General features: G+C 59.2%; 50 protein-coding genes and 1 tRNA gene (2 of these 51 only partly in view). 15 read left to right on the plus strand and 36 right to left on the minus strand.

The window, feature by feature from the left end:
- Nucleotides 1-244 precede the first annotated feature (244 nt).
- Nucleotides 245-961, plus strand: a complete 717-nt coding sequence (locus RCH93_RS11935; protein ID WP_306548634.1) for a PEP-CTERM sorting domain-containing protein — start codon at nucleotides 245-247, stop codon at nucleotides 959-961.
- A 462-nt stretch (nucleotides 962-1,423) separates the two neighbouring features.
- Here the strand turns inward: RCH93_RS11935 and RCH93_RS11940 are convergent, their stop codons facing one another.
- From RCH93_RS11940 to acs, 26 genes are all read right to left on the minus strand, one after another.
- Nucleotides 1,424-1,885 carry a transposase gene (locus RCH93_RS11940; protein ID WP_373693292.1) on the minus strand — a complete coding sequence of 154 codons (462 nt, stop codon included), beginning with the start codon at nucleotides 1,883-1,885 and terminating at the stop codon, nucleotides 1,424-1,426.
- Between the two features lie 42 nt (nucleotides 1,886-1,927).
- Entirely contained in the window at nucleotides 1,928-2,206 is a 279-nt protein-coding gene (locus RCH93_RS11945) for an IS3 family transposase (protein WP_306548636.1), read from the minus strand.
- An 81-nt stretch (nucleotides 2,207-2,287) separates the two neighbouring features.
- Nucleotides 2,288-2,542, minus strand: coding sequence for a hypothetical protein (locus RCH93_RS11950; RefSeq protein ID WP_306548637.1), 255 nt, complete (start codon nucleotides 2,540-2,542; stop codon nucleotides 2,288-2,290).
- A gap of 92 nt (nucleotides 2,543-2,634) precedes the next feature.
- Nucleotides 2,635-3,159: a hypothetical protein gene (locus RCH93_RS11955; RefSeq protein WP_306548638.1), complete on the minus strand. Its 525-nt coding sequence runs from the start codon at nucleotides 3,157-3,159 to the stop codon at nucleotides 2,635-2,637.
- A 308-nt stretch (nucleotides 3,160-3,467) separates the two neighbouring features.
- Nucleotides 3,468-3,884, minus strand: coding sequence for a F0F1 ATP synthase subunit epsilon (locus tag RCH93_RS11960; RefSeq protein ID WP_306548639.1), 417 nt, complete (start codon nucleotides 3,882-3,884; stop codon nucleotides 3,468-3,470).
- Between the two features lie 30 nt (nucleotides 3,885-3,914).
- On the minus strand, nucleotides 3,915-5,336 hold the full coding sequence (gene atpD / locus RCH93_RS11965; RefSeq protein WP_306548640.1) for a F0F1 ATP synthase subunit beta: 1,422 nt from the start codon (nucleotides 5,334-5,336) through the stop codon (nucleotides 3,915-3,917).
- Nucleotides 5,337-5,386: 50 nt separating this feature from the next.
- Nucleotides 5,387-6,265 carry an ATP synthase F1 subunit gamma gene (atpG, locus tag RCH93_RS11970; RefSeq protein WP_306548641.1) on the minus strand — a complete coding sequence of 293 codons (879 nt, stop codon included), beginning with the start codon at nucleotides 6,263-6,265 and terminating at the stop codon, nucleotides 5,387-5,389.
- 18 nt (nucleotides 6,266-6,283) lie between these two features.
- Nucleotides 6,284-7,807 (minus strand): F0F1 ATP synthase subunit alpha, encoded by a 1,524-nt coding sequence (atpA, locus tag RCH93_RS11975; RefSeq protein ID WP_306548642.1) that lies wholly within the window; start codon nucleotides 7,805-7,807, stop codon nucleotides 6,284-6,286.
- 3 nt (nucleotides 7,808-7,810) lie between these two features.
- Nucleotides 7,811-8,359: an ATP synthase F1 subunit delta gene (gene atpH / locus RCH93_RS11980; protein WP_306548643.1), complete on the minus strand. Its 549-nt coding sequence runs from the start codon at nucleotides 8,357-8,359 to the stop codon at nucleotides 7,811-7,813.
- Nucleotides 8,356-9,036, minus strand: coding sequence for an ATP synthase F0 subunit B (locus RCH93_RS11985; RefSeq protein WP_306548644.1), 681 nt, complete (start codon nucleotides 9,034-9,036; stop codon nucleotides 8,356-8,358). Before RCH93_RS11985 ends, atpH begins: the two co-directional genes overlap by 4 nt.
- Nucleotides 9,037-9,068: 32 nt before the next feature.
- Nucleotides 9,069-9,500, minus strand: coding sequence for an ATP synthase F0 subunit B (locus tag RCH93_RS11990; protein ID WP_306548645.1), 432 nt, complete (start codon nucleotides 9,498-9,500; stop codon nucleotides 9,069-9,071).
- 311 nt (nucleotides 9,501-9,811) lie between these two features.
- On the minus strand, nucleotides 9,812-10,810 hold the full coding sequence (locus RCH93_RS11995) for an NAD-dependent epimerase/dehydratase family protein (RefSeq protein WP_306548646.1): 999 nt from the start codon (nucleotides 10,808-10,810) through the stop codon (nucleotides 9,812-9,814).
- Nucleotides 10,811-10,910: 100 nt separating this feature from the next.
- The gene (locus RCH93_RS12000; RefSeq protein WP_306548647.1) at nucleotides 10,911-12,551 is read right to left on the minus strand and encodes a fatty acid CoA ligase family protein; all 1,641 of its coding nucleotides are present in this window, start codon (nucleotides 12,549-12,551) and stop codon (nucleotides 10,911-10,913) included.
- Nucleotides 12,538-13,434 (minus strand): alpha/beta fold hydrolase, encoded by an 897-nt coding sequence (locus tag RCH93_RS12005; RefSeq protein WP_306548648.1) that lies wholly within the window; start codon nucleotides 13,432-13,434, stop codon nucleotides 12,538-12,540. The genes RCH93_RS12000 and RCH93_RS12005 overlap by 14 nt, the downstream gene beginning before the upstream one ends.
- Nucleotides 13,434-14,468, minus strand: a complete 1,035-nt coding sequence (locus RCH93_RS12010) for a 3-oxoacyl-ACP synthase III (protein ID WP_306548649.1) — start codon at nucleotides 14,466-14,468, stop codon at nucleotides 13,434-13,436. Before RCH93_RS12010 ends, RCH93_RS12005 begins: the two co-directional genes overlap by 1 nt.
- A gap of 80 nt (nucleotides 14,469-14,548) precedes the next feature.
- The gene (locus RCH93_RS12015; protein WP_306548650.1) at nucleotides 14,549-14,785 is read right to left on the minus strand and encodes a YkvA family protein; all 237 of its coding nucleotides are present in this window, start codon (nucleotides 14,783-14,785) and stop codon (nucleotides 14,549-14,551) included.
- An 11-nt stretch (nucleotides 14,786-14,796) separates the two neighbouring features.
- Nucleotides 14,797-15,597, minus strand: a complete 801-nt coding sequence (locus tag RCH93_RS12020) for an enoyl-ACP reductase (RefSeq protein WP_306548651.1) — start codon at nucleotides 15,595-15,597, stop codon at nucleotides 14,797-14,799.
- Nucleotides 15,598-16,062 (minus strand): 3-hydroxyacyl-ACP dehydratase FabZ family protein, encoded by a 465-nt coding sequence (locus tag RCH93_RS12025; RefSeq protein ID WP_306548652.1) that lies wholly within the window; start codon nucleotides 16,060-16,062, stop codon nucleotides 15,598-15,600.
- Nucleotides 16,059-16,799: a 3-oxoacyl-ACP reductase FabG gene (gene fabG / locus RCH93_RS12030; protein ID WP_306548653.1), complete on the minus strand. Its 741-nt coding sequence runs from the start codon at nucleotides 16,797-16,799 to the stop codon at nucleotides 16,059-16,061. Before fabG ends, RCH93_RS12025 begins: the two co-directional genes overlap by 4 nt.
- Nucleotides 16,800-16,840: 41 nt before the next feature.
- Nucleotides 16,841-17,533: a hypothetical protein gene (locus RCH93_RS12035; RefSeq protein ID WP_306548654.1), complete on the minus strand. Its 693-nt coding sequence runs from the start codon at nucleotides 17,531-17,533 to the stop codon at nucleotides 16,841-16,843.
- Nucleotides 17,534-17,542: 9 nt separating this feature from the next.
- On the minus strand, nucleotides 17,543-18,952 hold the full coding sequence (locus tag RCH93_RS12040) for an NAD(P)/FAD-dependent oxidoreductase (protein WP_306548655.1): 1,410 nt from the start codon (nucleotides 18,950-18,952) through the stop codon (nucleotides 17,543-17,545).
- A 104-nt stretch (nucleotides 18,953-19,056) separates the two neighbouring features.
- Nucleotides 19,057-20,433: an NAD(P)/FAD-dependent oxidoreductase gene (locus tag RCH93_RS12045; protein WP_306548656.1), complete on the minus strand. Its 1,377-nt coding sequence runs from the start codon at nucleotides 20,431-20,433 to the stop codon at nucleotides 19,057-19,059.
- A gap of 63 nt (nucleotides 20,434-20,496) precedes the next feature.
- Nucleotides 20,497-20,748, minus strand: coding sequence for an acyl carrier protein (locus tag RCH93_RS12050; RefSeq protein WP_306548657.1), 252 nt, complete (start codon nucleotides 20,746-20,748; stop codon nucleotides 20,497-20,499).
- Nucleotides 20,749-20,829: 81 nt separating this feature from the next.
- A complete protein-coding gene (locus tag RCH93_RS12055; RefSeq protein ID WP_373693293.1) occupies nucleotides 20,830-22,080 on the minus strand; it encodes a beta-ketoacyl synthase in 1,251 nt (416 codons plus the stop codon).
- A gap of 17 nt (nucleotides 22,081-22,097) precedes the next feature.
- Nucleotides 22,098-24,746 carry an alanine--tRNA ligase gene (alaS, locus tag RCH93_RS12060; RefSeq protein ID WP_306548659.1) on the minus strand — a complete coding sequence of 883 codons (2,649 nt, stop codon included), beginning with the start codon at nucleotides 24,744-24,746 and terminating at the stop codon, nucleotides 22,098-22,100.
- Between the two features lie 296 nt (nucleotides 24,747-25,042).
- Complete coding sequence (acs, locus tag RCH93_RS12065) at nucleotides 25,043-27,028, minus strand: acetate--CoA ligase (RefSeq protein WP_306548660.1); 1,986 nt, start codon at nucleotides 27,026-27,028, stop codon at nucleotides 25,043-25,045.
- 79 nt (nucleotides 27,029-27,107) lie between these two features.
- Here acs and RCH93_RS12070 point away from each other — a divergent pair, with 79 nt between their 5' ends.
- The 3 genes from RCH93_RS12070 to RCH93_RS12080 all read left to right on the plus strand — a co-directional run bounded on the left by RCH93_RS12070 (nucleotide 27,108) and on the right by RCH93_RS12080 (nucleotide 28,045).
- Nucleotides 27,108-27,344 carry a hypothetical protein gene (locus RCH93_RS12070; RefSeq protein ID WP_306548661.1) on the plus strand — a complete coding sequence of 79 codons (237 nt, stop codon included), beginning with the start codon at nucleotides 27,108-27,110 and terminating at the stop codon, nucleotides 27,342-27,344.
- Between the two features lie 138 nt (nucleotides 27,345-27,482).
- The gene (locus RCH93_RS12075; protein ID WP_306548662.1) at nucleotides 27,483-27,773 is read left to right on the plus strand and encodes a helix-turn-helix transcriptional regulator; all 291 of its coding nucleotides are present in this window, start codon (nucleotides 27,483-27,485) and stop codon (nucleotides 27,771-27,773) included.
- A 56-nt stretch (nucleotides 27,774-27,829) separates the two neighbouring features.
- Entirely contained in the window at nucleotides 27,830-28,045 is a 216-nt protein-coding gene (locus RCH93_RS12080; RefSeq protein ID WP_306548663.1) for a DUF2892 domain-containing protein, read from the plus strand.
- A gap of 39 nt (nucleotides 28,046-28,084) precedes the next feature.
- Here the strand turns inward: RCH93_RS12080 and RCH93_RS12085 are convergent, their stop codons facing one another.
- The gene (locus RCH93_RS12085; protein ID WP_306548664.1) at nucleotides 28,085-29,488 is read right to left on the minus strand and encodes an MFS transporter; all 1,404 of its coding nucleotides are present in this window, start codon (nucleotides 29,486-29,488) and stop codon (nucleotides 28,085-28,087) included.
- 223 nt (nucleotides 29,489-29,711) lie between these two features.
- On the opposite strand from RCH93_RS12085, the gene RCH93_RS12090 reads away from it, so the two are divergent.
- Genes RCH93_RS12090 through RCH93_RS12105 form a run of 4 tightly spaced genes read left to right on the plus strand, consistent with a single transcriptional unit; the run spans nucleotide 29,712 to nucleotide 37,329 of the window.
- On the plus strand, nucleotides 29,712-32,648 hold the full coding sequence (locus RCH93_RS12090) for an EAL domain-containing protein (RefSeq protein WP_306548665.1): 2,937 nt from the start codon (nucleotides 29,712-29,714) through the stop codon (nucleotides 32,646-32,648).
- Nucleotides 32,649-32,652: 4 nt separating this feature from the next.
- Nucleotides 32,653-33,948, plus strand: a complete 1,296-nt coding sequence (locus RCH93_RS12095) for a PqiA/YebS family transporter subunit (RefSeq protein WP_306548666.1) — start codon at nucleotides 32,653-32,655, stop codon at nucleotides 33,946-33,948.
- A gap of 3 nt (nucleotides 33,949-33,951) precedes the next feature.
- Entirely contained in the window at nucleotides 33,952-36,666 is a 2,715-nt protein-coding gene (locus RCH93_RS12100) for an MlaD family protein (protein WP_306548667.1), read from the plus strand.
- Between the two features lie 6 nt (nucleotides 36,667-36,672).
- Nucleotides 36,673-37,329, plus strand: a complete 657-nt coding sequence (locus RCH93_RS12105; protein ID WP_306548668.1) for an HAD hydrolase-like protein — start codon at nucleotides 36,673-36,675, stop codon at nucleotides 37,327-37,329.
- Nucleotides 37,330-37,605: 276 nt separating this feature from the next.
- Here the strand turns inward: RCH93_RS12105 and RCH93_RS12110 are convergent.
- The 9 genes from RCH93_RS12110 to RCH93_RS12150 all read right to left on the minus strand — a co-directional run bounded on the left by RCH93_RS12110 (nucleotide 37,606) and on the right by RCH93_RS12150 (nucleotide 46,685).
- A tRNA-Met gene (locus tag RCH93_RS12110) sits at nucleotides 37,606-37,682 on the minus strand.
- A gap of 187 nt (nucleotides 37,683-37,869) precedes the next feature.
- The gene (groL, locus tag RCH93_RS12115) at nucleotides 37,870-39,522 is read right to left on the minus strand and encodes a chaperonin GroEL (protein ID WP_306548669.1); all 1,653 of its coding nucleotides are present in this window, start codon (nucleotides 39,520-39,522) and stop codon (nucleotides 37,870-37,872) included.
- 41 nt (nucleotides 39,523-39,563) lie between these two features.
- The gene (gene groES, locus RCH93_RS12120; RefSeq protein ID WP_306548670.1) at nucleotides 39,564-39,854 is read right to left on the minus strand and encodes a co-chaperone GroES; all 291 of its coding nucleotides are present in this window, start codon (nucleotides 39,852-39,854) and stop codon (nucleotides 39,564-39,566) included.
- 252 nt (nucleotides 39,855-40,106) lie between these two features.
- Nucleotides 40,107-41,192, minus strand: coding sequence for a branched-chain amino acid aminotransferase (locus RCH93_RS12125; protein WP_306548671.1), 1,086 nt, complete (start codon nucleotides 41,190-41,192; stop codon nucleotides 40,107-40,109).
- A 325-nt stretch (nucleotides 41,193-41,517) separates the two neighbouring features.
- A complete protein-coding gene (locus RCH93_RS12130) occupies nucleotides 41,518-43,026 on the minus strand; it encodes an efflux transporter outer membrane subunit (RefSeq protein WP_306548672.1) in 1,509 nt (502 codons plus the stop codon).
- Entirely contained in the window at nucleotides 43,023-44,021 is a 999-nt protein-coding gene (locus RCH93_RS12135) for an efflux RND transporter periplasmic adaptor subunit (protein WP_306548673.1), read from the minus strand. Before RCH93_RS12135 ends, RCH93_RS12130 begins: the two co-directional genes overlap by 4 nt.
- Before the next feature lie 19 nt (nucleotides 44,022-44,040).
- Nucleotides 44,041-44,748, minus strand: coding sequence for an ABC transporter ATP-binding protein (locus tag RCH93_RS12140; RefSeq protein ID WP_373693294.1), 708 nt, complete (start codon nucleotides 44,746-44,748; stop codon nucleotides 44,041-44,043).
- Nucleotides 44,749-44,805: 57 nt separating this feature from the next.
- Nucleotides 44,806-45,969 (minus strand): ABC transporter permease, encoded by a 1,164-nt coding sequence (locus RCH93_RS12145; protein ID WP_306548675.1) that lies wholly within the window; start codon nucleotides 45,967-45,969, stop codon nucleotides 44,806-44,808.
- Between the two features lie 14 nt (nucleotides 45,970-45,983).
- Nucleotides 45,984-46,685, minus strand: coding sequence for a TetR/AcrR family transcriptional regulator (locus RCH93_RS12150; RefSeq protein ID WP_306548676.1), 702 nt, complete (start codon nucleotides 46,683-46,685; stop codon nucleotides 45,984-45,986).
- 471 nt (nucleotides 46,686-47,156) lie between these two features.
- On the opposite strand from RCH93_RS12150, the gene RCH93_RS12155 reads away from it, so the two are divergent.
- A complete protein-coding gene (locus RCH93_RS12155; protein ID WP_306548677.1) occupies nucleotides 47,157-49,049 on the plus strand; it encodes a potassium transporter Kup in 1,893 nt (630 codons plus the stop codon).
- 338 nt (nucleotides 49,050-49,387) lie between these two features.
- Nucleotides 49,388-51,091 carry a potassium-transporting ATPase subunit KdpA gene (gene kdpA / locus RCH93_RS12160; RefSeq protein WP_306548678.1) on the plus strand — a complete coding sequence of 568 codons (1,704 nt, stop codon included), beginning with the start codon at nucleotides 49,388-49,390 and terminating at the stop codon, nucleotides 51,089-51,091.
- A 3-nt stretch (nucleotides 51,092-51,094) separates the two neighbouring features.
- Nucleotides 51,095-53,161: a potassium-transporting ATPase subunit KdpB gene (kdpB, locus tag RCH93_RS12165; protein ID WP_306548679.1), complete on the plus strand. Its 2,067-nt coding sequence runs from the start codon at nucleotides 51,095-51,097 to the stop codon at nucleotides 53,159-53,161.
- Between the two features lie 18 nt (nucleotides 53,162-53,179).
- Nucleotides 53,180-53,749: a potassium-transporting ATPase subunit KdpC gene (kdpC, locus tag RCH93_RS12170; protein ID WP_306548680.1), complete on the plus strand. Its 570-nt coding sequence runs from the start codon at nucleotides 53,180-53,182 to the stop codon at nucleotides 53,747-53,749.
- A 151-nt stretch (nucleotides 53,750-53,900) separates the two neighbouring features.
- Entirely contained in the window at nucleotides 53,901-54,833 is a 933-nt protein-coding gene (locus RCH93_RS12175; RefSeq protein ID WP_306548681.1) for a hypothetical protein, read from the plus strand.
- Nucleotides 54,834-54,994: 161 nt separating this feature from the next.
- Nucleotides 54,995-57,671, plus strand: the 5' portion of a protein-coding gene (locus tag RCH93_RS12180) for a sensor histidine kinase KdpD (protein ID WP_306548682.1). It continues 2 nt past the right edge of the window; the window shows 2,677 of its 2,679 coding nt (coding positions 1-2,677); it begins with the start codon at nucleotides 54,995-54,997; the stop codon is cut by the window's right edge — 1 of its three bases falls inside, at nucleotide 57,671.
- Nucleotides 57,670-57,671, plus strand: a 2-nt sliver of a protein-coding gene (locus RCH93_RS12185) for a response regulator (protein WP_306548683.1). 697 nt of this gene lie beyond the right edge of the window; a 2-nt sliver of its 699-nt coding sequence is all that appears in the window; only part of the start codon is in view: it crosses the right edge, with 2 bases visible at nucleotides 57,670-57,671; its stop codon lies off the right edge, out of view. The genes RCH93_RS12180 and RCH93_RS12185 overlap by 4 nt, the downstream gene beginning before the upstream one ends.

Here is a 57,671-nt window from a genome sequence, read left to right on the forward strand (position 1 = left end):
ACGCTCTTGAAGACCACCTCGAGGCCTCGTTACGGACAATGGAATGTGATACGCCAAGAGTCCATTCCATCGTCGCATGGCCGTGGATCATGAATTCACTTTTGAATTAGAAAGGGAATTACTTGCTGTTTTTAAGAGGAAAAAACAGTTTTATGCGAAATCCACTGGTGATCGAGTCACCAAATTCACGTTCCCTGTCTTGTATCACGTACAATAAAGTCTTCGATAGCGAGGAGGGAGAAAAATGAAAAAGAGACTCATTGCAGGATTGGCTATTGGTATAACGATATTAGGAATTTCGTCGGCAAACGCTCTAGTAATTAGTTCAACTGATGCTTGGCAATACAGCAATATTTCCAACATTAGTGCTCCCACGATTCATTCGGATTCAAATGCTCTCAACATGTTCGGTAATATATCGGCCAATACCGAAAGCACCAATGCCGTGTTTAATGACAGCTCAATAAAAGGGTTTTGGCACACCATTGAATGGACATTGGATTCAGCCATTACCCTAGGCAGCTTCAATCTCGTTGCCTCGCATGATGGAACAGGGGCTCCCTATTATCGTGACCAAAATTTTCGTGGGTTTGGTGCATTCAAACTTGAGTACAAAGATAACAATGGTGTTTGGCAGGAATTGTATTCGAAGAATAGTATTGGGATAACGGCTACTCTTGGAGATGGCGCAACGCATCCAGTCTATGGAGGTGGTGTTAATTATACTCAACTTTGGATGTATGAACTTTACGATTCTGTAGCGCCCACAAACGCTACAACATGGCGAGCTTCTTTCCAACAGTATGGGGCTGCAAACTATCATGCCTCAGGCCCGCGCATTTTAGAATTGGATGGGTATGTTTATAACGGTGGCCCCCCCGTCCCGGAACCCTCCACAATCCTACTCCTCGGAACAGGTTTGGCAGGATTGGCAGCTATTGGCAGAAGGAAGAACAATTGATATTTTCAGAAATACCGGAAACGCGAAAGGCAGAGCTTAACGGCTCTGCCTTTTTATTGCCCCGACTGGGTCGCGCAGGTAATCACCCTATCCGTGGTATCCTAATTTGAGTAGTTCTAGCTTTATCGATTAAAAAATTGACGTTGCTGGCACTAATGCCCTTGTGACAATATCAGACAGACAACTGGTCTACCCGATGTTCGGATACACGATCTCCGGCACAGTATAGCCAGCAATATGGTCAATTCCGGCCGCTCGATCTATAAGGTGGCCAAGGTCTGGGCCACATTTAGTTGAAAACCACTCAACGATACGCTCATTTGAGCCAAGAGATGCTACTGGCCGCCGTGGACGCGGCAGCAGTCGCCACTGAAATGGGACAGAATCGATAAAAAGTACTCAGAGGTGGGCTCAGTTCGTTCGGACAGTTTTTTCTTTTTTAAGTGGAGTCTCTGTTTGTTGTTAGGCTGCCTGTTTAACCGTCGGCAACATCACGGCATATGCTTCGTCCGGGGTTCTTTTCTCTAATTTTGAATGGGGTCGGGATCTGTTGTACCAGTCCAGATATTGCATGATCGAAACTCTGGCATCGGTGACCGTGTCATCGGCATGCAAATACACCCATTCATATTTCACGGATTCCCATAATCGTTCAACAAAAACATTGTCCCGCCAGGCCCCGCGACCGTCAATGCTGATCTGGCAGCCTCTGGCTTCAAACGCTTTGACGAATTCGGCGGCGCTGAATTGGCTGCCTTGATCGGTGTTGACGATTGCAGGCGAACCATGGCGAGTGAACGCTTCCTGCAGCACATCAACCGCATGGCAGGCCTCCAGGGTTATCGCGACCTTGGCGGCCAACACTTTCCGACTGGCCCAATCAACCGGCCACAAGGTACACAAATCCTTTTGCCATCGGAATATAGGTCGTGTCTAGCGCCCAGACCTGATTGGCTCGGCCGATGGTCAAGCGCGCAGCAGATAGGGGTAAATCTTGTTGCCGGGGTGCTTTTTGTTGGCTCCTGGCTTTCGATACAAGGCCTCAATGCCCATGCGCTTCATCAGCGTGCCGACATGCGTGCGGCCCACCGTACAACCGGCACGGTTGAGTTGATCCCGAAGCATGCGGGAGTCAATGAAAGGGTGCTCCAGGTGCAGTTCGTCGATGCGCCGCATCAGTTCCAAATCGGCGACGCTGACGGGGTGGGCCTGATAATAGACGCTGCTGCGGCTGATGCCGACCAATTCGGCCTGGCGCTTGATCGAAAGGGGATGGCCACGGTCGATTATCGCTTTGCGCTCAGCAACCCCGCCTTGGTGAGCGCGTCATCTCAAAAAATCATTCTCCAGGGTCCATTGGCCGATCTTGGCGTGCATCGACTTGACGTTCACCGGTGGATCGGACGTACCGCTCGTGCCGAAAACATCGGCGGCTCGCTCGCAGAGTTGCCGTTGCCAGTCGGTTATCTGATTGGGATACACTTCAAATTGCTGCGCTAATTCGGCCAGCGTCTTGTCTCCGGCCAACGCCACTTTCGCTTTGAACGTCGCTGAATGTTTCCGTCTTGTTCCTTTTCCCATTGCCTGCTCCTTGGTTAGGCCCTTCATTGGGCGCTACTGGTAGCAGATTTTCCACTTAAGGGCGTGTCCGATTTTCCGGCACCACTTCTGTTTCAACAATAGGTGTCGTTAGCTATCCGCGTATACAGGATTTCATTATTTTCATTTTTGTAGAGTTCAAAATTCGTTTTATTCAAGACGAATTTTATGCCCCTGATGTCTCCATCTTTAATTCCATTAACAAACCTTTCTTCCGCAATTTCTCTACTTTTCCTGCCGAATAAAAACCATTCCTCACCAAAGAGTTCACGCAAGCACACATCCGCTCCTTGGTCGATCAATGGGAATCTTTTAATGATCTCGAAGAAAATCTCATCAGCGCTGTATCTCGCCAAACAATAAAGACCATCATTGTTATCGTTGTAGCGAATCCCATGAATCTCATGGCCATTAATTTTTTTCCTGAACTTCTTTTCCGCAACATCCCTGGATTCTTGATCGAGAGATTCCCACCCTTCACCAAACACTTCCCCGATGGAGCCACCCTCTCGTTTTTTCATGCTGGGGAATCTTTTCGTGAGTTCTATGAAGATTTGTTCAGAGTTCAGGTCCTTATATTTCAATCGTGATTCGCTCATATTATTTCTCATTTTCAAATTATAACTATCGGCATTGTTCAAGAACTACACACACCCCGACACAATATCAGGATAAACAACGCAAAAAAACGCACAGTATTCTGGAGCCATCCATAAGAAAATTTCGGTCGGCGCGGCGGAAGCCCGGGCAGGAAGATTTGAAGATACACGCTATGCGGAATACTTTCACCTCTCTCAATTGACCCGGAGGTGTGAGTTTATCAGCCTTCGCTTTCCTTGCCCCCAAAAAATTAAAAAAAAAGCCGCCCAAGAGGGCGGCTTTAATATTATCTACCCAAAAAAATCAATCAATGGCGGGCGAGTTCTGCAGTTCTGAGGCGAGCCATGGCTCGTTGCAGGGCTGCTTCAGCGCGGACGCGACTGATTTTTTCGGTGGCTTGTTGTGCTTGCGTCAAGCGTTTTTCAGCCCGATCCTTGGCGCGCATGGCGCGATCAACGTCGATGTCGTTGCCAAACTCAGCGCTTTCCACAAGAAAGGTGATTTTGTTGTTCGACACTTCGGCAAATCCGCCGGTCACCATAAGGAATTTGGACGTTCGATCTCTTTTAAAGCTCAACGTGCCGGTTTTAATCGTGCTTAAAAAAGGAGCGTGATTGGCAAGCACACCAAATTCACCGCCTACACCGGGGGCAGTGACGATATCCACCTCTTCACTGACCACCGCTCCGTTTGGTGTTACAACTTCCAACTGAATTTGCGCCATTGCTCTTACCTCGCTTCAGCGTAAAAGGAATCAGGCTTTAGCTCGTTGTGCAGCGGCCTTCTCAACAGCTTCATCAATGCCGCCAACCATGTAAAATGCACTTTCAGGCAGGTCGTCATGCTTGCCGTCAAGGATTTCCTTGAAACCACGAACGGTATCCTCAACCTTGCAGTATTTTCCAGGGGAACCGGTAAATACCTCAGCCACATGGAAGGGCTGGGACAGAAAACGCTGCACTTTGCGGGCGCGGGCTACGGTCAGCTGATCTTCCTCGGCCAACTCGTCCATACCCAGGATGGCAATAATGTCCTGCAGCTCTTTATATTTCTGAAGGGAAACCTGCACGCCGCGAGCGGTCGCATAGTGCTCCTGACCAACCACGTTGGGGTCAAGAATGCGGGAGGTGGAGTCCAGCGGATCAACCGCCGGATAAATGCCCAACTCTGCAATTTGACGGGAAAGAACAACGGTGCCGTCCAAGTGGGCAAAGGTGGTCGCCGGAGCCGGGTCGGTCAAGTCGTCGGCAGGAACGTAAACACACTGAACAGCGGTAATGGAGCCTTTGGTGGTTGAAGTAATACGCTCCTGCAAAGCGCCCAAGTCGGTGGCCAGAGTCGGCTGATAACCAACAGCCGAAGGAATACGACCAAGAAGAGCCGAAACCTCGGAACCAGCCTGGGTGAAACGGAAGATATTGTCAACGAAGAAGAGCACGTCCTGACCTTCCTCGTCACGGAAGTACTCCGCTGCGGTCAGACCGGTCAAAGCAACACGGGAACGGGCTCCTGGAGGTTCGGTCATCTGGCCGTACACCAAGGCTGCCTTGGGCAGAACGCCGGATTCCTTCATCTCATGGTACAAGTCGTTTCCTTCACGGGTCCGCTCGCCAACGCCGCAGAAAACGGAGATGCCGCCGTGCTGCATGGCGATGTTGTTAACCATTTCCATCATGATAACGGTCTTGCCGCAACCAGCGCCGCCAAACAGTCCCATCTTGCCGCCGCGTGGGAACGGCACCAGCAGGTCAATAACCTTGATGCCGGTTTCAAGCACGTTGACCTCGGTGTCCTGCTCAGTAAAAGCAGGCGCCGGGCGATGGATGGACATGTTCTTCTCGGAAACGATGGGACCCATGCCGTCAACCGGACGTCCGACCACGTTCATGATGCGGCCGAGTGCAGGCGCGCCGACAGGAATGGTGATGGGGTTTCCGGAATCCCTGGCAGCCATGCCGCGAACCAGACCGTCAGTCTGATCCATGGCGACGGTGCGGACGACGTTGTCGCCAAGATGCTGTGCAACTTCGCACACCAAGTTGTCGGCGTCGTCATTGATGGCAGGGTTGGTAATATACAGAGCGTTCATAATGTCGGGCAGATTGCCCGGCTCAAACTCGACGTCGACTACGGGTCCAATGACCTGTATGATTTTTCCTACGCGTGTCTCACCCATTTGAAATGGCCTCCTCTAAACTAGTAAAATACCGTTCGGTATCCGTATTATTACTTAAGCGCCTCAGCGCCGCCGACAATGTCCATCAACTCGCCGGTGACGGCTGCCTGGCGAGCCTTATTGTAGAGCTGCGTCAGTTCTTTGATCATGTCCTTACAGGCGTTGGTCGCGTTGTCCATGGCGGTCATCCGAGCGGCATGTTCACTGGCGCCTACTTCAAGCATGGCGTGATAGAGCTGAACGTTTAAGAAGAGAGGGAGAAGAACTTCCATGATTTCGTTGGGGTCTGGCTCATAGATATACGACCCGGTGATTTCAGCTTTGCCCTTTGAGTCGCCCTCTTCAGCAGTAACGGGTTTCACCGGTAAAAGATCTTCCGTCACCGGCCTTTGCACGCCGACAGAGAAAAATTTACCGTATACAACATCGACCTGATCGCTTTCTCCGCTGAGAAAGGCCTCGGTGATGCTCTGGGAAATTTCACGGGCGTTGAACATCTGAAACGAACCCATGATGTCGTTAAAGGCGACGCGCAGTTTCCCTGTTTTCTTGAGGGCCTGGGTGCCTTTCTTTCCCACTGTTACGAAGCTCACCGTTTTGCCGGCCGCCTCATATTGTTTTCTCAACTTTTCAGCTGATTTAATGATATTGGCGTTAAAGCTGCCGCAGAGTCCGCGGTCGGAGGTGACAACGACAATCTCCACCGTTTTTACTTCACGGACTTCCATCAGGGGAAGGTCGCTGCTTTCCATTCCACCGGAAAGATCGCGCATGGCTTCAGCGAATTTCCCGGCATACGGGCGAAAACGCTCCATCTTCTCCTGGGCGCCGCGCAGTTTAGCCGAGGCCACCATGTTCATGGCCTTGGTAATCTGCGCGGTTTTCTTCACACTGCCGATTTTATCTTTAACATCCTTTAATCCAGGCATGAGAGTCTACCCTTGTGCTCAGTTCAGGCCCTTTGTCGCCTTGAAGGTATCACCAAAGGTTGCCAGTGTCTTTTTCATTTTCTCTTCCAGTTCGGGAGAAATCGCTTGTTTCTCCTGGAGTTCCGCGAAAATGGAGGGTTCGTTGGCCTCAATGTAGCCGTAGAGCTCTTTCTCGTAATCGGCAAGGGTGTTGACCGGGAATTTATCCAGGAAGCCCTTGGTGCCGGCAAAAATGATGGTGACCTGCTTCTCCATCGGCAGCGGCTGATACTGCGGCTGCTTAAGAATTTCAACCAAACGCTCGCCGCGGGTCAACTGGGCCTGGGTGGCGGCGTCAAGATCTGAACCGAAACCGGCAAAGGCCGCCAACTCGCGATACTGGGCCAAGTCGAGGCGGAGCGTTCCGGCAACCTGCTTCATGGCTTTTACCTGAGCGGAACCGCCAACGCGGGAAACAGAGAGACCAACGTTGATGGCCGGACGAACGCCGGCAAAGAACAAGCTTGGCTCAAGATACACCTGACCGTCGGTGATGGAGATAACGTTGGTCGGGATGAAGGCGGAAACGTCGCCGGCCTGAGTCTCGATGATCGGCAGAGCGGTCAAAGAACCGGCGCCAAGTGCGTCGCTGACTTTGGCGGCGCGCTCAAGCAGACGGGAGTGGTTGAAGAAAATGTCGCCAGGATACGCCTCGCGTCCCGGAGGACGGCGGAGCAACAGGGAGAGTTCGCGGTAGGAAACAGCCTGCTTGGAAAGATCGTCATAGATAATCAGGGCGTGCTGGCCGTTGTCGCGGAAATATTCGCCCATGGCGCATCCGGCAAAGGCGGAAACATACTGCATCGGCGCTGGATCAGAGGCGCAGGCGGCAACAACCGTGGTGTACTCCATGGCGCCGTGTTTGCGCAGATTTTCCACAACCAGGGCAACGGTGGATTTCTTCTGACCGATGGCCACGTAGATGCAGTGCACGTCGGTGTTCTTCTGGGCGATGATGGCGTCGACGCACAGGGCGGTCTTGCCGATCTGACGGTCGCCGATGACCAGCTCGCGCTGTCCCTTGCCGACCGGGGTCATGGCGTCTACCGCCTTGGCTCCAGTGTAGCACGGCTCGTGCACGCCCTTTCTGGCGATAACGCCGGGGGCGATCACTTCCATCTTGCGGGTCAGCTTGGCGGTAATCGGACCCTTGCCGTCAATGGGCTGGCCAATGCCGTCAACAACCCGGCCTTCCATTTCAGGACCAACCGGAACCTCGGCAATCTTGCCGGTCCGCTTGACGATGTCGCCTTCCTTGATGTCGCGAACGTCGCCAAGAACTGCACAGCCAACGTTGTCTTCTTCCAGGTTCAAGGCCAGTCCAAAGATGTTGCCGGGAAACTCAAGCAATTCCATGGCCTGGCAATTTTCTACGCCGTAAACGCGGGCGATGCCGTCACCGACGGACAGTACGGTTCCGGTTTCCTTCAGGTCGATATCGTTTTTATAACCAGCAATCTGATCTTTTATAATCTGGCTGATTTCTTCGGCTTTGATCTGCATTGATTACTCTCTCCCCTTGATAGATTCCTTTAATCCATTAAGTTGCGTCTTTATACTTCCGTCCAGCACCAAGTCACCTACCTTGGCAATAACACCGCCTATAATGGACGGATCGACCTGGGTTTCAAGTATAACCTTATTACCTGTCAATTTTTCTAATGTACCCTGGATCTTATCCAGTATTGCCTGATCCAGCTCAATGGCCGAGACAATGGAACCATGACTGATGTTCTGGTCCTTGTCCACCATGACCTGCATTTCCAGAGCAATGTCGGGTAAGATGCCGGCTCTTTTTTTCTCAATCAGCAGATTCAGAAAGCTGGTCATAATGGCGTCGGCCTGAACGGATTCCGCAATCTTGGCCATGACCTTCTGCCGAACATCAAGCGGATACAGCGGATTGGCAACGGCGTCTCCAATCCCGCACTCGGCCTCGCCGTACAAACCGGCGATGCCGTTCAGCGTTGCGCTGTATTCTTCAGTTTTCCCCTGCTCTTTCCCCAGTGAAAAGAGCGCTTTTGCATATCGACGAGCTAGTATTGTATGTCTCACTGTACCGCACCCACTCTTTCAAGATACTGTTCAGTGATCGCAATCTGATCCGCCGGGGTCAGATTTTTCACGATCAACGCTTCAGCCATGGCGGCAGCCTGCTCGGCGACCTCTTCCCGGAGACTCCGCTTGGCGTCTTCCAGCTCGGCCTGCACGGCGGCTTCCGCCTGACGCTTGATATCTTCCGCGGCCTTTTCAGCATCCGCCAGAATTCGTTCTTTTTCGACCTGCGCCTGGGCGATCGCCTTCTCGACGATCAGCTCCATCTCTCGTTCCATGCCAGCCAACTTGGCTTCAAATTCCTTGTAGGACTTCTCAGCTTCGTCGCGCCGGGCGGCAAGATCGTCAAGCTCTTCCCGAATGCGCTGCTGTCGGCCGCTCAACCCAGAGATAACGGGCTTGGCGCCAAACTTGACCAGAATGACCACCAGCGCCAGGAAGTTGACCGTCCGCCAGAACAGATCCTTCAACTTCGCAGGGGCCAGCGAACCGCCGCGCGCCGCGCCGTGACCAGCGGACTCAGCATTGGCTCCATGCGCGTCAGCAACAACCGCTTGCCCCGCCGCCGGCGCCGCGCCGTGGGCGTCCGCCTTCACTTCCTGATGCGCGCCCGCAGCCGGCGCATCGCTTGCCCAAACAAGCGCAGGCGGCATCGCGCCAATCAGAATCGCCAGCAAAGCCGGCCGTAGTACTGCTGTGATACAAGCTCTCATGCGTCCAGACTCCTTCCAAGTATCTTTCCTGCCATTGCCTGGGCAAAGCCCGCGGCATTTCCCTGAAGCTCCTTTCTGGCCACCTCGATCTGCGATCTCAGGTCGGTCAGTTGCTTTTCCTTTACACTGTCGGATTCCTTGCGGATAACGGCCAGCTTCTCGGCGCCGGCAGCCTGAGCCTGGAAGCGCGCGCCGTCCAAGGCCTTTTTCGCCTTGCTGCTTGCTTCCCGCATTTTTTGATCGAGCTCCGCCTGACGCTGGCGGGCGTTTTGCTCAAATTGAGCCACATCGCCATTCAGGGATTCGATTCTCTGCGCCCTTTTCTCCAAAATACCAAGAACAGGCTTGTACAGAATTGCATTGAGAACGAGCATCAACACAATCATGTTGATAATGTGCATTAACAGCGTAACATCAATCGAAATCATACCAACTACCCCTCATTACTGAAAATATGGCAATTACCCGCCAAATCAAGTGAATGGCGGTTCATCTTCCGCTACGGATACCTACTGAAAAATGCCTCCCCTGTCAAATCTTTTTAAATAATATTTATAGGATTTTTCAGTTATGCTTGTTGGAGACGATTAAACCCACACGCGAGTTGGAACAATCGGCCCAATCGTCGACCATAATTGCTTTTCGCAGGCTAAACCGGTGCAAAAATAGCGTACCGACGACGAATTGCCAAATAATATTTTGGCTGCGCCAAGGCTTTGCGCGCTTTATTGCCCATACTCTACGCCTGCGTGTCCTTGAGCCAGTTGACCAACCTGTTCAGCCCGGTTTCCGTATCAACCAGTTGCCGATATCCGAGCAGCGTCTTTGCCTTGTTGTGGCTGAACCAGTGGGATTGGGCCAACTGATGGGCAAGGAATCGGGTCATCCTCGGCTCCTCGGTTTTTCCAAACGCGGCGTATGCTGCTTCCATCGCGCCGCCAACGGCGTAGGCCAGAGGAAAGGGCGCCGTTCGCGTCACCGGCGGAATGTCCATGCGGGCGAACAGCTCGTTGATCCACGCCCATAGAACAACCGGTTGGTCCTGGCCGATGAAAAAAGCCTGCCCGGCCGCGCTGCCGCTGGTCTCCAGGTTTTCCGCCGCCAGGATATGGGCGTGCGCCACATTGTCTATATAGGCGATGTCAACCCGGTTGGCGCCGGCGCCGACGATCTTAAGCGCCCCCGCCCGGCCCCGCTCCAGTAGGCGCGGAATGAGCTGCCGATCCCCTGGCCCCCACACTAAATGCGGGCGAATGGCCGCCGTGCGCAAACCGCCTGCATTGGCCCCCAACACCGCTTGCTCGGCCTGAATTTTGGTGGCGGCGTAATGACACAGCGGCCGGGGCGCATAGGGCGCGGATTCGTCAGCGCCTTCGAGGCTGTGGCCGGCAAAAACCACCGAGGGAGTGGAGGTGTGCACTAATCTGGCCACGCGGTTGTTGCGGCAGGCGGCGACGACGTTTGCAGTCCCGACCACGTTGATGGCCTCATACTCGCGCTTCGGCCCCCAGATGCCGGCCTTGGCCGCCACGTGAAAAACGGTGTCGCATCCGGCCAGGGCCTGATTCAGGAAGGCCGGGTCGCAGATGTCGCCCTGAAAGCAGCGCACCCCCATGGCCACCAGCTCTGGATACGGATTGCGCCCGAGCGCCAGGGTCTCGACGCCCCGCCCCACCAACTCCCGCACCAGGGCTTTGCCGATAAATCCGCCGCCGCCGGTCACCATCACTTTGTTCATTGCCGCTCCGCCTGCTCTCGCGCTCTTGCCCCTGCAGCGCCAACCTGTGTCGCCGCGTTTTTCTTGCCCTGCCATCCGAACCGAATGGACCGCCTGGTTATCACCCGCAGGGCAACTGCACCCGCTTGGCCGCCCAATCCGCCAGTTTCTCCCGGAAAATTTTGGCGTTATGGCGAATGTCGACCGGAAATGAAGGATGGACCAGGAAATGCTCAATCGAGGCGGTCAGCGGATTGGCCAACGCCAGTCCCCGCAGTTCGTGAAAAAGCTGTTCCTGATTGGCGACCCGCCCCACGGGTTCAACAACGATCACCGGGGTTTGCAACGCACTGTCTCCCAAACCGACCAGGGCTGAACGGCGCACCAGTGGATGCTCGTTGAATATGGCCTCGCAGCAGACTGTGTGCATCACGCCCTTGGCCGTATGTACCCGATGGGCCTTGCGGCCGCAAAACCAGAGCCGGCCATGCTCGTCGACATAGCCCATGTCGCCCATGCGATGCCGAAATCCTGCCTCGTCGACGATCTTGGCCCGTTCGGTTTCCTCCCGGTTGTTGGCGTAGGCCCTGGTGACCACCGGCCCCCGGACAACGATCTCGCCGATTTCGCCCGGCTGCAACTCGCGCGCCTCCTGCCAGGCGCCAATCAGCCCCTCCACCGGCTCAACAATCCGAATCTCGATTCCGGGAAACGCCCGGCCGACGCAGGCGCCGCGACCGATGCGGGTCAGGGGCCAGGTCTGCTCCACGATCTCCCGCCCCTCGATTGAGGCGACGGGCAGGCTTTCGGTTGCACCGTAGGGCGTGAATATTTGCGCGTCCTTGGGCAGAATTCGTTGCACCCGCTCAACCAGTTCGCCCGACACCGGAGCGCCGGCCATCAGCACCTTGCGCACCGGCAACACAATGCCCCTGTCGAGGCAATGGCGGCTAACCACGTTCCAGATCGCCGGCGAACCAAAGGAATAGGTAACGCCATGTTCCAGCAGGGTGCGGACGAATTTCACAGGATCAACCTGGGCCGGCCGAGTCGGGTCCATGTCCGGGATCACCGCCTTGGCGCCCAGGGCGGCGGCAAACAGGCCAAACAGGGGAAAACCAGGTTGATCGACGTCGCCCGGGCCAATGCCGTAATACTCGCGGATCAGTTGCAGCTGGGCGTGAAAGATGCCGTGGGTGTACTCCACTCCCTTGGGTGGGCCGGTGGAACCGGTGGTGAAGATAATGGCGGCCAGATCGGTTTCCCGCGCCTGGTATGCCGGCAGATTGTCTCGGTGTTCGCGGCTGTGTTCGCAGCTGGGCGCAAGCCCCTTGCCGCCGCCCCACGGCCAGCCGCCAACGCGGATGCGCCGGCGAACTGTGGCAAAAGGCGGCCGGAACAGCCGGCTGAACAAAATCGCCTTGGGAATGCCGATGAGAATGTCCGGTCGAACCGAACCAATGCAGCGCAACAGGTTCCGGTAGCCCATGCCCGGATCAATCAGAATCACCACCGCGCCCAGTTGAAAGAGGGCAAAGGTCAGGCAGAAAAACTCCATCGAAGGCCGCACCATCAGCATCACCCGGTCGCCCTGCCGCACGCCTTCGCCATGGAGGGCTGCGGCAAAACCGTCGCTGTTGCGGCGAAGTTCGGCAAACGTCCACTGCCGCCATTGCCGGCCCTGCAGCGCCGTTAAGGCAACCGTCTCGCCCAGAGCCTCCGCTGAGTGGCGCAGGGATGTTGCAATATTATAATCCGCCATGCCCGGCCTCTGTTTGGCCAACAATTCGCTCAAGAAACCGTTCAATCAACGGCTGGATCTCGGCCAGGGCGTCCTCAAGCACATAATGGCCGGCACCGGCAAAGTAATGGCCTTCGGCCTGGGGAAACCGACGTCGCCACTCGTTGTAGAACCAATCGTTGAAACAGAAATCCTGTCCGCCCCAGCAGAGCAGCAGCGGGTGATCGGCAAGACCGGCAAGCGAGTGTTCGACGGCGGTTAGCGTTGCCCAGGAAGGATGGGACTCGTCCATGGGGATGTCCTCGACAAAGCGAAGCACCGCAATCCGGTTTTGCCAACTGTAGTAGGGGGCTAAAAATCCCTGGGCGATCTCGGGCCGCATCCGGCGGGCAACGGCCATAAAAATCGCGGCCCGGGCAAAGCCGTTCAGACCGCGCACCAGCATCGGGCCAAGCACCGGCCAGCGGCACACGGCAATCCGCAGGGGGATGCGGCTGGATCGAAAAGCGGCGGTGTTGAGCGCCACGATCCCGCGCACCCGCTCGGGATATTTGCCGGCCCAGCCCATACCGATGGCCCCGCCCCAGTCGTGAACCACCAAGGTGCAGCGGTCGACGCCGAGGCTGTCGAGCAACCGCTCCAGATGGTCGATATGGTTAGCAAGGCGATACGAGGCGTCCTGCGGTTTGGCGGAGAATCCGCAGCCGAGATGATCCGGGACAATGCAGCGATAGCGGTCGCGCAACCCGCTGACCAGATTGCGATACAGATAGGACCAGGAGGGGTTGCCGTGGACCATGACCACCACCGGCCCCTGCCCTTCGTCGAGATAGGCCAGCTGATGGCCGTCGGCCTCAAAAAAACGGGGTTGAAACGGATATTCCGCCAAGGCTTGGGTGGTCATCACCAGTCCACGCCCAGCATAAGCGAATTGATGCCCGAGCCGATCCCCAGGATCGCGGCCCGCTGACCGTGCGCCAACGCCCCCTGCTCAATGCCGAGGGCCATGGTGATCGGCGCGGAAACCGAACCGACGTTGCCCAGACTGGGCAGGGTCTCAAAATTTTTGGCCGGATCAAGCTTCAGGGTCTCAAACAGCAACTGGGCGTGGGCCTTGCCGACCTGATGGCAGAAAAACCGATCAATGCTGGCCTTGGGCCAGGCCAATTCGGTTTCAAACGACTGCCAGCAGGCGGCGGCGGTTTCAATTCCCTTCTCCAGCAACTGTTCGGAATCGGTGGACATCAGGGTGCCCTGTTCGGCGTTCTGCCCGCCCTGGCAGAGATCGTTGTGGGCGGTGTTCGCCCGGCAGGCGGCGCCGCGCAGATAATGCCCGGTGTCGTTGCAGTCCCGGCGGCTCATCACCAGGGCCACGGCCCCGGAGCCGATGGTCAGCGAGGCAAAGAGCGGCTTGATCGATTTGCGGGTCAGCGACGCGTCGGCAAGCAGGTGGTTGAGGGTGGAGGCAATCAGATTTTCGGCAGTTTCACCGGCCACCAGGAGCCCGGACCTGATCTGGCCCAGCTCAAGCATGTTGGCCAGCATGATCATGCCGTCGAGAAATCCGAGACAGGCGTTGGAAACGTCAAACAACAGGCAGGAAGGCGGCAGACCAAGACTGCGATGGACAAAGGAAGCGGTCGAGGGCTCCATCATGTCGCGGCTCACCGAGGTGAACAGCAAACACTCCAGATCGCCCACCGGCACGCCGGCCTTGGCAACGGCAGCTCGGCCGGCGGCGGCCGCGCCGGTGCTGGGCAGGGTTCCCGGCGACCACAGGCGGCGGGTCTTGATGCCGGTCATCAGCTCCAGACGACCGGTCGGCAGTTTCAACCGCTCGTACAGCGGCTGCAGCCGTTCTTCAATCGCGGTCGAGGAAAGTTCGACCGGCGGCAGTTCGTAGCCGAAATCGTGCAGGCAGACATTGGTGTACCGCATTACGCAAGCACCGCTCCTTTCATTGCCGCGCCGTGAACGCACATCTGCCTGTGGCGTGCATTGGCCGCGATTCTGATGGTTTATTTCTGGATTTTGAAACTGTTGGCCCAGGCGATCAACAGGGCAGCCAGGGCCAGATCGTCCATGACGCCCAGGACCGGAACCCATTCGGGAATCAAATCATAGGGCGACACGGCATAAAGCAGGCCAAGAGCGAGGACAACTTTCACCGGCAAGGGAGTGGTTGGCGACACAAACACGTCCTTGGCGTGTAGGAGCATCTGCCACAACCGGGCGAGCATCGGCCACTGCTGCATCGCCTGGCCGCTCAACCAACGGCCGGGGAAACGATCCCGGCGTCAAAGTAGTTCATGCCCATGCCGGCGTCCACCACCAAACACTGACCGGTCATCCCCGACGAGCGCGGCGAGAGCAGAAAGGCGGCAACATTGGCGGCCTCTTCAGTCTGCACCGCCTTTTTGCGCAGGGTGGCCTTCTCGGCGAACAGGTAACTCTCGATATAGCCGGGGATGCCGGCGGAGGCGGAGGTTTTCAACAGGCCTGGGCAGACCGCGTTGCAGCGAATCTCGGAGAAGGCGGAAAAGCTCTTAGCCAAGAAACAGAGCGAAGATTCCAGCGCCGCCTTGACCGGCCCCATGTAGCCGTAATTTTCGGCGGCCATGCGGGTGGAGGAGATGGAGACGGTCACCAGCGAGGCTTGCCGGGCGAGCAATTCCTTAAAATGGTTGGCAATGCTGATGAACGAAAAGCACGAGACGTCCATGGCCTGGAGAAAATCCCGTTTCGGGGTCTGATGAAATGGTCGCATCCCTTCGGAATAGTTGGCAAAGGCGATGGAATGGACAATGCCGTCGAGCGGCTCGTTGATCTGGCCGGCGATTTCGTCCCGAACCCGGATGATGTTGGCCTCGTCCTCGACGTCGCAGCAAAACACCGGGCTGGCCGGGAACAGCTTTGCCGCTGTTTCCGCCCGCTGCTCGCTGCGCACCACATGGATCACCCTGGCCCCGGCCTCAACCAGCACCCGCCCGACCGCGCAGGCCACGGATTTCTTGTTGGCCAGGCCAAACACCACAATATTCTTTCCTTCAAGCCGCAAAAAATCCACTCACGCCCCCTTGCGCGCGCAGGCAAATTCGACCTGCACCGCTATTTTACCGCCGACCCGAACAGAACCTTTCAGAATCCAGGCCGGTCCCATGCGCTCCACCAGGGTTGCCGTAACCTCTAGGACATCGCCGGGCCGCACCTCCCGTTTGAACTTGGCCCCGAGGATGCGGGTCAGGACCGGCATTCTGCCGGATTCGGCGATTCCCTCAGCTTCCCCAGTTTCGCAGCGCGACAATTCGCCGATTAAAAGCGCCCCGGCCTGAAACACCGCCTCGCAGAGCAGCACGCCGGGCATCAGCGGATATTGAGGATAATGGCCCTGGAAGAGATCCAAATCCGTTGGCACTGTTTTTTCGGCACGGATGGTCTCCCCGGTGATTTCCACCACCCGGTCGAGCCAGAGAAAGGGCGGTCGATGCGGGATGCGATCCAGGATGAAGGGATCGGCCATGGTCCGACTCATAACCCGCCGGTGATTTCAAGCACCGCGCCGTTGATGTAGGCGGCCCGGCCGCTGAGCAGAAACAGCGTCGCCTCCGCCACCTCGGCCGGGGTTCCGAACCGACCCGCAGGCACCATCTTCTTGTATTCCTTCATCTGGGCCTCGGGCAGATCGTCGATGAAATCGGTGGCGATAAAACCGGGCGACACGCAGTTGACCGTGATCTTGCGCTTGGCCACCTCTTTGGAAAGCGACTTCATCAATCCAACCTGCCCGGCCTTGGAGGCCGAGTAGTTGCTCTGGCCGACAAAGCCGAGATGCCCCATGGGCGAGGTAATAAAAACAATGCGGCCGTACTTCTGTTTCATCATCAGCGGCACCGCGAATTTGGACATAATGTAGCCGCCGGTGAGATTGACGTCGAGTACCCGCCGCCAGTCTTCTTCCTTCATCATGGCAAGCACCGCATCCCGACGGATGCCGGCGTTGTTCACCAGGATGTCCAGAGTGTCGAACTCGGCCTCCAACTCGGCAAAAAAGGCGGATGCCGCCGCATAGTCGCTGACGTTGAGTTGCCGGAGCCGCAGACGCTCGCCGTGCTCGGCGCATTCGCCGGCCATGGCTTCGGCCGCCGCCCGGTTGCCGCCGTAGACGCCGACCACGGTCGCGCCCTGGGCCAGCAGCGCCTCGGTGATCGCCCGACCGATGCCGCGGGTCGCGCCGGTGACTACGGCTGTTTTTCCTTCAAATTCGAGCATGGATTTTTTATCACCGTTTAACTAATTATTTTGCTTTTGAGCTAACACTCCAAAAACGCAGGATTTCCGACAACCCAAACTCCAAAAAGAGGAATTTTTGACATAACGCTTAATCTTTGCAGTGATCCGACAACGGCTTCAACGTCAAACAAGCTCACAAATCTTTTATAATCGGACCATCCTGCAAGCTCTCGACTGAACGAATGAACCATCATCACCGCAGCTACAGCCCGAAATTGCTCCGCCGTGACTAGAGCAGAGACTGCGCGATGAAGTAGTTGATACCTAATCGAATCGTCAACCAAGGCAGTCAATCCCAGAGAATTTAAAAGGAATTCTAGCCGTTTCCTCTTTCCCTCAGAAGCATTTTTCAACCAATCCGTCACTCTTGGCCCCAAAGACTCGCTGACTTTACCTTCCACCATGATGCAGACAGGGCCAGCTAGGGATCGGGACAAGATAAAAATATCGTTTTGCGAACTCTTTTTTCCACCAGGTAGAGGAACCTTGAATTCGGGGATGCCAATGACAGGCTGGAGATCAGCCAAGAGCGGCTCCATGCTTCGTGCAAAGGGTTGCGCTACCTCTTCCGGTAGTCCCTCCGACGACTCCCAACAATATGCTAATGTCCGCGCGGAATATCCTTTTCGCCAATGTTTATCTGGATCAGTCAACAAAGCCTGCCAATCTTTAACTCCGTTCGTCAAAGGAAATAGGCGCGATTTCTTTTCCATAGCCCCTATCTAGCTCCTCAAATACCCATCCACATCATTGGCCACAATCACCCCGTAGTTGATCGCCCCCAGCCAGCCGCTCATGATGATGCCCACCGAGCCGACGTGAAACAGGCCGCCAATCTCCTTATGCAGGGAGCGGGAGATGTCGAGGCCCTCGAACTTGGTGCCGAACGAGGAGCCCTTGGTGTGCAGGGTGTAGCGGTGGAAGGTACGCGGCGTGGCCGATTCGATGGTGTCCACCTTGGCGCGGACGCCGGGGATGTAGCGTTCCAGGTCGTTGAAACAGCGTTCGATCATCGCCTCCTTGGCTGCGCGGTAGGCAGTTTTGTCGAGCCCGGCCCAGTCGTCGAAGTTGGCGTTCATCGAGGCGACGATGGTGTAGTCGGGCGGGCTCTGGGGCCGGGTTCGGGGATAGTAGAGGGAAAAGGTGCGGCTTTTGGTGTCCATCCGCCGCATCTCTTCCGAGGAAAATTCGTCGGCGGTCGAGGTGAACAACAGGTCGCCGATGTCGGCGATGGTTTCGCCCTTGCGGATGCCGAAATAAACCTGACAGCTGGAGTTGTTGACCTGCACCTGATTGAAACGACTGAGGAAATCCTCGGCAAACCGTTCCGGACCGACGAGATGGTCGATGGTGTTGGTGATGCCCGCATTGGAGATCACCGCCTTGGCCCTGATCTCCCGGCCCCGAACCGCCACGCCGACGGCGACGCCGTCTTCCACCAGGATGCGGTCGACCCGCGCCCCGGTGCAGATGTCCACCCCTTTGGCCAGCAGCTCCTCCGCCATCAGGCCAATCAGCTTGTCGGTGCCGCCTTCAAAGGTGAACACGCCCCGATTCATGAAGTTGGAGAAGACAATGCCGTAGGTGATGGCCGGTTCGTCCAGGGTCGAGCCGTTGGCGTAGGTGATCGGCTCCATCAGCAACCGGTGGATGTCGCTGCGGCCAGGAAAAAATCGGGCGAACAGCTCACGGGTGGTCAGGGACTGATCGTCGTAGAAATTCATCGCGTCAACCGCGGCGAAGAAAGCCTCGACCACGGCCTGGTCGACCCCGAAACGTTCATGGAGGATGCGGATGAAATCCTCCTTGCTGAAGGTGGTGGTCAGGGAAAACTGGGGGTTGTCAAAAACGATGTGCTGCAACTGGACGATGGAATCGCGGATGGCCTTGCCCCAATATTTCTTGCAGGTTTTGACCATGCCGTAGGGAAAGCCGTGCAGGCTGACGTCGAAGATGTGGCCGCCGCGCTTGAACCAGGTGGCAAGCCCTCCGAGTTGGGTGTGGTGCTCCAGAAGCAGCACCGAATGCCCGGCCGCAGCCAGCCGGTTGGCGCTGGTCAGGCCGCCCAGACCGGAGCCGACCACGATGACGTCATACTGGGATTGCGCCCTGTCCAAAGGTGTGTAGTGCATGGTTCTCCACTTCGTTGACTCTGTCGACCGTCAGTTTGCCAAGGCGCGCAGGGCGTATTTCAAGACAACAGCGCTGCGGGCAGTCCCGCCGCGTTCGGCGCGGGTCAGCGCAGGATGTGCTGATTGACCACGGTTATGCCGCTGAGCATGGCGCCGACAATGCCCAGATAGCCCTGATCCGTGCCGGCGACAAACAGATTGGGCCACGGGGTCCGGCCGTCCTTGATCTTTTTGCCGCTGCCGTAGACCGCGCCCTCGGCCTTGCGGGTGAACCGCTCGATGGTCACCGGCGTAAAGCTGTCCTGATATACAATGGACGAACGATAATTCCCAATTATTTCCTCGCTGGCCACAGTGGCGGCCTGGGTCCACTGCGCTTTGGCCGGGCCGTAGGCCGCAGCGGGCAACGCCTTCCACAGCGGATAGCTGGCCGCGTTGGTCACCCGGATCTGCGCGGTTTCAACCGGCGGCATGCCGGCAAAATGTTCGGGAAAGCAGATCACGCCCCAGGAGGTGTCGAGCAGATCGTCGGGCCGGCGGTAGTCGAGCCGGGGGTTGTTGTGGTAAAAAATGATGGTCCGGTCACGGCCAAGCGAGGCAGCGTGCGCCTGCGGCAGAAGCGAGATGGTCTCCATGAAACTCATCCGCCCGGTAAAGGCGTCCTGATCTGCATCCCAGCCGGAAAGGCGGATGGTTTCAGGAACCCCGGCGGTGGACAGCACCACGTCGGCGCTCAATGTTTCGCCGCCGGGCAGGCGCACGCCGGCAATCCGCCCGTCCTCAACCAAGATTTCCTCGACCGGACTGCGGTAGCGCAGTTCGCCGCCAAACTCCCGGTACTGGTTGACCAGCAGATCGAGAAATTCGCGGATCACGCCGGCCGGGCGAAAAAAACCTTCCTCAAACACGGCCCGGAACATGATTGCGAACTGGCCCAGGTCCATGTCGCGCTCCTCCGCGTTGCCGTAGACCATCAGCGGCAGGAGCAGCATGTCCTCGAGGCGCGAATGCTGCAACTGTTCGCTTAGGAACTGGCGGGCGGAACGCCAGGGCGCGGGGGCAAAGGGATCGTAGCCGGCCAGGGCGCTCTTGAGTCGGCGGAACCGATCAATGCAGTCGGGAAAGGCGGCGGCAATCGACGTCTCCAACAGATTCGGGTCGTTGGAAAAAAGCAGGGATTGGCCGGCAAAGCGGATTTCCGAGGCGATCTGTTCGTGGAGGGCGAAGTGTTTGCGGGAAAGGCGCAGCTGGCGGAACAGCCGGTTGAGCGGGGCGTGCTTGTCGCCCGGGGCCGCGCAGTTGGTCATGGCGTGCAGGCCGGTTTCCAGCAGCCGCCCCTGGCGGACGTAATAGGAATTGAGCCCGCCAGGGAGACTGTGCTGCTCGAGAATCAGCGTTTTCTGGCCAAAGCGGGCGGCGCGAATGCCGGCCGCAAGCCCCGACAGGCCGCCCCCGATGATAATGAGCTGGTAGTCAGCCATGGATGCGGGGAAAACCGGCGAATCGACGCGGTCGCAGGGAGCGCGCAAAGGCCGGTTGGAGAATCAGACGTCTTTCAGTTTCGGTTCCAGGTAGTTGACGCAACTGGTCAGGGTGGCGAGCTGCGGATACTCTTCTTCCGGTATCTGCATCTTGTAGCGTTTGCGCAACTCCATGACAATATCCAAAAAATCCATGGAATCCAGATCCAACTGGTCCCGCAGGGGGGCGTCGGCGTCCAGTTGGGCAAAATCAGCTTCTTCGTCAATATCTGCTATGATTTCAAGGATAACGTCCTTGATTTCCTCACGGGTCATGCTTCGGTTCCTCTATATATAAAAAAAACGGTTAAACGTGTTTCGTAGGCGCGAAATTGGAGAGAATTACCACACCCCCCTCTAGTTCGCCACAAATCTCTCGACAATCACCACCGAATTTATCCCCAACATACCGAAAGAATTGTTGAGAATGACGTCGACGCGCGGCAGTTGTTGAGGAGTGTTGGCCACCAGACCGGGCAGAGCGCATTCCGGGTCCAGGTTGTCCAGATTGATGGTCGGATGAACCATATTGTCGGTGAACGAAGGCAGGTTGCCGGCCAGTTCGAGCACCCCGGCCGCGCCCATGGCGTGCCCGATGCTCGACTTGGTGTTGTTGATCCAGGTGTTTTCGCACCCGGCAAAGGTCTCGCGGATGGCGTTGCACTCCTCAATGTCGCCCTGCTTAGTGCCGGTGGCGTGGGCGTTGAGGATGGTGACGTCGGCGGGTTGCAGCCCCGCCCGCTTCAAGGCCATCTCCATGCACTGCCGTTGCCGGGGGCCGTAGGGCAGGACGAAATCGCGGGCGTCGGAGTTCATGCCGTAGCCAGTGATCTCGCCGTAGATTTTGGCCCCGCGCGCCAGCGCCCGATCCAGTCGCTCCAGGGTGAACACGCAGCCGCCCTCGGAGATGACGATGCCGTTGCGGTCCAGGTCAAAGGGCCGGCTGGCCTTGGTGGGGTCCTCGTGCTCGGCCAGCGCGCCCTGGGCGCGAAAAGAGGCAAAGATGCCAAAGGAGCCGACGCACTCGGAGATGCCGCCGCACAAGGCCAGGTCCACCTCGCCCAACCGCAGCATCTGCACGCCCTGGATCAGGGCGGCGTTGCCGGCGGCGCAGGCGGCGCCAATGGCGTAGTGCGGCCCGGTGATTCCCAGATTCATGGTAATCTCGCCGGCTGGGTTGTTCAGCACGGTGCGGGGATTGTGGTGATGGGTCCAGTAGTTGACGTCATTGGCGTATTGGCCGACGTTGTAGACCTCGTTTTCGGTCTCCACCGTGCCGTGCTCGGTCAAACCGATATAGACGCCGGTGGCGGCGCGGTCATATTCGGAAAAATCGACGCCCGCGTCAACCAGGGCCTCATTGGCGCAGTAAACGCCGATGCAGCCGGCGCGGGTGCCCCGGCTGTTCTCCCGTTTTTTGCGGTACCGGGTTTCGGCAAAGGTGCAAAGACCCGCCGGATGGACGCCCATATAGCGCAGATCAATGGTGGAGATCCCGCTTTTTCCGGCCAGGAGATTGGCGCGAAAATCGGTCAGGTTGGCGGCGCCGGGCGCGGTCAGGCCGACGCCGGTAATAACAATTCGTTGGTGTTCGGTGTGTTGATTCATCATGCTCTGCAAGGGGTTCAGACGCGCCCGATCCCCTTGATAATGCTTGCGACGCTGCCCATGGCCTCGTCCAATTTGTCGGGCATGGGCCCGCCGGCCTGGGCCATGTCCGGCCGCCCGCCGCCTTTGCCGCCGACGATCATCGCCACCCGGTTGACCAGCTCGCCGGCCTTGACCCGGTCGGTCAGCTCCTTGCTGACCATGGCCAGCAGCGCCGCCTTGCCGTCGAATTCGCCGCCAAGGACAATGATGCCGCTGGGCATTTTGTCGCGGATCTTGTCGCCGATTTCGCGCAGGGTCTTGGGCGAATCGAGCGGCACTCGGCTGGCAACCACCCGCATGCCGTCGATCTCAACGCTGGCGGCCAACAGCTGATCCAGGTCGGACAGGGCCATGGAAGCGTTGAGGGCGGCGATCTGCTTCTCCAGATCCTTCTGCCGTTTAAGCAGGGCCTGAATCTTGTCGACCGCGCCTTCGATCGGCCCGGAGATTGCGGCGCCAATAGCTGAGGCCTGTCGGGCCAGTTCCTGCAGCCAGTGGATCGCGCCGGCGCCGGTGACCGCCTCGATGCGGCGCACGCCGGCGGCAACGCCGGTTTCCATCACAATCTTGAACAGACCGATGTCGCCGGTCCGGCGGGCGTGGGTGCCGCCGCAGAGTTCCTTGCTGAACTCGCCGATGCTGACCACCCGCACCTCGTCGCCGTACTTCTCGCCAAACAGGGCGGTGGCGCCGGCGGCAATGGCCTGCTCGCGCCCGAGCACGTCGGTGGCCACCGGGGTGTTCCTGCGGATCTGGGCGTTGACCAGCTGCTCGATGGTGCAGATTTCGCCGTGGCTCAGGGGCGAGAAATGGGTGAAGTCAAAACGCAGCCGGTTGTGATCAACCGCGGAACCCGCCTGCTTGACGTGGTCGCCCAGCACCTTTTTCATCGCCGCCTGAAGCAGATGGGTGGCGGTGTGGTTGAGGGCGGTGTCGTTGCGCCGCTCCGCCACCTGCAACTCCACCCGGTCGCCGACGCGCACGCTCCCTTGGGCGAGTTGGCCCTCGTGGAGAATCAGACCGTCCACCGGGGCTAGGGTTCTGGTCACCACAAAACGGCCGCCGGGCCAGGTAATCTCGCCCTGATCGCCGATCTGTCCGCCCGATTCGGCGTAAAACGGGGTCTGCCCGCAGCACAGCCGCACGGTCTCCCCCGCCTTGGCCTCAGCCGCTAACTGGCCGGCCTCGTTGACTATGCCCTCAACGATTGAGACGCCCTGGGTGCTTCCGTAGCCGATGAAGTCCACCTTTTTGCCCTGGGCGGCCAGTGCAATGATCCCAGCCTCAAGATGGTCGACGTCGCTGCCTTTCCACGATTTGCGCGACTGTTCGCGCTGCTGCTCCATGGCGGCGGCAAAGCCGGGCTCGTCAAAGGAAACGCCCCGCTCGATGGCGATGTCGCGCACGATGTCCACCGGAAAACCGTAGGTGTCGTAGAGCTTGAAAATAAAGTCGCCCTGAATCACGGCCCGGTCGCCCTGTTCTTTGATCAGATGTCTGATTTCCTGGTCCAGCTTGTTCAAGCCGTGGTCCAGGGTCTCGCCGAAACGCTGCTCCTCGTTGGTGACCACCTTGGCCAACAGCTCGCGGGTGTCGTTGAGATGGGGGTAGGCGGCGTGCATCTCCTCGGCGACCAGGGCGCAAACGCCCGGAAAAAAAGAGCTCAAACCCAGGGCGCGACCGTAGCGGATGGCGCGGCGCATGATCCGGCGCAGCACGTAGCCCCGGCCCTCGTTGGAGGGCAGAACGCCGTCGGCGACCAGGAAGGTGGTGGCGCGGGCGTGGTCGGCAATGACCCGCATGGAGACGTCGTCCGCCTTGTTGTCGTGATATTTTTTCCCGGCCAGCATTGCTACGTGGTTGATGATCGGGGTGAACAGGTCGCAGTCAAAGTTGTTGAATTTGCCCTGAAGCACCGCAGCCACCCGTTCCAGACCCATGCCGGTGTCGATGGAAGGCTTGGGCAGGGGGGTCATCTTGCCGGTCTCGTCGCGATAATACTGCATGAACACCAGGTTCCACAGCTCCAGGAACCGATCGCAATCGCAGCCCAGAGCGCAGTCGGCACGGCCGCAGCCGACCGATGCCCCTTGGTCGATGTGGATCTCCGAACACGGCCCGCAGGGACCGGTGTCGCCCATGGCCCAGAAGTTGTCCTTCTCGCCCATGCGGACAATGCGCCCCTTGGGCAGGGTTTCGATCTGCTCCCACAGCTGGTGGGCCTCGTCGTCGTCGTCGTACACCGACACCCACAGTTTCTGGGGATCAATCCCCAGCTTGACGGTGAGGAACTCCCAGGCAAAGGCAATGGCGTCCTTCTTGAAATAATCGCCAAAGGAAAAGTTGCCCAGCATCTCGAAAAAGGTGTGGTGACGCGCGGTGTAGCCGACGTTTTCCAGATCGTTGTGTTTGCCGCCGGCCCGGACGCTGCACTGCGCCGTGGTGGCGCGCACATAGGGCCGGGTTTCCTCGCCCATGAACACCTTTTTGAACTGCACCATGCCGGAATTGACAAACAGCAGGGTGGGGTCGTCGTGGGGCACCAGCGAAGAGGCGGCCACCCTGGCGTGGCCCTTGCTCTCAAAATAATCGAGGAAGCTTTTTCGTATGTCGTTACCGGTCATTGCGTCGTGATGGCGTTAGTTTTACAGGGATGTTCCACTCTGGAAGATCAGCGGATGCAACGCCTCCGACGTCCTTTTCGAGACGGGCGGCAGGGGCGATAAAAAACGCGGGGCCATGAAAGGCACACAGCAGAGCTGTGCATGATACCATGAATTGAAATGTTGCAAAGAAAAAATGACACAGGCCAGCGCTGATAAAAAAACAGGCGGGATGCAATGCATCCCGCCTGGCTGTTTGCGGTCAAGCCGCGCGACGGGTCAGGCCCGCGCGCACTTGGATTTCAGGTTTTCGCTGTTCAACCCATCTGCTTCTTGGCGTCGACCAGCTGATCGACCACCGACGGATCGGCCAGGGTGGAGGTGTCGCCGAAATCGGCAAAGTCGTTGGCCGCGATCTTGCGCAGAATGCGGCGCATGATCTTACCGGACCGGGTCTTGGGCAGGCCCGGCGCCCACTGGATTGCGTCCGGGGTGGCGATGGGTCCGATTTCCTTGCGCACGTGCTGCCGCAATTCGGCCCGCAACTCCTCGCTCTCCTCGGCCCAGGACATCAGGGTGACGTAGGCGAAAATCGCCTGTCCCTTGATTGGGTGCGGCATGCCGACCGCCGCAGCCTCGGCCACCGCTTCGTGGGCGACTAGGGCGGACTCGATCTCCGCCGTGCCCAGGCGATGCCCGGAGACATTGATCACGTCGTCGAGCCGGCCCATGATCCAGAAATAACCGTCCTCGTCTTTGCGGGCGCCGTCTTCAGGGTCGTAGGTGTCGGGATAGCGGTTGAAGTAAGCTTTTTTGTACCGCTCCGGGTTGCCGAAGACGCCGCGCAGCATGCCCGGCCAGGGTTTGCGGATGACCAGATGGCCGCCTTCGTTGGGGCTGGCCTCCTTGCCTTCCTCGTTAAAGATGGCCGCGTCGATGCCGGGCAGCGGCAGGGTGGCCGAACCAGGCTTGAGCGGGGTGACGTAGGGCAGCGCCGAAATCATGATGCCGCCGGTCTCGGTCTGCCACCAGGTGTCGACAATGGGCAGCTTTTCCTTGCCGATGTTGATGTAGTACCACATCCAGGCCTCGGGGTTGATCGGCTCGCCCACCGAACCCAAAATCCGCAGACTCGACATGTCCCACTTTTGGGTGGGCTCGACCCCTTCCCGCATCAAGGCGCGGATGGCGGTGGGCGCGGTGTAGAAGATGTTGACCTTGAACTTCTCGACGATCTTCCAGAAACGATCCGGCGCCGGGTAGTTGGGCACGCCCTCGAACATCAGCGTGGTCGCCCCCAGACCCAGCGGGCCGTAGAGGATGTAGCTGTGGCCGGTAATCCAGCCGAGGTCGGCGGTGCACCAGTAGACGTCGTCGTCCTTTAAGTCAAACACCCACTGCGAGGTGTGCATGGCGTAGGTCAGGTAGCCGCCGGTGGTGTGGACCACGCCTTTGGGCTTACCGGTGGAGCCGGAGGTGTAGAGGATGAACAGCATGTCCTCGGAATCCATGGATTCGGGCTCGCAGAACGAGGCGATGTCCTTGGCGTTGACCTCTTTGTGCCACCAGTAGTCGCGGCCGTCCTTCATCTCAATCTCGTTGCCGGCCCGGCGGACCACGATGCAGGCCTCGACGGAGGGGCAGGTTTCCATGGCCTCGTCAGCGTTGGGCTTGAGCGGAATCGCCTTGCCGCCGCGCAACACGGCGTCGGCGGTGATCAGCACCTTGGCGTGGCAATCTTCAATGCGGCTCTGCAGGGCCACCGACGAGAACCCGCCGAAAACTACGGAATGCACGGCGCCAAGACGGGCGCAGGCCAATAGCGAAATCGCCAGCTCAGGCACCATCGGCAGATAGATGGCCACCCGGTCGCCTTTTTTGACGCCTTTCTTGCGCAATACATTGGCAAAGCGGCAAACCTCGTCGTGCAACATCTGATAGGTATAGACCTTGACGTCCTCTTCCGGCTCCCCCTGCCAGATGATGGCGGCTTTGTTGCGCCGTCCGTCGGTCAGATGCCGGTCAAGGCAGTTGGTGGAGATGTTGAGCTTGCCGCCGACGAACCATTTGATTTCGGGGGTGGAAAGATCGCACTCCATGACCTTGTCCCATTTTTTATCCCAGGTGACCAGTTCTTCGGCGCGGCCCGCCCAAAAACCCTCGGGATCGTCCATGGAGTGGGCGTAGGCCTTTTTGTACTCCTCCATTGACTTGACCCAGGCCTGCTCGCGCCCCTTTTCCGGCGGCTGAAACACCTTCCCCTCGGCCAACAAACTGGTGATTTTATCTTCCATTGCACTCATAGGACTTCCCCCTCAACGAAAAACCGCTTGTTACAAGTTACCCATGCCGCCCGGCGCCGCGCAACCAACCCCGGCAGACATGACCAGCCAACTCAGAACGCTTCCCTTTCGCCTTCGTCGCGCCTTCAACGCGCCGCGCGGGCAGGCCGCAGCTCTTGACTCCAGTATGTACAGGAGTTTTTCAAAAAAAGAAAACGGATTCCCGCACTCACAGCCGCTCCAGCCTATTTTCTTGCGAAAAATACTCACTCCTGAGAAAAAATCACCCTCCTATCAAAATAATCGCGAGGCGCGATCAAATTCATTGTTGTTTTAACAAGATAGCCGCAAGCGTTTTGCCCATCTCCGGCACAAGACGCACAGGCCGCGCCACTGCGTGCGCCCAAGGGATTGACGCCGGCCGCAGTGGTGATTAAGCATATCCTTAAATACCGAACCACCAACGCGGCTCCTCATGCAAAAAACGGAAATCAACGACACCGCCGCCCTGCTCAAGGCCATGGCCCACCCGATCCGCCTGGAAATTCTCTGCCGGCTTCAGGGCGGAGAATTGTCGGTCGGCGAATTGCAGGCAACCGTGCAGACAACCAACGGCAACATCTCCCAGCATCTGGCGATTCTCCGCAACCAGGGGATCATTGCCTGCCGCAGGGAGGCCAATTTCATCTACAACCGGATCAGCGATCCGCGGGTGGTTGCCTTGATGGCCAGCCTGCAAGCGCTCTTTTGCCGCAACACGCCCTGAACCCGAACCTATCGCAAATCAACCAAAAATCGTCATCCTCAACCATGGAGAACGCCATGATCATTTCCGACTGGATTCATGTTTTTGCCGGCTCCTTCATCCTGCTTAGCCTGGCGCTGGGCGTGGACATCCCGAGCAATCCCCTGTTTGTCAGCCGCCTGTGGCTGCTGCTCGCCGCCTTTGTCGGCGCCAACCTGCTGCAGTTCGGCTTCACCAAGTTCTGCCCGCTCGCGTTGATCCTCAAAAAACTGGGTGTTCCCGAAAGCAGATAAGCGCTACAAAAAATGCGCTGGTCTTGCTTGCCCCTGACCTCACGCTCCTGTTCGGCCGCGCAGGAGCCGGGGCAGGCAAACCAGGGCAACCAACACCAAGCCAAGCCCCAAATACCAGGGGAAATAACCCATGCTGACGCGGAAGGCCTGATCTTCGATAAAGGCGGCTGAACCGTCGGGATGCAACAACCCCTGGGACAACCTGGATCGGTGGATTAGCGCCGCAAAGGCCAGGCCGATAAAACCATAGGCCGCGTTGAAGGCCAGGCCTTTGAAGCTGAGCACCGTGGCCCGCTGGTGCGAAGCGGTGATTTCATTGAGGTAATGGCTGATAAAAAAGCTGGTCAGCATCAGGCCGATGAACACCGCCATCATCGGCAGCGCCCCCAGGTAGGGGACGAACAGGCCAAGCGCAAACAGCGTCGCCAGCATGGCGACGGCCAGCAGCGCGGCGTTGCCGCCGGGCGAAAACCGCTCGACCATCCGCCGGGCAAGCCTGGGCACGAACAATCCGAGCACCGCCACCGCCGAGCCCAACAGGCCGAAGCTCGCCTCCGGCAGATGGATCAGGCGATAGTATTGGCTGGTCAGGGTGACGATCATCCGCAGGGTGTGGTCAAAGGTCATGGCAACCAGGATAATCGCCAAGGCCAGAGGGGTGCGCAGAATCCAGCCGCCGGCGCGCAGGGTCAGCCGGCCGACCTCCCAGAGGGTGACCGCCTCGGAGGATCGTGCCAGAGGCCAATGCAGAGCCTGCGGATCACGCATCCGCAGGGTTGCCGCCAGGGCCAGCACCCCAAAAAACAAGGTCAGATAGATAGGATAGCGCATGCTCAGCTGCTGTGTGACGGTTCCCGCGACGCCCAGCCAACCGAGCACCCGGTTGATCAGACCGGGATCATACACCGCCGCCCCCAGGGTCATGGCAAAGATATAGCCGACGTTCTGGGCCCGCATCTGCATCTCCAGCACACGGGGCCACTCGGCGGCCCGACCGTGCGCGACCAGGGTGTCGTAGGCCAGGGCCTCGTCGGCTCCGCTGGCCATGGCCTCGGCCAGCCCGCTGATCACCCGGTTGACCAGGAAGGCGGCAAACACCCAGGACGGATTGCCCAGCGGCACAAAGGCCAGGAGGGACATCTCGGCGATCATCAGCAGCGAGGTGGTCACCAGCAGCCGCTTGCGCCCCAGCAGGTCGGCCAGGGCCCCGGAAGGAACCTCCGCCAGGACAATGGTCAGCGCCCAGACGGCGTTCAGCAGCGCGAACTGCTCCAGACTCAGGCCAAAATCCAAAAAGAGCACGGTGAAAACCGGGTAATAGAACCGAGCGTTGAACACCACCCGGAAGGCCACGAACAGGCGGATGTTCGGCAGGCTGGAGAGCGAAGCGACCGCGCTTGGCGGCTCCTTCCCGGCCGGTTCTTCAACAGATTGCACAGCCATCGGCGCCTCTCCTTAAAACGTCGCACGCAAGGCCCGCCGCAAACGGGCCGCCCCTCCCGGAACTTCCCTGCACGCGACGTGTAATTGCGTGGACTATTAATGATTTCTTTTATATAGTTCTGAAAATTTCGTCCTGGCGACGGGATTGCCCTGCCCTTCCTGCAACCAGCGCCCTTGGGCGCAACGCAGCGCCGGGAACTGCGCGGTCGGCTGTATACGAGTCATGACACTACAATCCAACATTTTTCGCACTTATACACTGTTTCTCCTGGTTCCGCTATTCGCGGTCATGGGGGGCGGCGGCTATCTGGCCGCGACCGCGATGCGACAGGGGCTCGAGCAGGAGGCCGCCGCCGGCGCAACCGCCGTCCGCCAGATGACGGAAACCGCCGTCGAGGCGGCCCTGGTTCAAACCCTGCGAACCGTTGCCGAGCGCAACCTGACCCTGTTGCACACCCTGCAGCAGAAAAGCCAGTCCGGCGCGTTGACCCTGGACGAGGCCCAATGGCTGGCCCTCGACGCCCTGGCCGCCCAAGGCGGCGGCCAACAGGGCCAACTGTTCTGCATCAACCAACAAGGGCTCATCCTCAGCCATCCCAACAAGGCCCTGGTGAACACCCATCTGGCCGGCGACCTCCTGACACGGCTTCAACAACTCCAGCCCCTGAGTCATGGGGAATATGCAGGGCTTGACCAGCAGCCTGCGGTCCTCTACCGGGCAGACTTTCCGGCCTGGAATTGGACCCTGGCCATCACCTGCTCTCAGAACGAACAACGCAGCCTGCTGCCCCTGGCCGTGATTGCCAAGAAAATCGACGAAGCCCGTTTTGCCGACGGCCGGCGCCCCTTTCTCCTCGATCAGTCCGACCTCTTTTGGGCGCCGCCCGTGGACGCCCGCGAAGCCGCGGCCGACCGCGTCGCCCTGACTGATCTGGCTGACCTTGCCGCGGCCCTGCGCCGCGACAAAACCGGCCGCATCCTCTGGACGCCCCAGGAGAGGCCCAAAGAAGAACAAACCCTCTTTTTCCATCAGCTGCCCCACTATGGATTGATTGTCGGCATTGCCGCTCCCAGCGCGGCTCTGGCCAAACCGATCACCCTGTTCCAGCGGGGAGTGCTCTTCGGCCTGCTGCCCCTGGCGGCCCTCGCCCTGGCCTTGGTCTCCTTGCTGGCCCGCCGCCTGTCCGACCCACTGCGCCAGCTGGCCGACGAGCTGGCCGCCATTGACGAACACCACGCCGAGCCGATCCGCTCCTGCGCCGACACCGAAGAACTGACCGCCATTGCCGCGCAGTACAATCGTCTGCTGACCACTTTTCAGGAACACCATCGCCGGCTCATGGCCGAACAAACCGCCAGCGAGCACATCCAGCGGCAGCTGCGCCTGGAAATCGCCGGCAGGACCGAAACCCAACACAAACTGGCGGCCGAAAACGCCACCCGCAAAAGCGCGGAAAATTATCTACTGCTGTTCAAAGGCATTTTCGACAACGCCATCGAAGGCATTTACATCACCGACCCCGAGGCCCGCATCCTGACCGTTAACCAGTCGTTCGCCAAAATCACCGGCTACCAGCCGGCGGAGGTCATCGGCCACAATCCGAGCATGCTCGGCGCCGGTCGCCGGGGACAGGATTTTTACCAGGGATTGTGGCAGGGGTTACGCTCCAGCGGCTCCTGGTCGGGCGAAATCTGGAACCAGAAGAAGGACGGAACCGTCTGCCCGCAGTGGCTCTCGATCAGCGTCATTAAAAACGAACAGCAGCAAATCACCCATTATTTCGCCTTTTTCCACGACATTACCGAACTCAAGCGCAAGGAAAAACAGATCTCGATCATGGCCTACAGCGACGCCCTGACCAAACTGCCCAACCGGGCGGCGCTGGAACACCGTTTGGCCCAGGCCATTGCCCGCGCCTCCCGTGACCGGCTGACCCTGGCAGTGTTTTTTATTGATCTCGACAACTTCAAAAACATCAACGATTCCCTGGGCCACGACAAGGGCGACCAGGTGCTGATCGAGGTGGCTGCCCGTCTCTCGAAAACCATCCGCAGCGAAGACACCCTGTCGCGTCTTGGCGGCGACGAATTCATCCTGCTTAGCGAGAGCATCGAAAACGAACAATCCATCTACAATCTGGCCACCCGCATTCTCGCCGCGCTCAAGGAACCGATTGCGCTATCCCCCAACACCATCTACATCAACGCCAGCATCGGCGTCTCGATCTTCCCCGAAGACGGAAAAACCACCCAGGAACTGATTAAAAACGCCGACATGGCCATGTACAAGGCCAAGAGCGAAGGCAAAAACAAGTTCGTCATGTTCACCCGGGAGATGAACGAAAAGCTGCTCAACCGCATCCGCACCGAAAGCGCGATCCGCACCGGCCTCAAACAACGGGAGTTCACCGTCTTCTATCAACCCAAAATTGATTTGACGGACGACCAGATCACCTCGTTTGAGGCCTTGATTCGCTGGCGCAAAAACGGCGCCCTCATCGGCCCGGACAGCTTCATCCCGATTGCCGAGGAGTCCGGCCTGATCGACGAGATGAGCTTGTACGTTCTCGACGAGGTCTGTATATTTCTCGAGAGAATGCAGCGACAGAACTTCCGGACGCTGCCAATCAGCGTCAACATGTCGCCCCGCACCTTTAACAACCTGCACATCGTTGAAACCATTGACGCCATTTTGGCAAAGCACCGCATCGATCATCAACTGATCGAATTCGAGATCACCGAAACCACGGCCATGAAAGACGTCCAACACACCCTGGCGGTCATGCAGCGCTTTCGCCAGCGCGGCATCCGTTTTTCGATCGACGACTTCGGCACCGGCTATTCCTCACTCAGCTACCTCAGCGAGATGCCGGTTTCGACCCTGAAGATCGACAAGCGGTTCATCAGCGCCGACGACGCCAACAGCCGCAGCATCGTCTCCACCATCACCGCCATGTCCAAACAGATGCAGCTCAAAGTGGTGGCCGAGGGCGTTGAAACCCTGCCCCAACTGCAATGGCTGCGCGGCATCGGCTGCAACGAGGTCCAGGGGTTCTATTTTTCCCGGCCCATGCCCGATCAGGACGCGCTACGCTACATGCAATCCCCCATCATTGCCGCTCTGCCGCTGGACGCCTCCCACCACGCACTTGTTCATTGATGTAATGCCGCGCCCAGAAAACCACCCCATCGACCCGCCCGCCGTCACGGTCTGTCCGGACTGCAATCTTCTCCTCCAGCCGCCAACGCTGCAACCGCGTCAGGTGGCGGTCTGCCCGCGCTGTTCCCAGCAGCTGCGCCGCTACAAGCACAACCCGGTGCAGAAGGGGTTGGCCCTGAGCCTGACCGGCCTGCTGCTCTACCTGCCGGCCAACCTGCTGCCGCTGATGACCTTCTCGGTGCTCGGCATTGACACCCACAGCTCCATTGTCCAGGCCTGCCTGCACATGTTCGGGACGGGCCAGCAGTTCGTCGGCCTGATCGTGGCCCTGACCACCCTGGTCTTTCCGCTGGCGCTGCTGTCCGGCCTGCTGCTGATTACCCTGGGGCTGACGCGCAAACGCAAAGGGGCCTGGATGCCGCCCCTGTTCCGCAGCTATCGCCATTTGAGCGAATGGGCGATGACCGACGTTTTCCTGGTGGGGGTGCTGGTCACCATCATCAAGATGTCGCACATGGCGGCCGTCACCCTGGGGCCTGGATTTTTCTGCCTGATCGGGCTGGTGGTCACCACCGTCGCCGCCCAGACCGCCATTGATCCGCACCTGTTCTGGTCGCTGATGGAAGAGTCTCCGGCGCCTTCGCCGTTGTCCCCGCCGCCCGCGCCTGAGGCGGAAATCCAGCCCGAAGACTATCTGCTCTGCCACGACTGCCACAAGCTGCTGCCCGCCGATTATGTGCGCGCCTCGGGCCGCGACCGCTGCCCACGCTGCGGCCACGCCCTGCACTCGCGCAAGCAAAACAGCGTCAACCGCACCTGGGCGCTGCTGGTCACCGCAGTTCTCCTCACCGTGCCGGCCAACCTGCTGCCGATCATGGAGGTCGATTATTTCGGCGTGCCCGACCGCTCGACCATCATGGACGGCATCATTTACTTTTTCAAAGACGGTTCCTACGGCATCGGCCTAGTGATCTTCATCGCCTCGGTGCTGGTGCCGCTGTTCAAGATCGTCGGCCTGGCGATCATCCTGCTGTCGATCCATTTCCGCTGGCAAAGCTGGCTGCGGCACAAGGCGATCATGTTCCGCTACATCGAATTCATCGGCCGCTGGTCGATGCTCGACATCTTTGTCATCACCCTGCTCTGCTCGCTGGCGCAGTTCGGTTTTCTCTCAACCATCAGCGCCGCGCCGGCGTCCCTCTATTTCACCGGCGTTGTCCTCTCCACCATGTTCGCAGCGTTGAGCTTTGACCCCCGACTGCTCTGGGACGCAGTCGCCGCCGCCGACACCCCACGTTAAACCATGGAAAAAGCACTCATTCGTCAACGCCGCAGTTTCTCGCCCATCTGGATTCTACCCCTCGTCGCCCTGTGCATCGGCGGCTGGCTGTTCTACACCAGCATGCGCGACGCCGGCGTCGAAATCACCGTCCATTTTGAAGACGCCACCGGCATCACGCCGGGCAAAACCAAGGTCATCGTGCGCGGCATTCCGGTCGGCACGGTCAAAAAACTCAACATTGCCGAGGGGATGAAGGGCGTCTACCTGGTGATCACCATGGAGAATCAGGCCCGCTCCGCCCTGGTGGAAGACACCACCTTCTGGATCGTCAAACCCGAGGTCTCGGCCGGGCGAATCAGTGGCCTGGACACCCTGTTCGGCGGCTCCTACATCGGCATGCGCCAGGGCAAATCTAGCGTCTATGCCGACCATTTCACCGGGCTGCCCGGGCAGCCCTCGATTGACAACACCACCCCCGGCCTCCACATCACCCTGGAAAGCGACACCCTCTATTCGCTCCAGCGCGGCTCCAACATCTACGCCAAAAACCTGCAGATTGGCTATCTCGAAGACTACGCCCTCCAGGACAACGGCAAAATCCAGCTCAAGGCATTTATCGAGGCCCGGTTCACCCACCTGATCCACACCGGCACCCGCTTCTGGAACGCCAGCGGCCTCAGCCTGACCGGCGACGTCCAGAGCGGCCTGACCGTCAGCGTCGAATCCCTGGCCTCACTGATTTACGGTGGCATCACCTGCGACACTCCGTCCTCGCTGGCAACCAGCGAACAGGCCACCAACGACAGCGCCTTCAAGCTGTACAAGGATTTTGAAGACGCCGAATACGGGGTCGAGATGGCCCTACAACTGGCCACGGGCGAGGGCATCGTCGCCGGCAAGACCAAGGTGATGTATCGGGGCTTGAAAACCGGGGTGGTCAAGAGCATCGACATCAACAACGACCAATTCCACACCGTCACCGCCAAACTGCTGCTTGACCCGCGGGCCGAGGTCATCCTCAAGGAAAACACCCGGTTCTGGATCGTCCGGCCCCAGGTGGAGATCACCGGCGTCAAAAACCTGGAAACCGTGCTCACTGGCCCGTACATCACCTTTGAAGTCGGCGAGGGCAAACGGCGGGACGCCTTTGTGGAAGAGACCAACCCCATGCCCGCCTCGGCCTCGCGCCCCGGCGCAGCCTTCACCCTGGTCGCCCCGGACAGCGGCGGGTTGACGGTGGGCGCGCCGGTGCTCTACAAGCAGATTGCGGTGGGCGAGATCACTGGGCTTACGCTGGCCCCAAAGGGCGACAACGTGCTGGTCCGGGTGCTGATCTACGATCCCCACACCGAACTGATTACCAAAAAAACTGTTTTCTGGAACGCGGGCGGAGTCAAGATCGACGCCAGCCTCAGCCGGCTTCAGGTCAACATGGGCTCGGTCCAGTCCCTGTTGGCCGGCGGCGTGGCCTTTGCCAATCCGCCGCTCAAGAACCGGCCGCCGGCGGCCGAGGCCGGAAGCCGCTTCAACCTCCACGCCTCGTATGGCGAGGCGGTCAAGGCCACGCCCGAGCTGGAGCTCAAAGGGCTGCGACTGCGACTGCTCACCGCCAAGGCGCCGCCGCTCAGCGTTGGCGCGCCGGTGCTGTACAACAACATCCGGGTGGGCGAGATTCTCGGTTTCGATCTCGACCAGAACCGGCGGGACACGGTGATCCAGCTCCTGATCAAGGACAGCTACCGCGATCTCGCGACCGGGGCCTCGCGCTTCTATACCTACTCCGGGGTCAAGGTCAACGCCTCGCTCCAGGGCGTCAACCTGGAGACCGCGCCCTTTGACGCCCTGATCAACGGCGGCGTCGCCTTTTTCACCGAGGCCGGCGGCGAACCGGCCCGTGCGGACCAGTCCTTTCCGCTCTTTGCCTCCCGGCAGGAGGCGCTCAACGCCGACGCCCTGCGCCTGAGTCTCCACTTCCGCAGCGGCGAAGGCCTTGCCAAGACCACCGAAATCCGCTACCAGGGCATCAGCATCGGCCAGGTCAGCGGCCTCAGCCTGGATCCGGTCAGCGGCGACATCCGCGCCGAGGCCCAGGTCAACCAGGAGATGGCCCAACTGTTCCGCAAGGGCACTACCCTGCGCTTGGTGCGGCCCGAGGTCAGCCTCGCCGGCGTCCGCCATCTGGAGGCCATGATCACCGGGGCCTTCATCGACGTGCGAGCCGGTTCGGGCCGGGCCCAGACCGAGTTCACCGTCCTGCCCCTGGCCGACGACCTCGCACTGCCCGCCACCGGGCTCAACATCGTGCTTGAAACCGGCGCGCTCGGTTCGCTCAAGCAGGGCAGCCCGGTGTACTACCGCCAGGTCAAGGTCGGCCAGATCACCGGTTTTCGCCTCTCGCCCACGGCCCAGCAGGTGTGGATGGATGTCAACATCGAACCTCCCTACGTCAAGCTGATCTACTCCGGCACCCGGTTCTGGAACGCCAGCGGCGTCAAGGTCAGCGGCGGCGTGCTCAGCGGCATGACCGTGCGCGCCGAATCGATGGAATCCCTGCTCACCGGGGGCATCGGCCTGGCCACCCCGGAAGCGGCGGAGATGGGCGCGCCGGCCTATCCCGGCGAACATTTTCAGGTCAGCGAAACCGTTGACGAGGCCTGGCTCAAATGGCAGCCCAAGCTGTCGGCTCAGACGGAAAAACAGGATAAAACGCCGGAACCGGCGAAGAAAAAATCGTGAATCGACATGCGACTCGCCAACCTGCTGCTTGACCTCGACGGCACCCTGACCGACCCCAAGCTCGGCATCAGCCGCTGCATCCAGCACGCCCTGACCCAGTTGGGCGTTGACGCGCCCCATGCCGACGCGCTGGAGTGGTGCATCGGCCCGCCCCTGAGACAGTCCTTTGGCCGGTTGCTGGCCACCACCGACCCCGAGTTGATCGAACAGGCGGCGAGCCTCTACCGACAGCGCTTCGCCGAAATCGGCCTGTTCGAAAACAGGGTCTACGACGGCATTCCCGAGGCGTTGACCGCCTTGCAGGCGCAGGGCTTCCGCCTCTTCCTCGCCACCTCCAAACCCCGCATTTTTGCCGAACAGATCCTCGACCATTTTTCCCTGGCCGACGCCTTCGACGGCGTCCACGGCAGCGAGCTGAGCGGCCGGCTCACCGACAAGCCCTCGCTGGTGGCCCACATCCTCGCCAGCGAAGGCCTACGGCCCGAGCAGACCATGATCATCGGCGACCGCAAATACGACATCCTCGGCGGCAGAGCCAACGGCGTCAGGGCCGGCGCCGTCACCTACGGCTATGGCTCAATGGAAGAACTGCAGGCGGAAAACCCCGACAGGTTCTTTGACTCGCCGGAACAACTGGCCGGTTGGGGCGGCGGGTTATTGTGACCTGAAATTGCCTGATCTGAATACTGCCCAGCCATGTTCGGGGCTACACCTGTAACAACTCGGTCGTCAGCTGCGGAACCAGTCAAACAGTTTCATCCTCAGACCACGCCTCAATGCATGTGAGTGCGGCGATCATACGGTAGGCAAGACTCAGCGGCGCAAATTTCGAGAGAGTGGGAAGAATGGGTGGGGACAACCGTGAACAACAAAAAACCCGCTTTCCAGGGGCAGGAAAGCGGGTTAGTATGTAAAGCCGAAAGGTCTCGGACTTTGAAGTGGTGGCGATGCAGGGACTTGAACCCCGGACAACACGGATATGAGCCGTGTGCTCTAACCAACTGAGCTACATCGCCGTATCTGAAAAAGCCAGCAGGCTTGAACCGAGCCAATATTCAAGATTTTTCACTCTTTGTCAAGCACAAATCACACGAGGGCAACCTTTCCGCCCTTGTTGCCGGTACAAAAAAGGCCCTTTCCCGAAGCAACACACCGGGAAAGGGCCTGAGTCCAACAAAAATCAGCGCTGAACAGCGGGGCGGATTACATCATGCCGCCCATGCCGCCCATACCGCCCATGCCGCCAGGAGGCATGCCGCCCATGCCGCCGCCCTTGTCCTCATCGGGCAGCTCGGCGATCATGCACTCGGTGGTCAGCAACAGGCCGGAAACAGAGGCCGCGTTCTGCAGTGCAGAGCGGGTAACCTTGGCCGGGTCGATGACGCCGGCTTCGATCAGATCCTCGTATTTCTCGGAGGCTGCGTTGAAGCCCATGGGGCCTTCCAGGTTCTTGACGTGCTCAACGATGACCGAACCCTCGCGACCGGCGTTGGCTGCGATCTGGCGTACCGGCTCCTCAAGAGCGCGACGGATGATGTTGATGCCCAGAGCCTGCTCGCCTTCGAGCTGCAGAGTGTCCAGCACCTTGAGGCAACGCAGGTAGGCAACGCCGCCGCCGGGAACCACGCCCTCTTCAACCGCTGCGCGGGTGGCGTTGAGCGCATCCTCAACGCGGGCTTTCTTCTCTTTCATCTCCACTTCGGTGGCTGCGCCGACATTGATCACGGCAACGCCGCCGATCAGTTTGGCCAGACGCTCCTGCAGTTTCTCACGATCATAGTCAGAGGTGGTGTCCTCGACCTGAGCGCGAATCTGCTTGACGCGGGCGGCCAATTTCTCTTTGTCGCCGGCGCCGTCGATGACGGTGGTGTTGTCCTTGTCAACAATGATGCGCTTAGCGGTGCCCAGATCATTGATGGTGACGTTCTCCAGCTTGATGCCGAGGTCTTCGGTGATGACCTGTCCACCGGTCAGGGTGGCGATGTCCTCGAGCATGGCCTTGCGGCGATCGCCAAAGCCAGGAGCCTTGACTGCAGCCACGTTGAGGGTGCCGCGCAGCTTGTTGACAACCAGGGTTGCCAGAGCCTCGCCGTCGACGTCCTCAGCGATGATGAACAGCGGTTTGCCCATCTTGGCAACGGACTCGAGGATCGGCAGCAGGTCTTTCATGCTGGAGATCTTCTTCTCGTTGATCAGGATCAGCGGCTCGTCCATGCTGACTTCCATCCGCTCGGGATCAGTCACGAAATAGGGAGAAAGGTAGCCGCGATCAAACTGCATGCCCTCAACCACGTCCAGCGAGGTCTCCATGGATTTTGCTTCTTCCACGGTGATGACGCCTTCTTTGCCGACCTTGTCCATGGCCTCGGCAATGATGTTGCCGATGGTCTCGTCGTTGTTGGCAGAAATGGTGCCGACCTGAGCGATTTCCTTCTGCTCTTTGGTGGGGCTGGCGATTTTGCCAAGCTCGGCGACCACGGCGGCCACGGAAGCGTCAATGCCGCGCTTGATCTCCATCGGATTGGAACCGGCGGCAACCAGCTTGGCGCCTTCGGTGTAGATGGCCTGGGCCAGCACGGTGGCGGTGGTGGTGCCGTCGCCGGCCACGTCGGAGGTCTTGGAAGCAACTTCCTTGACCATCTGAGCGCCCATGTTCTCGAATTTGTCCTTCAGTTCGATCTCTTTGGCAACAGTCACACCGTCTTTGGTGATGACCGGGGCGCCAAAGGATTTCTCGATCAGCACGTTGCGGCCCTTGGGTCCAAGGGTCACTTTTACAGCATTTGCAAGGGTGTTCACGCCGGCCAGCATTTTCTCGCGGGCCTTGTCGCCGTATTTCAACTCTTTTGAAGCCATATTTCTATCTCCTGATAAACGAATGGATTGATATCTTTTCTTTACGCCTGAATCACACCAAGGATATCATCCTCGCGCATAATGAGAAAATCCTCGCCGTCCAGCTTCACTTCAGTGCCGCCGTATTTAGAGAAAAGCACGCGGTCGCCGACTGCAACATCCATGGCGACGCGCTCGGCGTTGTCGTTCAACTTGCCCGGACCAACGGCCACGATCTCACCCTCAGCCGGTTTCTCCTTGGCTGAATCGGGAATGATGATGCCGCCGGCAGTTTTTTCCTCTCCTTCCAGTCTCTTGACCAAAATGCGGTCATTCAGTGGACGAATTTTCATGAACCTTCCTCCTGTTTGTTTTTTTATAGGTGATAAACTAAAAACGTTTGGGCCGATGGGGGTAGTTTGCTTGTCCGACGGTCGGCTCAAACCGCATTTATTGGACGAAAACGAAGCTTCTGTCTTCAAACTGCGCAAAACAATAGGTTCGTAATTTGAAAAATCAAGGGCGGGTTGAGCGAAAAAATTAATCGCTCAACCCGTTGAAATGATGGGGCTTACTCGAGGAATGGGGATTTTTTCGTCTCTTCTTCAACCTACCCGGACGCGCCACTTGTGGGCGTCGTCCAGGTAGCCAAACTGGATGGCCTGCAGCTCTTCAAACAACCGCTTAGCCAAGGCCCCGGTTGCGCCGCCGTTGATTTTGACGTGCTGCTCGCGGTAGCACAATTCGCCGACCGGAGAGATGACCGCCGCCGTGCCGGTGCCGAAACTCTCTTTGAGCGATCCGTCTTTGCCGGCGGCCACGACCTCGTCGATGGTGATGCGGCGTTCGCTCACCTGATACCCCCAGTCGCGGGCCAGCTGCAGCACCGAATCCCTGGTGATGCCGGGCAGGATCGAACCTTCCAGCGGCGGGGTGATCAACTCGTTGTTGATCAGGAAAAAGATGTTGGAGGTGCCGACCTCCTCGACATAGCGACGCTCGACCGCATCCAGCCACAGCACCTGGGTGTAGCCCTTGTCGTGGGCCTCAACCTGGGCTTTGACGCTGGCCGCGTAGTTGCCGGCGGTCTTGGCGTTGCCGACCCCGCCCGGCACCGCCCGCACGTACTTGTCTTCAACGTAAATCCTGGTGGGGGCAAAACCCTCGGCGTAATAGGCCCCGACCGGGCAGCTGATGATGAAAAACAGATACTCCTCAGCCGGACGCAGTCCCAGCGCCGGTTCGACCGCGATCATGGTCGGCCGGATGTAGAGGGTCGATCCCGGCGCCCGCGGCACCCATTCCTGATCGAGATAGACCATTGCGCGGAGGGCCTGAAGCACCCGCTCCTGGGGAAACCGGGGCATGCACATCCGCACCGCCGACTGGTTCATGCGGGTGAAATTGTCGGCCGGCCGGAACAGAAAAATCTGATCGTCCTTGCCCCGATAGGCTTTCATGCCCTCAAAGATGGCCTGCCCGTAATGGAACACCATGGCCGCCGGGTCCATGGCAAAGGAATGATAGGGTTCGATGGCGGCGTCGTGCCAGCCGTTGTTCCGGTTCCAGCGCATGGTGAACATGTGGTCGGTAAAGAACTGGCCAAATCCCAGACTGTTTTGATCCGGCTTCGGTTTCACCTGATCGGCCGAGGCCTTGTGCAGCGTTACTTCAAGCTCTTTTTTGAACATCGTGTCACCTGTGCTCGCCGGTTTCATTCAACCGGTTTCCTTTTATCGTGAGAGGACGGACCCGCGACGGGGCTTGAAAGCGCCATAAAAAACCATTTTTTCGGCCACTTGCAGCGCCGACGCCTCCAACTCCATTCGCAACAGTTTCGGGAGAATAATATATCGCCCCCACAGACACAAGCAGTACTCAACCATTGCAGAGTAAATTTCGCCGCCAAGGCGTTGTCGCCGCGCGAATGCGAGCGGTTGGCAGACCGCCCCCTTGGCGTGATCATAGTCAAGGTGCGACAGCAATTCGCGGACTCTTGGCCGGCATACAGGGTTCTCAATGCAGAACCGGTGGAATCTCATTTTGACGGTAGGCAACCTTTTGTCTGTGGGTGCGATAATCAGGCAGCACGGCTTTTTGCCGGTCGGCATCGGCAAACACCTTCCAACCGCCGCCGAGCGCTTTATTAAGACTGATAAACGAAGTCAAGACCTCGGCGTTGGTTGCACTCAAGCTGTTTTGCGCGGTGTACAGGGAACGTTGCGCGTCAAGGACATCAAGAAAACTGGTCAACCCTTTGCGATACTGTTCTTCGGCAAGCATCAGGGTTTCCTTGTAAGCCTGAACGGATTTGGTGAGAGTCTGCCGCTTCGTCTGCGCGGAGGCATAGCTGACCAAGGCGTTTTCAACGTCCTCCAGCGCTTTGAGAAAGGTGGAGTGGTACGCGGCCAGGGCTTCTTCATAAACCGCTTCATTTTTTTCCACCCCCGCCTTGGTTTTGCCGCCGTCAAAAAGGAGTGCCGAAACCTGGGGAACCAGGGACCAGTAGCCGCTGGAGAGCGAGCTCAATCGTGAAATGGTGTCACTATTGAGTCCCAAACCCAGCGTCAGGTCAAATTTGGGGTACAGTTCTGCTGTGGCCACGCCGATATCGGCCGAGGCCGCCGCGAGCGTTCGTTCCGCCTCGCGCAAATCAGGCCTGCGGACCAGCAGTTCCGAGGGTAACCCGGTGGCGGTGACCCCGCCGCAATCAGGCAGCGAACGCGTGACGCCGAGTTGTTTCTTCAGAAAAGCTGGAGGCTGACCAATGAGAATGCTCAGGCGGTGGATGGATTGTTTGATCGTCGTTTCATATGCAGGAATGTCTGCGGCGGTGGTGGTCGTCTCCGCTTCGGCCTGGCTCACGTCGAGATAGCTTGTCAGGCCGTTTTGATAACGCACCCGGGTGACCTCGGCGGTTTCGGATTGAGATTTCAAGGTGCGTTCAGTAATGGCCAGTTGCTCCTGTGCGGCACGGAGTTGCACGTAGGCGTTGGCCACGTCGCCCAGCAAGGTCAACTGCGTGGCGTGCAGGTCCTCGATTTTGGCCCCGACGCGGGCCTCGGCGGCCTCAACGCTTCTGCGGACTGAACCGAACACATCCACCTCCCAGGTGGCGTCGAAGCCGGGAGTGTACAAGGTGGTTGTCTCTCCACTGGCGTCACTGACGTTTTTGCTGTCCTTGCTTCGGGTGACCGAACCCGTGCCGTTGACGTTCGGTTTACTGCCCGCTGCGGCGGCCTTGAATTCAGCCCGCGCCTGTCGTATCCTGGCCCGCGCCTGATCGACATCGAGATTGCCTGCCATGGCGGCATTCATGAGTTGGTCCAGCTCGGGATCATTCAATGCCTTCCACCAGGCGACCGCCTCAAGTCCCGGGGCCGGTTCGGCCTCTGGGGCCTCTTTGGCGTCTTCGGTCCATTGGGGAGGCGCGTTCAGATTCGGCGCGGTGTAATTCGGACCAACCGGGGCGCAGCCGCAGAGAAACAGGGCGAGACAAGCGGACGTCAACACTCCGATTTTCATGGTTTTTCTCCGTTGACCGCAGCCAACGCCTCGACTTTCCCCCTTCCATGGCTGATGCCCTCTTCCGGCGTTTCAATGAACACATCCATCTGCTGCCCGACATAGGCAGGGAGAGCGTTGCGGTCAAATCCGTAAATCACCTGGAGCACCCGGGTGTCGATTCGTTCGGTGCTGTCCCCAGTCAATGACTCTTTGGGGGTGATATAGGGTTCGGTGCGAACAAACTTGATCGCGCAATTCAGTTTGCTGTTGCCGCGCATGAACGCCATGGCCTGTGAACCTGGCTTGAACCGCCAGGCGTCGTTTTCGTCGATGTCTATCCGGATATGCAACAGGTTGTTGTCGCCGAGCAGCATCAACGGGTCGTCGAGCACTCCGGTTTGGGCGTATTCACCTGGCCGTATATTCACTTGCAGCACCATGCAATCGACAGGCGCCCGCACCAGAAGGCGATCCAGATCGGTTCGCGCCGCTTGCAGCGCGGCCTGAGCAGCAAGTATCTCCGCCTTGGCGCTCACCAATTTAGCCTTGTACAAGAGAACAGCGTTTTTCCGCTGTTCAAAGTCGTCCACGCTTAGGGCTCTGCGGTCGGTGACGTTTTGCACCAGCTTGAACCGGGTCTCGTAATCCTGCAGAGAGGCTTTTGCTTCTTCAAGCGCCCCCTCGGCCTGGACCAGACTCGCCTCCTTGACCAGCAGATTGGCCTCGAGTTCGCGGTCGTCGATCAAAAACAACTTGTCCCCCTGCCGCACAGTGTCGCCGACCTTGACGAACACGGTTTTGACGATGCCCGCGATCGATGTGCCGAGTTGAATGTTTTCCGTGCTCGCCTCAACAATGCCTGCTCCGCCGATGTACGATGCATACGGCGCTTGAGCGGGTTGAGCCACTGGTTCGGCGGGAGGATTTTTTTTCTGTGATCGCACGGCAACCACGATAGCGACGACCAGGCCGATGACGGCCAAGGCGGGGAGTATTTTGTTTTTCAGGGTCATGGCAGCTTTCCTTGCTATTTCAGAGATTGTTTTCGATGCGTTCAATGGCGCCGTCGTTCATATGGGCGATACGGTCGGCGAATGAGAAAATCCGGGCGTCGTGGGTGACGATCACCAAGGCTCGATCATTGTTGACGGCAAGTTTTTTCAACCCTTCCATCACCCGGATACCGGTGACCTGATCAAGCGCGCTGGTCGGTTCGTCGCAGACCACCAGTCGAGGCGAATGCACCAGAGCCCGGGCCACAGCCACCCGTTGCTGTTGGCCGCCAGAGAGCTGCGAAGGCAGCGCATGTTCCCGCCCTTCCAAGCCGACGCTGGCCAGCAAGAGCGCGGCTTTTTGTACCGCCTCGTCCATGGGTATGCCGTTGATCAGGAGCGGGATTGCTGCGTTTTCCGCAGCCGTGAGCGAGGGAATCAGGTTGAAGGCCTGGAAGACGAAACCGATGTGCTCACCCCGGTAGCGGACCCGTTCATGCTGGGGCAATAGGGACAGGTTCTGGCCAAAGAGCAGGCATTCACCCTCGTCCTGATCAAGGATGCCGGCAACCACGGAAATAAGCGTGGTCTTGCCGCAACCCGAAGGACCAACCAGCATGAGGAGTTCACCTGGACGCACTTCCAGATCGACCCCACGCAGCGCTTTTACCTGGGTTTCGCCGCTGCCGTAGGACTTGGTAATGCCGCGACAGAGCACCGCCGCATCTTTGGGGTCGTTGGGCGTCATGATAGGGCGCGTCGCGACCTCTTGTTGCTGTTCCATTTGTTTTTCCGCCTTTTCCGCTTATCCTTTAAAAACCACGGCTGCTTCCAGCTTCAGCACTTTGCGGATGCAGACCAGAGCCGACATCAACACGATCAGGAGAATGGCGCAACCGCTTGTCAGCAGGAGTTGCCAACTGAGGTTGACCGAAGGACCGTTGCTGTTGCCCATTATCATTGCGAATAACGCTATGGCGCCGGCGCCAATACCATAGCCGACAAATCCGACTAACAATGCTTGGAGCAAGATCATCCTTCGCAGGGTTTGGTCTGTTGTTCCCATGGCCTTGAACACCGCAAAGTAGCGGAGATTATCGAGAGTGAAGTTGTAGAACATCTGCCCGGTCACCGCCGCGCCAATAACAAAACCGACCAGGACAACAAAACCGAAATTGATAATGATGCTGGTGTTATAGATCATATAATTAAGCGATTTCTTTTTGAATTCCTCCGCAGTCCAGGCAGCGAGTCTGGTGTTTTGGGTGATGCGCCGCGCGATGGTTTCCCGTGGTTCGTTGTCCTTGGCCTTGACCAGGATGTAGGTGAGCATTTTTCGTTCGCTGTTGGCGTAGACCTTGGCGCGGGTGTAGGTGGTGTAAATGATGGGTTGCGACTGGAAGGTCTTCTGTGCCCGGGCGATGCCCACCACCAGCGCCCGTTTTTCATTGAGTTCGAGAACGTCGCCGACCTTGAGCGGCGTGGCGTGCTCGCCTGGAGCGGCGGCCGGTTTGGCCAACCTTCCGTTGGCCCCGGCCTCGTCGACAATGACCGAATCGGGAATGCGCAAATCAGAAAGTTTGCCCTTGATCATCACGGCCGGCCCGCCGATCAAGGTGGCGTCATCGAGGCCGAGCAGGTTGCTCATGACGGTTTCACCGTTGGAGAGTCGCACTTTCTGACTGCCCTTGTAGAGCGGCACCGCCCATTCCACGCCACGAACACCGCGCACCCGATACAGTTGGGTGTCGAGCAGCGGTTTGGAGTCGTCGATCTGCTGGACCTTGGCATCCATGACCCAAATGTTCGGCAAAGAGACATCGGTGATGAAGCTGTAGGTCATGGTAAAAATCGAAACCAACATGCCCGGCTGCTGGATCATCAGGATTGAGGCCAGGGTGATGCCGGTGATGATGCCGAGGTATTTGCCTCGGTCGCCGAACAGCATTTTCAAAGCGATGCGATTCATAATCGGAATATATTCTAAAGGTTTACTGAAGAATTAAGGAAGGACAGCGTCCCACCACAAGGCTCATTCACGGAAACGCCGCTGCCGTGCTGGGCTTTCATGCCGGCTGCAGCGTACGCAATCAGGCGTTCCACCACAGTCTGGGCGTCTGCCGATTCTGACGGGCAGAAGGGCAGGTGGTGCAAATGGCTGAGCACATGCAGGGTGTGGTGCATGATGCCAAGGGTAAAGTGAACCCCCCAGAAAATCTCATTGGGGGAATGGTCCGGTAAAGCGCGGGAGAAGGCAGCGTGGAATCGGTTCATAAGCGCATCGAAATGATGTTCGAATTGTTCAAGATGGGTGGGCGGTTCGTTCAAGCAACGACTCATCAGGCGCATGAATGCGTCGTTGGCGCCGTGTTCCGCCAAGTCATGCATGACTACCGGCCGGATAAAAGCCTCCAGCACCAATTCAATGGCCGGGGATCCCTCGCCGACCTGCTCCTCAACCCTGTCGAGCAACGCGATCCTGGCCGCGTTCATTGGCCCAAGGTGGCGGGCAAAAACGGCCTCAATGAGCCCGTTTTTGGACCCAAAATGATAGCTCACGGACGCGAGGTTGACACCAGCGGCCGTGGTGATGTCCCGCAAGGACGAACCATCAAATCCTTTGTCGGCAAATATGCATTCCGCGGCATTGAGAATGCGGTCTTTCGTTGTCTGCTTGTCATTCACGCGAGGGATGCCCCTATCGTTGTGGTCGGGAGAATGCAAAAAGGTGAACCTAAGCAACTTGATTAAACGTTCGTTTGAATTTTATCGACGAATTCTTTGTTGAAGAAGTGTAACAACCAGGTTGCATGATGGGGTAAGAGTCCTTTCGCGACAGCAACTTACGGACACCTTGAACCGGTTGTCCCTGGCGCTTTGGCCGCGTTGCCAGAGACGTGACATTGGAGCGGGATGGCCCTCATGCCAGAAGATGTTGAAAAAATATTTTGAGACCATTCCTTACCTTGCCGCCGCGCGAATGCGAGCGGTTGGCGGGCCGCCCCTGGCGCGATCATCTTGATGCAATCTTGAGGCGTTCGCCCCGCATCTTGACACTTTCTTGATTTCCGCAGCGCTATCTTGCCACTAACAGCAGCAGGCGCCGCGAAAGCAGCGCAACCCATCAACCATCACGTTGTTTCACGAGACATTTCCATGCGACAAGCAAACCCGCTCCAGCCCGCCGCCGGCAAAGACCTCCCGCTGCTGGCCATGGGCGCTTTGGGGATTATTTACGGCGACATTGGCACCAGCCCCCTGTACACCATCAAAGAGTGTTTTTCCGGGGTGCACGGCGTCGCGCCGACCGTCGACAACATCCTCGGCGTCCTGTCGCTGATCTTCTGGTCGCTGATGCTGGTTGTTGGTCTGAAATACGTGGTGTTTATCATGCGGGCCGACAACAAGGGTGAGGGCGGCATCTTCTCGCTGCTGTCCATGCTGCAGGGCCGAACGCGGGGCGGCAGAGAGTGGGCTACCCTCACCTTCCTCGCCGCCCTGGGCGCGGCCCTGCTCTATGGCGACGGCGTGATCACCCCGGCCATTTCCGTGCTCTCGGCCATCGAAGGGTTGAACATGGCCACGGACGCCGCCGCCGGGTATGTCGTGCCGCTCACCTGCCTGGTGCTGTGTTGCCTGTTTTTCCTCCAACGACGCGGAACCGCAAGCATCGGCGCCATGTTCGGCCCGATCATGGTGGTCTGGTTTCTGGTGCTCGGCGGCCTTGGCCTGCGCGCCATTGTTCATAACCCGGCCATCCTGGCCGCATTGAACCCCGGGCAGGCGCTCCATTTCTTTGCCGTCAATCACCTCCACGGCTTTGTGGTGCTGGGCGGGGTGGTGCTCTGCATCACCGGCGGCGAAGCGCTCTACGCCGACATGGGCCATTTCGGCCGCCTGCCGATCCGTCTGAGCTGGTACGGCGCGGTGCTGCCCGGCCTGGTGCTCAACTACTACGGCCAGGGCGCGCTGTTGCTGCACAATCCCGAACTGATCAACGTCAATCCGTTTTACGCCCTGGCGCCTAAATCTCTGCTCTATCCCCTGGTGGCCCTGGCGACCATGGCCACCATCATCGCCTCGCAGGCCATGATCTCTGGCGTTTACTCGCTGACCCAGCAGGCCATTCAGCTGGGATTCACGCCGCGCATGCACATCATCCACACCTCTGAACGGGCCAGGGGGCAGATCTACATGCCAACGGTCAACTGGATGCTGATGCTCGCCTGCCTGTCGCTGGTGCTGGCCTTCAGGGAATCCACCCGGCTGGCGGCCGCCTACGGCATTGCCGTCACCGCGACCATGGCCATCACCTCCTTTCTCTATTTTCAGGTGACCCGCTACCGGTGGCGCTGGCCGCTGTGGCAGGGCGCCTTGCTGCTGGCCCTTTTTCTTTTGCTCGATTGTTCCTTCCTGGGGGCCAACCTGCTCAAGATTGTCGACGGCGGCTGGATCACCCTGGTGATCGCCGGTTGCATATTGGCGGCGATGATCACCTGGCGCGATGGCCGGGCCCTGCTGGCCAAACACTACAGCCTGATGAAGATCCCGGCCGATATTTTCCTCAAGGATCTGACTGGCTACAAACCGCAGCGGATAGCGGGCACAGCGGTGTTCATGTCGATTTCCGCCGAAGGCGTCCCGCATACCTTGCTGCACCATTTCAAACACAACGAGGCCCTGCACGAACGGGTGCTGCTGCTTTCCATCCTTCCGGCGGAAATGCCGACTGTTGCGGCGGAAGACCGGGTGCGGGTCGAGGACCTTGGCTTGGGTTTCTATCGAATCCTGGCCGCCTACGGCTTCATGGAAAGCCCGAACGTGCCGGAAATATTACAGTTGGCGGCCGACCAAGGACTGGCGGTCGACATCTACTCCACCTCGTTTTACCTCGGGCGCGAGACCCTCTCCGCCACCGGAACGGCCCCCATGGCCCAATGGCGCAAGCATTTGTTCATCTTCATGTCGCGCAACGCCTGGAACGCCACCTCGTTTTTTAAACTGCCGCCGGATCGGGTGGTCGAACTGGGTAATCAGGTGGAGTTGTAAACGCCCGACATCGGCCGTCGTCGCCTGTCATCGCCTGTCATCACCATATCGCCCGTCGCCTGCCTTCAACCGCGGCGCCTCCGCACGGGGAGGCGCCGCTGATTTCCTGCTTGCCGGCACACTAGGTCCGGTCAAGCCGGCCAATCCGGTCAACGAACTCCCGCTCAACCCATCCCATCCCAGCTCTTGACAATTCATTGATGCATTTCGCTGAGTCCTTGATCTTATCTTGACGCCAAACACAGTATACTCATCAACAAGAGGCAGGAAACCGATGAAAACGTCCGCCATCCAAGACGAGCATACATCAAGATGAACACTCTCACTGGAGCATCCCTATGAACGCCTACGATTGGCAGCAAATGCTGCTCCTTTTTGCAGCCCTGCTGCTCTTGGTCAAGCCCTTGGGCGCCTACATGGCCAAGGTCTATCAAGGAGAAACAACCTTTGCCGCCCCACTGCTGCGGCCCTGCGAGAACCTGCTGTATATGCTGGGGAGAATCAACAAGGCTGACGACATGGATTGGAAGCAATACGCCGGGGCCCTGCTGCTGTTTAACCTGGTCTGTTGCGCAGCGCTCATGGCCATGTTGCTCACCCAACACCTGTTGCCGCTCAATCCGCAGCAATTGCCGGCCTTCCCCTGGCAGCTGGCGCTGAACACCGCCGTCAGCTTTGTGACCAACACCAATTGGCAGAATTACGGCGGAGAATCAACCGCCAGTTATTTCACCCAGACGGCGGGAATGACGGTGCACAATTTTGTCTCCGCCGCCACCGGCATGACGGTGGCCATCGCCCTGATCAGAGGTTTTGTCCGCCGGAAAACAGCGCTGCTGGGCAATTTCTGGGTTGATCTGGTCAGGACCGTTCTCTACATCCTTCTCCCGATTTCCTGTGTTGCCGCCTTGTTCCTTGCCTCCCAGGGCGTCATCCAGAATTTTGCCGCCTACAAAACGGCGGCGCCGCTCCAGGCCGGCGGGTTGGCGATGCAGATTCCCATGGGGCCGGTCGCCTCCCAGGAGGCAATCAAGGAATTGGGCACAAACGGCGGCGGCTTTTTTAACGCCAACTCTGCGCATCCCTTTGAAAACCCGACCCCGCTCACCAATTTTGCGGAGATTTTTTTAATCCTGCTCATCCCCGCCAGCCTGACCTACACCTTCGGGGTGATGGCGGGAAACACCCGGCAGGGATGGGGGCTGTTTATCGCCATGCTGCTCCTGCTCACTGCGGCCTTTGCGGTCTTGCAATGGGCGGAGAGCAGCGGCAATCCGGCAATCAGCGGGCTGGGCGTCCAAAGCGGCAACATGGAAGGCAAGGAGGTCCGTTTCGGGCTGGTCGGCAGCAACCTCTTTGCGGTGGTCACCACCGCCACCTCCTGCGGCGCGGTCAACGCCATGCACGATTCCCTCACTCCCCTTGGCGGGCTGGCGACGCTGAGTTTGATCCTGACGGGCGAGGTGGTGTTCGGCGGCGTGGGTTCCGGTCTCTACACCATGCTCGCCTTTGCGGTCATCGCGGTGTTTGTGTCCGGCCTGATGATCGGCAGGACTCCCGAATATCTGGGCAAAAAGATTGAGGTGCGAGAAATATGGATGTCCATCCTGACCGTCCTCACCGCCGGCGTCGTGGTCCTGGTCTTTTCGGGGGCGGCGCTGCTCGTGCCGTCGGCGGTCACGTCGATGTCGAACCCCGGCGCCCACGGGTTGTCGGAGGTGTTGTACGCCTTTGCCTCCATGGCCAACAACAACGGCAGCGCCTTTGCCGGACTGAACGGCAACATCCCCTTCTACAACCTGCTCGGCGCCGCAGCCATGCTGATCGGTCGCTATGTCCCGGTGGTTGCGGTCCTGGCTATGGCGGGCTCTCTGGCTGAGAAAAAATACATCCCGCCCAGCCTGGGCACCCTGCCCACCGACCGTGCGCCCTTTGTCCTTTGGCTGATTCTGGTCATTGTCGTCGTCGGCGCCCTGACCTTCTTTCCGGCCCTGGCAATGGGGCCGATCGCCGAGCACCTGCTCATGACCGGAGGCAAGTGAATCATGGCAAAACATCCACAATCTTCACCATCGGCCTTTGACGGCCAACTGCTCCGAGGAGCCCTGGCGGATTCCTTCAAAAAACTTGACCCGCGCTCGCTCTGGCGCAACCCGGTCATGTTTGCGGTTGAAATCGCCAGCGCCGTCACCCTGTTCACCTTTCTCCAATCGTTGGTCGGCGCAGCCGCCGAACCCGTCTGGTTCACCGGTTCGGTGTCGCTGTGTCTCTGGGCGACAGTTCTTTTTGCCGCCTTTGCCGAGGCCCTGGCCGAGGGCCGGGGCAAGGCCCGCGCCGCCTCGCTGCGCAAGTCGCGGACCAACATCATGGCCAAACGGCTGGCCGCCCCGGCGTTCGGCGCCGAGTACACCCTGGTGGAGGCCAACCAACTCAGAAAAGGAGACCATATCCTGGTTGAAACCAACGACCTTGTCGCCGGCGACGGCGAGGTGGTGGCCGGCGCGGCGCTGGTGAACGAATCGGCGGTCACCGGCGAATCGGCGCCGGTCATCCGGGAATCGGGAGGCGATCGCAGCGCGGTCACCGGCGGCACCACGGTTATTGCCAATGCCGTTGTCGTCAGGATTACCACCGACCCTGGCGAAACCTTTCTGGATCGGATGATTGCCCTGATCGAAGGGGCAAAGCGGCGCAAAACCCCCAACGAGGTCGCCCTGGAGGTGCTGTTGATCGCCCTGACCCTGGTGTTTTTTCTGGTCTGCGTCAACATCAGCCCGCTCTCGGTCTTCAGCGTCAAGGCGATCAGCCACGGTCAACCGGTCTCCCTGACCATATTGGCGGCGCTTTTCGTCTGCCTGGCGCCGACAACCATCGCCGCACTGCTCCCGGCCATCGGCATTGCCGGCATGAACCGCCTGTTCCAAAAAAACGTGATCGCCCTGTCCGGCCGGGCTATCGAGGCCGCAGGCGACGTCAACGTCATGTTGCTCGACAAAACCGGCACCATCACCCTGGGCAACCGGGAAGCGGCGGCATTGATACCGGTTGGCGGCCATACCGAGCGGGATCTGGCGGCGGCGGCGCTGACGGCCTCCATCACCGACGAAACCCCGGAAGGACGCAGCATTGTGCTGCTGGCGGAGAAACACTACGGCTTGACGCCGCAACCGCTGCCGCCGGACGCCGTGAGCATCGGCTTCAACGCCGAGACCCGTCTTTCCGGCGTTGATCTCGCCGGACGCCGGTATCGCAAAGGCGCGGCCGACAGCGTGGTTGCCTTTGTCAAACAGCAGGGCGGAAAGATTCCCAAGAATCTCGATCAACTGGTCAACGGCATTGCCCACGCCGGCTCCACGCCGCTGGTGGTCTGCCGCGACGCCGAGATCCTGGGCGTCGTCAACCTGAAGGACATCGTCAAGCCGGGCATCCAGGAACGATTCGCCCAACTGCGAAGCATAGGCATCAAGACGGTGATGATCACCGGCGACAACCCGCTGACTGCGGCGGCCATCGCGGCAGAGGCGCAGGTCGACGATTTCCTCGCCCACGCCCGGCCGGAGGACAAACTCAACATGATCCGCGAGTATCAGGAACAGGGGTACATGGTGGCGATGACCGGAGACGGCACCAACGACGCGCCGGCCCTGGCCCAGGCCGACGTGGCGGTGGCCATGAACACCGGCACCCAGCCCGCTCGGGAGGCGGCCAACATCATCGATCTTGACAGCAATCCCACCAAGTTGCTGGACATTGTCGAAATCGGCAAACAGATCCTGATGACCCGCGGCAACCTGACCACCTTCAGCATCGCCAACGACGTGGCCAAATATTTCGCCATCATTCCGGCGTCGCTGGCGTCGATCTATCCGCAACTGGAAGCGCTCAACATCATGCACCTGGCCAGCCCGCACAGCGCGATCCTTTCGGCGGTGATTTTCAACGCCGTCATCATCCCGCTGTTGATCCCCCTGGCGCTCAAGGGCGCCAAGTATCGGCCGATGCCCGCCGAAAAACTCCTGATGTTCAACCTGCTGATTTACGGGGTGGGCGGGATGATTGTTCCCTTTATCGGGATCAAGGCCATTGACAGTGTTATAGGTTTGTTTATCTGACCCATACGGAGAAGGAATATGAACAATGTAAAATCAGCAGTGCTGCTGTTCCTCGGCCTGACCCTCCTGCTCGGAGGCGCCTATCCGGCGGCGATGACGGTTGCCGCCAACCTCCTTTTCCCGCAGAAAGCGCAGGGAAGCCTTGTCGTCGCGCCCGACGGCAAGGTTATTGGTTCGTTGCTGCTCGGCCAGTCGTTCACCGAGCCCCGTTTCTTCTGGCCGCGCCCTTCCGCAACCGCAGGGTTCGGTTATAATCCGCTGGCCTCGGGCGGCTCCAATTTCGGCCCCACCCATCCTGAATTGCTGCGGCAGACAGAGGAGCGGGTCAGGCAATGGCGGCTGACCGGGGCCACCGGAGAGATCCCGGCCGACCTGGTGTACGCCTCGGCCAGCGGCCTGGACCCTCATATTTCCCCGGCTGCCGCCCTGTTGCAGGTCGAGCGGGTGGCCAGGGCGCGAAATATGAACGCGGAAAAAGTCCACGCCCTCGTCCTCAGCCTGACGGAAGGCCGCCAGGCAGGCCTGTTCGGCGAGCCCAGAGTCAATGTCCTGGCGCTCAACCTGGCCCTGGAGCAGCTGGCGCCATGAGCCGGCAGGCGGGGAATCCACACTCAAAGGAGACTCCCGCTCGGACCAACCTGCCAATGACCGGCGCCTTGCACCGGAATTATCCGCCACCGGAATTACCCGCAGCGCGCATCCCGCTCTGCATCATCACCTGAAACAAGGGAGGAAGGTCATGCAGCATCCCAAGGATAAAGAACGAAACGCCGTTATCTGGGGCCTGGGAATAACCATCGCGCTCTTGGCGACATTTGCCTGTATTGCCAAATATTACAGCAATCCGACGTCCCTGGTGGACACCTATGGAAACGTCGCCGAGAAGAAGGCGATACTTTCCGAAATGCGCATTCGTCTCTATGAATCGGTTGAAATGGAAAAAAACGCCGTCATGGCGCTCACCGACGAACAATCCCGGCAGTTTGCCGACCAATCGCGCCAAGCCTCGGCCGGAGTGGAACAGCAGCTGCAGAAACTTCGCGCGCTGGTGGATGCGGTCCCCTTGCGCGACGAGAAAAATCTCCTGGTTGAATTTGACCGTTGCTGGACGGAATTTGGCAAACTCGACCAAGACATCCTGGCGGTTGCGGTGCAGAACACCAATTTGAAGGCGGCGGCGCTTTCCCGAGAACAAGGCGGATACGCCATGCAACGCTTTGAGCAGGCCCTGGGGGCGATACCGCCGCTGTTTGCAGGAACCCCGGAAGAAGGCCGCGCAACCTCGCCGGCGAACCGCGCCCTGATCGCCGGGCTGAAAATATACGCCCTGCACAGCCCCCACATAGCCGAGGCAAACGATGGCAAAATGGATCAGCTGGAGGCGCAGATGCAAGCAGAGGAGCGCTTGGCGGTGCAATCGCTGGCCGAACTGGCTGAACTGGCCGGATCGGCGGAAGGAACGCGGCGGGACGCAGTGTTGCAGGCCAAAACGGCGTTCGCTGATTTTATCCAGGTGACCGCCGAGGTGGTCGCGTTGTCTCGACAAAACAGCAACATCAGATCACTTGAGCTTTCCTTAGGCAGAAAACGCAACCTCACCGCTCAATGCGACGAAACCCTGGCGGCTTTCCAAAAGGTGGTGCAAAGCAGAACTTTCAAGGCAACCCGGTAAGTTGTAGTATCGTGGATGCGCGTCTTCTTGAAAAACTGCGCGCGCGGATGTTTTCGCTTTCAATATGACCAAGATGCGGGGTGTTGCTGTATGCCATTCAATCCGAGTTTTCACGCAACCATAACGGCAGGACGTCAACCAGCGCTGGAGCAGCCGTCGCCATGAGCCTGCCGCAGGAAGACATGCGCCCTACGCCGGAAGCGATGCTCAAAACCGCCCACGCCGAAGAACGGGCAACCCGGCAGGGAAAACTGAAAATATTTTTAGGCTACGCGGCCGGGGTCGGCAAAACCTACACCATGCTGGAGGCCGCCCGTCAGCTCAAAGCGGAAGGGTGCGAGGTGGTCGCCGCCTATGTCGAATCCCACGGCCGGGTGGAAACCGATGGACTGCTGGCGGGCATTGAGGCGCTGCCCAAGGCCCGGCACGAACACCAGGGGGTGACGCTTGCCGAACTGGACCTTGACGCCGTCCTGGCGAGAAAACCTGCGCTGGCCCTGGTCGATGAACTGGCCCACACCAACGCGCCCGGCTGCCGCCATGAAAAACGCTGGCAGGACATCGAGGAGATGCTCGCCGCCGGGATAGACGTCTACACCACGGTCAACGTCCAGCATTTTGAAAGTTTAAACGACGTTGTTCAGCAGATTACCGGCATTCCGGTGCGGGAAACCGTTCCCGACAGCCTCCTTGATCTAGCGGCGGAAATCATGCTGGTGGACATCCCGCCCGAGGCCTTGCTGCAACGGCTGCGTCAAGGCAAGGTGTACATCCCCGAGCAGGCGAACTGGGCCGCGCAAAAATTCTTCCGGCCCGGCAATCTGATTGCCCTGCGCGAGCTGGCCCTGCGACGGACCGCCGCCCGGGTGGACGACGAGATGCGGACCTATATGGAAACCCGCTCCATCGCCGGTCCCTGGCCCGCCACCGAGCGGTTGCTGGTCTGCGCCAGCGGCAGTCCCTTCAGCGAGCAATTGATCCGCACCACCCGGCGCCTGGCGGACGAGCTGAAGGCCCAATGGTTCACCGTCTACATCGAAACCCCCGGTCTGGCCAAGGAACAGCAGGAAAACCGGGGACGGGTCTGGCGCGACCTGCGTCTGGCCGAAAGCCTGGGCTCCGAGGTGGCGACCATCACCGCCTCGTCGGTCGCCGAAGCCTTGATCGAGTACGCCGTCCGTCACAACGTCACCCGGATTGTGGTCGGCAAGCCCGCCAAATCCCGTTGGCGCGAACTGCTGCGCCCTCCCATCGTCGATCAGATCATCCGCCTCAGCGGCTCGATCCATGTCCACGTCGTCAGCTTCAAACAGGGCCCGGCGCAACCCAAACCCCTGGGGTCGCGCCCGGCGCCGGTTGGCTCCTGGTTCGAGTATCTGATCAGCCTGACCCTGGTTGCGGCGGCGAGCGGTTTTTCCTTCCTGGTCCGCCCTTACCTCTCGCCGACCAACATGGTGATGGTCTATTTGCTGGCCGTGGTCCTGGCGGCGGTGCGGTTTGGCCGCAAGCCGGCCATGCTGACCGCCGGGCTGGGGGTGCTGGCCTTTGATTTTTTCTTTATCATGCCCCGGTGGAGCTTTACGGTGGCGGACACCGAGTATCTGTTCACCTTTTTGGGGCTATTCGTGGTCGGGGTGGTCATCAGCTCGCTGGTGGCCCAGGCCAAGGAACGGGCGGAGGCCCTGCGCGAGCGGGAACTGCAGACGGAAAGTCTGTACTACCTGAGCCGCGACCTGGCCGCCGCCATTGACATGGAATCGATTCTGGCGGCGGTGGTCAAGCAGGTCAGCGAAACCATGCAGGCCGAACTGGCGGTGCTGGTCATGGAGGAAGAGCAGATGCGGATTGCGGCGAGCAGCAAGGGGCTGGCGCTTGAAGAGAAGGAACTGGCGGTGGCCGACTGGGCCTTGCGCAATCGGCGGCCCGCAGGAAACGGCACCGAGACGCTTGGTTCGGCGGCGCTGCTCTATCTGCCGCTGCACACTCCAAGCGCCGTCTTCGGGGTTCTGGGGGTCAAACTGAGCCGCCCCGCCGATTACCGCTCGCCCCATAGCCGTCGCCTGCTCGATGCCTTTGTCGCCCAGATCTCGCTGGCCATGGAACGGGTGCGTCTAGCGGAGCAGGCGGAACAGGCGCAGGTGCTGCAGGCCCGGGAGAGCCTGGAGCGGGCCCTGTTGAACTCGATCTCCCACGACCTGCGCACGCCGCTGGTCACCATCATCGGGGCGCTGAGCAGCCTGCAGGACAAGGATCTCCCCTTGACCGAGGCCAACAAGCAGGCGCTGCTCGACGGCGCCTGGGAAGAGGCCGAACGGCTGAACCGGTTTGTCGGCAATCTGCTCGACATGACCCGGCTGGAGGCCGGAGAGCTCGGACTCAACCAGGAGCCCTGCGACGTGCAGGACCTGATCGGATGCGCCTTGAACGCGCTCGATCACCGCCTGGAGGGGCGGGATGTGAGCGTGCAACTGGCCGACGGCCTGCCCCTGGTCAGCATGGACATGGTGCTGATGACCCAGGTGGTGATCAATCTGCTGGATAATGCCTTGAAATATTCTTCGGCGGATGGTCCGATAGAGATTCGCGTCCAAACCGACGCCCAGGCCCTGACCCTGGAGATTATGGATCGCGGCCCTGGAATCCCCGAGCAGGACCTCAAACGGGTGTTCGAAAAATTCTACCGCCTGCCGGTTCCCGAAGGGGCAAGCGGAACAGGCCTGGGGCTTTCCATCTGCAAGGGCATTGTCGAGGCCCACCAGGGAACCATCCGAGCTGAAAATCGAAGCGGCGGCGGCCTGCGCATGACCTGCCGCCTGCCTTTGGCAATGGACGTGCAAT

It is taken from the genome of Desulfobulbus sp., assembly GCF_030824455.1.
Lineage (GTDB): Bacteria > Desulfobacterota > Desulfobulbia > Desulfobulbales > Desulfobulbaceae > Desulfobulbus.

Bases quoted from the DNA above. Each gene is read 5' to 3' on its own strand.
- RCH93_RS12145 (WP_306548675.1), bottom strand. From the start codon at position 45,969: ATGAATCGCATCGCTTTGAAAATGCTGTTCGGCGACCGAGGCAAATAC.
- acs (WP_306548660.1), bottom strand. From the start codon at position 27,028: ATGAGTGCAATGGAAGATAAAATCACCAGTTTGTTGGCCGAGGGGAAG.
- RCH93_RS12010 (WP_306548649.1), bottom strand. From the start codon at position 14,468: ATGCGGTACACCAATGTCTGCCTGCACGATTTCGGCTACGAACTGCCG.
- RCH93_RS12055 (WP_373693293.1), bottom strand. From the start codon at position 22,080: ATGAATCAACACACCGAACACCAACGAATTGTTATTACCGGCGTCGGC.
- RCH93_RS12015 (WP_306548650.1), bottom strand. From the start codon at position 14,785: ATGCAGCAGTGGCCGATGCTCGCCCGGTTGTGGCAGATGCTCCTACAC.
- atpA (WP_306548642.1), bottom strand. From the start codon at position 7,807: ATGCAGATCAAAGCCGAAGAAATCAGCCAGATTATAAAAGATCAGATT.
- kdpB (WP_306548679.1), top strand. From the start codon at position 51,095: ATGGCAAAACATCCACAATCTTCACCATCGGCCTTTGACGGCCAACTG.
- RCH93_RS12045 (WP_306548656.1), bottom strand. From the start codon at position 20,433: ATGGCTGACTACCAGCTCATTATCATCGGGGGCGGCCTGTCGGGGCTT.
- alaS (WP_306548659.1), bottom strand. From the start codon at position 24,746: ATGACCGGTAACGACATACGAAAAAGCTTCCTCGATTATTTTGAGAGC.
- RCH93_RS12140 (WP_373693294.1), bottom strand. From the start codon at position 44,748: ATGACGCCCAACGACCCCAAAGATGCGGCGGTGCTCTGTCGCGGCATT.
- RCH93_RS12070 (WP_306548661.1), top strand. From the start codon at position 27,108: ATGACCAGCCAACTCAGAACGCTTCCCTTTCGCCTTCGTCGCGCCTTC.
- atpG (WP_306548641.1), bottom strand. From the start codon at position 6,265: ATGCCTGGATTAAAGGATGTTAAAGATAAAATCGGCAGTGTGAAGAAA.
- RCH93_RS11995 (WP_306548646.1), bottom strand. From the start codon at position 10,810: ATGAACAAAGTGATGGTGACCGGCGGCGGCGGATTTATCGGCAAAGCC.
- RCH93_RS12155 (WP_306548677.1), top strand. From the start codon at position 47,157: ATGCGACAAGCAAACCCGCTCCAGCCCGCCGCCGGCAAAGACCTCCCG.
- groES (WP_306548670.1), bottom strand. From the start codon at position 39,854: ATGAAAATTCGTCCACTGAATGACCGCATTTTGGTCAAGAGACTGGAA.
- RCH93_RS11960 (WP_306548639.1), bottom strand. From the start codon at position 3,884: ATGGCGCAAATTCAGTTGGAAGTTGTAACACCAAACGGAGCGGTGGTC.
- RCH93_RS12000 (WP_306548647.1), bottom strand. From the start codon at position 12,551: ATGGCGGATTATAATATTGCAACATCCCTGCGCCACTCAGCGGAGGCT.
- kdpA (WP_306548678.1), top strand. From the start codon at position 49,388: ATGAACGCCTACGATTGGCAGCAAATGCTGCTCCTTTTTGCAGCCCTG.
- RCH93_RS12125 (WP_306548671.1), bottom strand. From the start codon at position 41,192: ATGTTCAAAAAAGAGCTTGAAGTAACGCTGCACAAGGCCTCGGCCGAT.
- RCH93_RS11950 (WP_306548637.1), bottom strand. From the start codon at position 2,542: ATGGGAAAAGGAACAAGACGGAAACATTCAGCGACGTTCAAAGCGAAA.
- RCH93_RS12075 (WP_306548662.1), top strand. From the start codon at position 27,483: ATGCAAAAAACGGAAATCAACGACACCGCCGCCCTGCTCAAGGCCATG.
- fabG (WP_306548653.1), bottom strand. From the start codon at position 16,799: ATGCTCGAATTTGAAGGAAAAACAGCCGTAGTCACCGGCGCGACCCGC.
- RCH93_RS12105 (WP_306548668.1), top strand. From the start codon at position 36,673: ATGCGACTCGCCAACCTGCTGCTTGACCTCGACGGCACCCTGACCGAC.
- RCH93_RS12135 (WP_306548673.1), bottom strand. From the start codon at position 44,021: ATGACCCTGAAAAACAAAATACTCCCCGCCTTGGCCGTCATCGGCCTG.
- RCH93_RS12090 (WP_306548665.1), top strand. From the start codon at position 29,712: ATGACACTACAATCCAACATTTTTCGCACTTATACACTGTTTCTCCTG.
- RCH93_RS12095 (WP_306548666.1), top strand. From the start codon at position 32,653: ATGCCGCGCCCAGAAAACCACCCCATCGACCCGCCCGCCGTCACGGTC.
- RCH93_RS12130 (WP_306548672.1), bottom strand. From the start codon at position 43,026: ATGAAAATCGGAGTGTTGACGTCCGCTTGTCTCGCCCTGTTTCTCTGC.
- RCH93_RS11935 (WP_306548634.1), top strand. From the start codon at position 245: ATGAAAAAGAGACTCATTGCAGGATTGGCTATTGGTATAACGATATTA.
- RCH93_RS12005 (WP_306548648.1), bottom strand. From the start codon at position 13,434: ATGACCACCCAAGCCTTGGCGGAATATCCGTTTCAACCCCGTTTTTTT.
- RCH93_RS11990 (WP_306548645.1), bottom strand. From the start codon at position 9,500: ATGATTTCGATTGATGTTACGCTGTTAATGCACATTATCAACATGATT.
- RCH93_RS12175 (WP_306548681.1), top strand. From the start codon at position 53,901: ATGCAGCATCCCAAGGATAAAGAACGAAACGCCGTTATCTGGGGCCTG.
- RCH93_RS12085 (WP_306548664.1), bottom strand. From the start codon at position 29,488: ATGGCTGTGCAATCTGTTGAAGAACCGGCCGGGAAGGAGCCGCCAAGC.
- RCH93_RS11955 (WP_306548638.1), bottom strand. From the start codon at position 3,159: ATGAGCGAATCACGATTGAAATATAAGGACCTGAACTCTGAACAAATC.
- RCH93_RS12025 (WP_306548652.1), bottom strand. From the start codon at position 16,062: ATGAGTCGGACCATGGCCGATCCCTTCATCCTGGATCGCATCCCGCAT.
- RCH93_RS12035 (WP_306548654.1), bottom strand. From the start codon at position 17,533: ATGGAAAAGAAATCGCGCCTATTTCCTTTGACGAACGGAGTTAAAGAT.
- RCH93_RS12040 (WP_306548655.1), bottom strand. From the start codon at position 18,952: ATGCACTACACACCTTTGGACAGGGCGCAATCCCAGTATGACGTCATC.
- groL (WP_306548669.1), bottom strand. From the start codon at position 39,522: ATGGCTTCAAAAGAGTTGAAATACGGCGACAAGGCCCGCGAGAAAATG.
- RCH93_RS12100 (WP_306548667.1), top strand. From the start codon at position 33,952: ATGGAAAAAGCACTCATTCGTCAACGCCGCAGTTTCTCGCCCATCTGG.
- atpD (WP_306548640.1), bottom strand. From the start codon at position 5,336: ATGGGTGAGACACGCGTAGGAAAAATCATACAGGTCATTGGACCCGTA.
- kdpC (WP_306548680.1), top strand. From the start codon at position 53,180: ATGAACAATGTAAAATCAGCAGTGCTGCTGTTCCTCGGCCTGACCCTC.
- RCH93_RS12080 (WP_306548663.1), top strand. From the start codon at position 27,830: ATGATCATTTCCGACTGGATTCATGTTTTTGCCGGCTCCTTCATCCTG.
- RCH93_RS12050 (WP_306548657.1), bottom strand. From the start codon at position 20,748: ATGACCCGTGAGGAAATCAAGGACGTTATCCTTGAAATCATAGCAGAT.